49 protein-coding genes, 1 pseudogene and 2 other annotated features (2 of these 52 running past the window's edge) are annotated in these 57671 nt (G+C 45.1%); of the genes and pseudogenes, 35 read left to right on the top strand and 15 right to left on the bottom strand.

The annotated features are described in order from the left end of the window. The 5 genes from CVD19_RS06295 to CVD19_RS06270 form a co-directional block, all read left to right on the top strand. Positions 1-191: the end of an ammonia-forming cytochrome c nitrite reductase subunit c552 gene (locus CVD19_RS06295; protein ID WP_101581007.1), read on the top strand. The gene continues 1255 nt to the left of window position 1, outside the view; only the last 191 of its 1446 coding nucleotides appear in the window; its start codon lies off the left edge, out of view; the stop codon is at positions 189-191. A 283-nt stretch (positions 192-474) separates the two neighbouring features. Continuing rightward, positions 475-1662 (top strand): MDR family MFS transporter, encoded by a 1188-nt coding sequence (locus CVD19_RS06290; protein WP_101581006.1) that lies wholly within the window; start codon positions 475-477, stop codon positions 1660-1662. 140 nt (positions 1663-1802) lie between these two features. After that, positions 1803-2024 (top strand) — a binding site (T-box leader). A gap of 85 nt (positions 2025-2109) precedes the next feature. Next, a complete protein-coding gene (gene leuS, locus CVD19_RS06285) occupies positions 2110-4524 on the top strand; it encodes a leucine--tRNA ligase (RefSeq protein WP_101581005.1) in 2415 nt (804 codons plus the stop codon). A 382-nt stretch (positions 4525-4906) separates the two neighbouring features. Further along, positions 4907-5212 carry a rhodanese-like domain-containing protein gene (locus tag CVD19_RS06275; protein WP_101581003.1) on the top strand — a complete coding sequence of 102 codons (306 nt, stop codon included), beginning with the start codon at positions 4907-4909 and terminating at the stop codon, positions 5210-5212. Positions 5213-5294: 82 nt separating this feature from the next. Then, positions 5295-5477, top strand: coding sequence for a sporulation protein Cse60 (locus CVD19_RS06270; RefSeq protein WP_101581002.1), 183 nt, complete (start codon positions 5295-5297; stop codon positions 5475-5477). A gap of 19 nt (positions 5478-5496) precedes the next feature. Here CVD19_RS06270 and CVD19_RS06265 read toward each other — a convergent pair whose 3' ends face one another. Next, complete coding sequence (locus CVD19_RS06265) at positions 5497-6765, bottom strand: NAD(P)/FAD-dependent oxidoreductase (protein WP_101581001.1); 1269 nt, start codon at positions 6763-6765, stop codon at positions 5497-5499. Positions 6766-7147: 382 nt separating this feature from the next. On the opposite strand from CVD19_RS06265, the gene CVD19_RS06260 reads away from it, so the two are divergent. After that, the gene (locus CVD19_RS06260) at positions 7148-8767 is read left to right on the top strand and encodes a putative polysaccharide biosynthesis protein (protein ID WP_101581000.1); all 1620 of its coding nucleotides are present in this window, start codon (positions 7148-7150) and stop codon (positions 8765-8767) included. A 39-nt stretch (positions 8768-8806) separates the two neighbouring features. Here CVD19_RS06260 and CVD19_RS06255 read toward each other — a convergent pair whose 3' ends face one another. Further along, positions 8807-9046, bottom strand: coding sequence for a hypothetical protein (locus CVD19_RS06255; RefSeq protein WP_101580999.1), 240 nt, complete (start codon positions 9044-9046; stop codon positions 8807-8809). Positions 9047-9161: 115 nt separating this feature from the next. Here CVD19_RS06255 and CVD19_RS06250 point away from each other — a divergent pair, with 115 nt between their 5' ends. Further along, complete coding sequence (locus CVD19_RS06250; protein ID WP_101580998.1) at positions 9162-9878, top strand: pseudouridine synthase; 717 nt, start codon at positions 9162-9164, stop codon at positions 9876-9878. 48 nt (positions 9879-9926) lie between these two features. Here the strand turns inward: CVD19_RS06250 and CVD19_RS06245 are convergent, their stop codons facing one another. Next, a complete protein-coding gene (locus tag CVD19_RS06245; protein WP_101580997.1) occupies positions 9927-10148 on the bottom strand; it encodes a DeoR family transcriptional regulator in 222 nt (73 codons plus the stop codon). Positions 10149-10643: 495 nt separating this feature from the next. Between CVD19_RS06245 and pepV the strand changes: the two genes are divergently transcribed. The 7 genes from pepV to CVD19_RS06210 all read left to right on the top strand — a co-directional run bounded on the left by pepV (position 10644) and on the right by CVD19_RS06210 (position 18901). After that, positions 10644-12065, top strand: coding sequence for a dipeptidase PepV (pepV, locus tag CVD19_RS06240; RefSeq protein WP_101580996.1), 1422 nt, complete (start codon positions 10644-10646; stop codon positions 12063-12065). 24 nt (positions 12066-12089) lie between these two features. Next, on the top strand, positions 12090-12947 hold the full coding sequence (gene dat / locus CVD19_RS06235) for a D-amino-acid transaminase (protein ID WP_101580995.1): 858 nt from the start codon (positions 12090-12092) through the stop codon (positions 12945-12947). 202 nt (positions 12948-13149) lie between these two features. Beyond that, entirely contained in the window at positions 13150-13722 is a 573-nt protein-coding gene (thpR, locus tag CVD19_RS06230; RefSeq protein ID WP_101580994.1) for an RNA 2',3'-cyclic phosphodiesterase, read from the top strand. A gap of 43 nt (positions 13723-13765) precedes the next feature. Continuing rightward, positions 13766-14743, top strand: a complete 978-nt coding sequence (locus CVD19_RS06225; RefSeq protein WP_101580993.1) for a hypothetical protein — start codon at positions 13766-13768, stop codon at positions 14741-14743. Between the two features lie 17 nt (positions 14744-14760). Further along, positions 14761-15729, top strand: coding sequence for a diacylglycerol/lipid kinase family protein (locus CVD19_RS06220; protein ID WP_101580992.1), 969 nt, complete (start codon positions 14761-14763; stop codon positions 15727-15729). A gap of 1 nt (position 15730) precedes the next feature. Further along, a complete protein-coding gene (pulA, locus tag CVD19_RS06215; RefSeq protein WP_101580991.1) occupies positions 15731-17881 on the top strand; it encodes a type I pullulanase in 2151 nt (716 codons plus the stop codon). 243 nt (positions 17882-18124) lie between these two features. Then, positions 18125-18901, top strand: coding sequence for a phosphotransferase family protein (locus CVD19_RS06210; protein ID WP_101580990.1), 777 nt, complete (start codon positions 18125-18127; stop codon positions 18899-18901). A 217-nt stretch (positions 18902-19118) separates the two neighbouring features. On the opposite strand, the gene CVD19_RS06205 is transcribed toward CVD19_RS06210, so the two are convergent. After that, positions 19119-19394 (bottom strand): YtzH-like family protein, encoded by a 276-nt coding sequence (locus tag CVD19_RS06205; RefSeq protein WP_101580989.1) that lies wholly within the window; start codon positions 19392-19394, stop codon positions 19119-19121. Between the two features lie 148 nt (positions 19395-19542). Here CVD19_RS06205 and trmB point away from each other — a divergent pair, with 148 nt between their 5' ends. After that, positions 19543-20202 (top strand): tRNA (guanosine(46)-N7)-methyltransferase TrmB, encoded by a 660-nt coding sequence (gene trmB, locus CVD19_RS06200; RefSeq protein WP_101580988.1) that lies wholly within the window; start codon positions 19543-19545, stop codon positions 20200-20202. A gap of 50 nt (positions 20203-20252) precedes the next feature. Here trmB and CVD19_RS06195 read toward each other — a convergent pair whose 3' ends face one another. After that, the gene (locus CVD19_RS06195) at positions 20253-20567 is read right to left on the bottom strand and encodes a hypothetical protein (RefSeq protein WP_101580987.1); all 315 of its coding nucleotides are present in this window, start codon (positions 20565-20567) and stop codon (positions 20253-20255) included. A gap of 206 nt (positions 20568-20773) precedes the next feature. On the opposite strand from CVD19_RS06195, the gene CVD19_RS06190 reads away from it, so the two are divergent. Continuing rightward, positions 20774-21847 carry a M42 family metallopeptidase gene (locus tag CVD19_RS06190; protein ID WP_101580986.1) on the top strand — a complete coding sequence of 358 codons (1074 nt, stop codon included), beginning with the start codon at positions 20774-20776 and terminating at the stop codon, positions 21845-21847. Positions 21848-21938: 91 nt separating this feature from the next. Beyond that, positions 21939-22469, top strand: coding sequence for a DUF84 family protein (locus CVD19_RS06185; protein ID WP_101580985.1), 531 nt, complete (start codon positions 21939-21941; stop codon positions 22467-22469). A 652-nt stretch (positions 22470-23121) separates the two neighbouring features. Here CVD19_RS06185 and CVD19_RS06180 read toward each other — a convergent pair. Next, on the bottom strand, positions 23122-24027 hold the full coding sequence (locus tag CVD19_RS06180) for a nuclease-related domain-containing protein (RefSeq protein ID WP_101580984.1): 906 nt from the start codon (positions 24025-24027) through the stop codon (positions 23122-23124). Positions 24028-24449: 422 nt separating this feature from the next. Between CVD19_RS06180 and CVD19_RS06175 the strand changes: the two genes are divergently transcribed. The 6 genes from CVD19_RS06175 (at position 24450) to murC (ending at position 31915) form a co-directional block, all read left to right on the top strand. After that, positions 24450-24956, top strand: a complete 507-nt coding sequence (locus CVD19_RS06175) for a hypothetical protein (protein ID WP_101580983.1) — start codon at positions 24450-24452, stop codon at positions 24954-24956. Positions 24957-25049: 93 nt separating this feature from the next. Then, entirely contained in the window at positions 25050-25415 is a 366-nt protein-coding gene (locus tag CVD19_RS06170) for a thioredoxin family protein (RefSeq protein ID WP_101580982.1), read from the top strand. Positions 25416-25494: 79 nt separating this feature from the next. Then, entirely contained in the window at positions 25495-26286 is a 792-nt protein-coding gene (locus CVD19_RS06165) for a DUF1444 domain-containing protein (RefSeq protein WP_101580981.1), read from the top strand. 211 nt (positions 26287-26497) lie between these two features. Next, the gene (locus CVD19_RS06160; protein ID WP_257985047.1) at positions 26498-29095 is read left to right on the top strand and encodes a DNA translocase FtsK; all 2598 of its coding nucleotides are present in this window, start codon (positions 26498-26500) and stop codon (positions 29093-29095) included. Positions 29096-29311: 216 nt separating this feature from the next. Beyond that, a complete protein-coding gene (locus CVD19_RS06155; protein WP_101580980.1) occupies positions 29312-30409 on the top strand; it encodes a nicotinate phosphoribosyltransferase in 1098 nt (365 codons plus the stop codon). A 204-nt stretch (positions 30410-30613) separates the two neighbouring features. Then, the gene (murC, locus tag CVD19_RS06150) at positions 30614-31915 is read left to right on the top strand and encodes a UDP-N-acetylmuramate--L-alanine ligase (protein WP_101580979.1); all 1302 of its coding nucleotides are present in this window, start codon (positions 30614-30616) and stop codon (positions 31913-31915) included. A gap of 103 nt (positions 31916-32018) precedes the next feature. Here murC and CVD19_RS06145 read toward each other — a convergent pair whose 3' ends face one another. After that, positions 32019-33134: an aminopeptidase gene (locus tag CVD19_RS06145; RefSeq protein WP_101580978.1), complete on the bottom strand. Its 1116-nt coding sequence runs from the start codon at positions 33132-33134 to the stop codon at positions 32019-32021. A gap of 189 nt (positions 33135-33323) precedes the next feature. Here CVD19_RS06145 and CVD19_RS06140 point away from each other — a divergent pair, with 189 nt between their 5' ends. The 3 genes from CVD19_RS06140 to ytxJ all read left to right on the top strand — a co-directional run bounded on the left by CVD19_RS06140 (position 33324) and on the right by ytxJ (position 34814). Beyond that, positions 33324-33803 (top strand): DUF948 domain-containing protein, encoded by a 480-nt coding sequence (locus tag CVD19_RS06140; RefSeq protein ID WP_101580977.1) that lies wholly within the window; start codon positions 33324-33326, stop codon positions 33801-33803. Between the two features lie 20 nt (positions 33804-33823). After that, a complete protein-coding gene (locus CVD19_RS06135) occupies positions 33824-34342 on the top strand; it encodes a YtxH domain-containing protein (RefSeq protein ID WP_101580976.1) in 519 nt (172 codons plus the stop codon). Between the two features lie 145 nt (positions 34343-34487). Further along, positions 34488-34814, top strand: coding sequence for a bacillithiol system redox-active protein YtxJ (gene ytxJ, locus CVD19_RS06130; RefSeq protein WP_101580975.1), 327 nt, complete (start codon positions 34488-34490; stop codon positions 34812-34814). A gap of 108 nt (positions 34815-34922) precedes the next feature. Here ytxJ and CVD19_RS06125 read toward each other — a convergent pair whose 3' ends face one another. Beyond that, positions 34923-37100, bottom strand: a complete 2178-nt coding sequence (locus tag CVD19_RS06125; RefSeq protein WP_101580974.1) for a cell division protein FtsA — start codon at positions 37098-37100, stop codon at positions 34923-34925. A 289-nt stretch (positions 37101-37389) separates the two neighbouring features. Between CVD19_RS06125 and CVD19_RS06120 the strand changes: the two genes are divergently transcribed. The 4 genes from CVD19_RS06120 to CVD19_RS06105 all read left to right on the top strand — a co-directional run bounded on the left by CVD19_RS06120 (position 37390) and on the right by CVD19_RS06105 (position 42009). Further along, entirely contained in the window at positions 37390-38466 is a 1077-nt protein-coding gene (locus tag CVD19_RS06120; protein ID WP_101580973.1) for a bifunctional 3-deoxy-7-phosphoheptulonate synthase/chorismate mutase, read from the top strand. A 257-nt stretch (positions 38467-38723) separates the two neighbouring features. Continuing rightward, positions 38724-39725 carry a catabolite control protein A gene (ccpA, locus tag CVD19_RS06115; RefSeq protein ID WP_180953546.1) on the top strand — a complete coding sequence of 334 codons (1002 nt, stop codon included), beginning with the start codon at positions 38724-38726 and terminating at the stop codon, positions 39723-39725. 193 nt (positions 39726-39918) lie between these two features. Continuing rightward, a complete protein-coding gene (locus CVD19_RS06110) occupies positions 39919-40455 on the top strand; it encodes an NfeD family protein (RefSeq protein ID WP_101581079.1) in 537 nt (178 codons plus the stop codon). 12 nt (positions 40456-40467) lie between these two features. Then, on the top strand, positions 40468-42009 hold the full coding sequence (locus tag CVD19_RS06105; protein WP_101580971.1) for a flotillin family protein: 1542 nt from the start codon (positions 40468-40470) through the stop codon (positions 42007-42009). Between the two features lie 53 nt (positions 42010-42062). Here the strand turns inward: CVD19_RS06105 and CVD19_RS06100 are convergent, their stop codons facing one another. From CVD19_RS06100 to CVD19_RS06090, 3 genes are all read right to left on the bottom strand, one after another. Continuing rightward, positions 42063-43235: an acetoin utilization protein AcuC gene (locus tag CVD19_RS06100; RefSeq protein ID WP_101580970.1), complete on the bottom strand. Its 1173-nt coding sequence runs from the start codon at positions 43233-43235 to the stop codon at positions 42063-42065. Beyond that, positions 43232-43879: an acetoin utilization AcuB family protein gene (locus CVD19_RS06095; RefSeq protein ID WP_101580969.1), complete on the bottom strand. Its 648-nt coding sequence runs from the start codon at positions 43877-43879 to the stop codon at positions 43232-43234. The genes CVD19_RS06100 and CVD19_RS06095 overlap by 4 nt, the downstream gene beginning before the upstream one ends. A gap of 70 nt (positions 43880-43949) precedes the next feature. After that, on the bottom strand, positions 43950-44582 hold the full coding sequence (locus CVD19_RS06090) for an N-acetyltransferase (RefSeq protein ID WP_101580968.1): 633 nt from the start codon (positions 44580-44582) through the stop codon (positions 43950-43952). 200 nt (positions 44583-44782) lie between these two features. Here CVD19_RS06090 and acsA point away from each other — a divergent pair, with 200 nt between their 5' ends. After that, on the top strand, positions 44783-46501 hold the full coding sequence (gene acsA / locus CVD19_RS06085; protein WP_101580967.1) for an acetate--CoA ligase: 1719 nt from the start codon (positions 44783-44785) through the stop codon (positions 46499-46501). Between the two features lie 226 nt (positions 46502-46727). Here acsA and CVD19_RS06080 read toward each other — a convergent pair whose 3' ends face one another. Next, on the bottom strand, positions 46728-49577 hold the full coding sequence (locus tag CVD19_RS06080; RefSeq protein ID WP_257985046.1) for a transglycosylase domain-containing protein: 2850 nt from the start codon (positions 49575-49577) through the stop codon (positions 46728-46730). A 147-nt stretch (positions 49578-49724) separates the two neighbouring features. After that, positions 49725-49935: a binding site (T-box leader), on the top strand. Positions 49936-49980: 45 nt separating this feature from the next. On the opposite strand from CVD19_RS06080, the gene tyrS reads away from it, so the two are divergent. After that, the gene (tyrS, locus tag CVD19_RS06075; protein ID WP_101580966.1) at positions 49981-51240 is read left to right on the top strand and encodes a tyrosine--tRNA ligase; all 1260 of its coding nucleotides are present in this window, start codon (positions 49981-49983) and stop codon (positions 51238-51240) included. A gap of 366 nt (positions 51241-51606) precedes the next feature. Here tyrS and rpsD read toward each other — a convergent pair whose 3' ends face one another. Then, positions 51607-52209 (bottom strand): 30S ribosomal protein S4, encoded by a 603-nt coding sequence (gene rpsD, locus CVD19_RS06070; RefSeq protein WP_101580965.1) that lies wholly within the window; start codon positions 52207-52209, stop codon positions 51607-51609. 486 nt (positions 52210-52695) lie between these two features. Between rpsD and CVD19_RS06060 the strand changes: the two genes are divergently transcribed. Continuing rightward, complete coding sequence (locus tag CVD19_RS06060; RefSeq protein WP_257985045.1) at positions 52696-54600, top strand: sensor domain-containing diguanylate cyclase; 1905 nt, start codon at positions 52696-52698, stop codon at positions 54598-54600. Between the two features lie 64 nt (positions 54601-54664). Here CVD19_RS06060 and CVD19_RS24620 read toward each other — a convergent pair whose 3' ends face one another. After that, on the bottom strand, positions 54665-54820 hold the full coding sequence (locus tag CVD19_RS24620) for a hypothetical protein (protein ID WP_180953541.1): 156 nt from the start codon (positions 54818-54820) through the stop codon (positions 54665-54667). Between the two features lie 80 nt (positions 54821-54900). Here CVD19_RS24620 and tnpB point away from each other — a divergent pair. Further along, positions 54901-56072 (top strand): annotated as a pseudogene (gene tnpB / locus CVD19_RS06055) (IS200/IS605 family element RNA-guided endonuclease TnpB). A 187-nt stretch (positions 56073-56259) separates the two neighbouring features. Then, on the top strand, positions 56260-57438 hold the full coding sequence (gene megL / locus CVD19_RS06045; protein ID WP_101580962.1) for a methionine gamma-lyase: 1179 nt from the start codon (positions 56260-56262) through the stop codon (positions 57436-57438). 53 nt (positions 57439-57491) lie between these two features. Here the strand turns inward: megL and CVD19_RS06040 are convergent, their stop codons facing one another. After that, on the bottom strand, positions 57492-57671 hold the 3' end of the coding sequence (locus CVD19_RS06040; RefSeq protein WP_101580961.1) for a GAF domain-containing protein. The gene runs 300 nt beyond the window's last position; 180 of the gene's 480 nt are visible here — the last part of the coding sequence; its start codon lies off the right edge, out of view; its stop codon occupies positions 57492-57494.

Genomic DNA, 57671 nt, shown 5'->3' with positions numbered 1-57671 from the left:
ACAAAGCTATTAAAGTAGCGACAGAGGAATTAGTGAAGAAAGGCGTGAGCCTTGAGGAACTAAATTCAGAGATCGAAAAAACGAAAAAGGCTGTTTATGACGAGAAAGATAACTTCAAGAAGAAAGACCATGCAACTGGCAGCTACTTCCCGGCCCAACAGCCTCCGGCACCACCAGCGACTAACAAATAATAGAGATATGTTATCAAGTATAGAGAATAGTTAAATAGGAAAACACTGTGCAAATAGTAGCTTGTGCAGTGTTTTCTTTAGTTTGGCAAACTTTTAGACATGTGTCAATATCATAACATGGTTCAATAGTGAATTTTCTTTGAAAATCCTTTGAGCATCATAGATCCAATCCGGGTTTAAAACTCAGGTGTTAAGACGGAAATATTTTATATTGCAACACGGCATAAAAACCTCTAAAATTACTTTGGTGTTCGAAATAATTTGTTTTGAAGGAGCGTTTAATATGCCGCGAGCCCTGTGGCTTTTGATAATTGGAATGGCAGTTAATGTAACAGGATCTTCTTTCTTGTGGCCATTAAACGCCATATATATTCATGACCATCTTGGCAAATCTTTGTCCGTTGCAGGGATTGTTTTAATGCTGAATTCAGCTGCAAGTGTAATAGGGAACCTGTTCGGAGGGAATCTTTTTGATAAAATAGGCGGATATAAATCGATTCTCCTTGGAATCTTCATCACACTATTGAGCCTTGCTGGCATGACAATCTGGCATGGATGGCCCCAATACGTCGTCTTTTTAACCATTGCGGGATTTGGTTCCGGCATTGTTTTCCCGTCGATGTATGCAATGGCAGGTTCCGTCTGGAAGGAAGGAGGGCGTAAGGCGTTTAATGCGATTTACGTGGCGCAGAATTTAGGTGTCGCTTTAGGCGCAGCACTTGGCGGGCTGGTTGCCTCTTATTCATTTCAGCTCATCTTCCTGGCAAATGCATTGATGTATTTCATATTCATGTTGATAGCTGTTTTCGGTTACCGGGGAATTAATATCCATGCTGCTCAACATACGAGCATCCTTAAGGAAAACGGCCAGGTTAAAAGCCATGCAAAATTACAGGCTCTCCTCATATTATGTACAGGCTATTTGTTGTGCTGGGTGGGCTATGTCCAGTGGCAGTCGACAATCGCTGCCTATACCCAGGAGATTGGCATCACACTGAAAGAATACAGTATCCTGTGGACCATTAACGGAGCTTTGATTGTAATCGGCCAGCCAGTGTTGAACAGACTTGTCAAGCCGTTTGAAAAATCGATAAAAATTCAAATGGTGTTGGGCATGGCCATTTTCATTGTAGCGTTTGCAGTTGCAGCATCAGCCCATCAATTTTCAGGGTTCTTAACGGCGATGGGCATTTTGACAATCGGGGAGATGCTTATCTGGCCTGCAGTGCCAACGGTGGCCGACCAGCTGGCCCCTAAAGGGCGGGAAGGCTTTTACCAGGGTGTCGTCAACAGCACCGCAACAGGCGGGAGAATGATTGGCCCGCTCCTGGGAGGCATTCTAGTTGACCTGAATGGAATGTCCATGCTCTTCACAATGATGATATGCCTATTCATTGTTTCAATCGGGACAACGCTTGTTTATGACCGGAAACTGAAGGAACCAAAACATATAGCTACAAAAGCAAATTAGTAAAACTCCGTATCACATGTTTTTGGATTTTGAATATGATGACTAATACATTTCCCGCTTGGTTGTCCACTGCTTGCAAATGAGCGGGAAATTTATTACAATATGTCTATGATTTAATACAATATGTCTATAATTTATAATGAAAGACCGTGACAAGGAGTAGTAGTGGTGCTTTAGCCCGATGTTAGAGAGCTGGCGGATGGTGCAAGCCGGCCGGGACCACCGTGAACTCGCCTTTGAGTCGCAAGTGTGAACCTAAAGTAATGCTTGCCGTTTTCCGCGTTAAGGATTGAATGAAGCGAGTGAATTTTCACTAATGTGGGTGGTACCGCGGGAGATATACATATCCTCTCGTCCCTTTTGGGATGGGGGGTTTTTTATTTTTTTATGAAAAGCTTACTGTCGGAGCATACAACATCATCTATCGATAACAGGAGGTACAAAACGATGAGCTTTAGCCATCAGCAGATTGAAAAGAAATGGCAGAAATTTTGGGAAGAAAATAAAACATTTAAAACAACAGAAGATAAAGGGAAGCGAAAATTCTACGCACTTGATATGTTCCCGTACCCTTCTGGCGCCGGCCTTCACGTAGGGCATCCAGAAGGATACACAGCAACAGACATCCTTTCCCGGACAAAGAGGATGCAAGGATATAATGTGCTTCACCCAATGGGCTGGGATGCCTTTGGACTCCCTGCAGAGCAATACGCGCTGGATACCGGAAACGACCCGGCGGAATTCACAAAACTTAACGTTGACAACTTCCGCCGCCAAATTAAGTCGCTTGGATTTTCATATGACTGGGACAGGGAGATAAATACGACCGACCCAGGCTATTATAAATGGACCCAATGGATTTTCCTGAAGCTTTATGAAAAAGGACTTGCGTATATCGATGAGGTTGCAGTCAACTGGTGCCCGGCACTCGGAACGGTACTGGCAAACGAAGAGGTCATTGATGGCAAAAGTGAGCGCGGCGGCCACCCGGTGGAACGGCGCCCGATGAAGCAATGGATGCTAAGGATCACCGCTTATGCTGACAGGCTCCTTGATGATCTGGAAGAAGTCGATTGGCCTGAAAGCATTAAAGAAATGCAGCGTAACTGGATCGGCCGCTCCGAGGGTGCCGAAATCACATTTGAAATTGATGGCCATGACGCAAAATTCACCGTTTTTACAACCAGGCCAGATACTTTGTTCGGCGCGACTTATGCGGTTCTTGCTCCTGAACATCCGTTTGTAGATAAGATAACTGCCGATGGGCAACGTAAAGAAGTGGACAGATACCTTGACCAAATTAAGAGCAAAAGCGACCTGGAGCGGACCGACCTCGCAAAAGAGAAAACCGGTGTGTTTACAGGGGCGTACGCAGTTAATCCGGCAAACGGCGAAAAAATGCCGATCTGGATTGCGGACTACGTGCTGATGAGCTATGGGACTGGCGCAATCATGGCTGTTCCCGCACACGACGAACGCGATTATGAGTTCGCCCAGAAATTCGGACTTGAGATTAAAGAAGTGGTTGCCGGCGGAAATGTGGAAGAAGAAGCCTATACAGGCGATGGGAAACATGTAAATTCCGCTTTCCTTGACGGACTGAACAAAGAAGAAGCCATCAGCAGGATGATTTCGTGGCTCGAAGAGAAGAAAATCGGCACGAAAAAGGTGACCTACCGTTTGCGTGACTGGCTGTTCAGCCGCCAGCGCTACTGGGGTGAGCCGATCCCGATCATCCACTGGGAAGATGGCACCATGTCAACAGTTCCGGAAGAAGAACTGCCGCTTTTCCTTCCGAAAACAACGGAAATTAAACCGTCCGGAACGGGCGAGTCACCTCTGGCGAATATTTCTGATTGGGTAAATGTGACCGATCCTGAAACAGGCAAAAAAGGGCGCCGGGAAACGAACACGATGCCGCAATGGGCAGGCAGCTGCTGGTATTATCTTCGCTATATTGACCCTAAAAACGAAAACAGGCTTGCTGACCAGGAAAAGCTGAATGAATGGCTTCCGGTCGACATTTATATCGGTGGTGCCGAGCATGCAGTACTGCACTTGCTGTACGCGCGTTTCTGGCATAAATTCCTTTACGATATCGGGGTTGTTCCTACAAAGGAACCATTCCAGAAACTGTTTAACCAGGGGATGATCCTTGGTGAAAACAACGAAAAAATGAGTAAGTCAAAGGGGAATGTCGTCAATCCTGACCAAATCGTTGAAAGCCATGGTGCAGACACGCTCCGCCTCTACGAAATGTTCATGGGCCCGCTTGATGCATCCATTGCCTGGTCGACCAATGGCCTTGACGGGGCACGCCGCTTCCTTGACCGCATTTGGCGCCTCGTAGTTCAAGAAAATGGTTCTGTAAATCCGAAGATCCACGATGCCGACGGCCGTGAGCTTGAAAAGGCTTACCACCAGACTGTGAAGAAGGTGACCGAGGATTACGAAGGCCTTCGCTTTAATACAGCCATTTCCCAGCTGATGGTCTTTATCAATGAAGCTTACAAAGTATCCGGGATTCCTAAGGATTATATGGAAGGCTTTGTCAAAATGCTTTCTCCTGTGTGCCCTCATATCGCTGAAGAGTTATGGCAAAAGCTGGGCCACACTGACACAATTGCTTACGCCGCATGGCCTGCCTATGATGAAGCAAAGCTTGTCGATGATGAAGTGGAAATCGTTGTCCAGATCAACGGAAAGATCAAAGCGAAAATGATGGTCCCGGCTGACGCCAACAGGGAAACATTGGAGCAAATTGCGATGGATACTGACACGGTGAAAGAACAAATTGACGGGAAAACAGTGAGAAAAGTCATCGCTGTTCCAGGAAAGCTAGTTAATATCGTTGCAAACTAATGTAAAAAGGACTCGCCGGCGGGCGGGTCCTTTTATAAATGGTGTAAAGCATCACCTGTATTTCTAAATCCCGGGAATATCTCCGAAGTTACCGGGATTAAATTTATGGTTACCGGGATTAAATTTATAGTTACCGGGATTAAATTTATGGTTACCGGGATTAAATTTATAGTTACCGGGATTAAATTTATGGTTACCGGGATTAAATTTATAGTTACCGGGATTAAAACGGCAGCAACCAGTAAAAATGGCTTTTTGGAATACTGGCACATCACTATTTTATGGAATATCCCGTAAAATCGAGTTGTTCATTTTCGTTTTATTCCGATTTTGGTTATAATACATCAAATAAGAACAATGGTATAAGGGAAGGATGGATACGATGGACGATATTAAGACGATTACTACGCAACAACTGCAAAAAAGGCTGGAAGCCGGTGAAAAACTAGAGATTGTCGATGTCAGGGAAGACGAAGAAGTGGCGACTGGAATGGTTCCTGGGGCAAAGCATATTAGGATGGGCGACATCCCTGACAATCTGGAATATTTTGATAAAGACAAAGAATACATTCTCATTTGCCGTTCAAGCAGGCGCAGCGCCAATGTGTGCCATTATTTGCAGGACCAGGGCTATAAAGTCAGGAATATGGTTGGCGGCATGCTTGAATGGGAAGGGGAAGTAGAATAACCGCTTTTGCCGCCGTAAAGTCCATGCTTATAAAAAACTGAAAATTTGGCCAGAATGGTAAAAAAAGAGAGGGAGAAGAGTTTTGATTCAGGTCAAGGTGTTTGATCATGAGCATGAGAAGGATCTTGAAAAAGAAATGAACCGGTTTTTGGGACGGCTGGACGAGGATAAGCTGCTGGATATTAAATATAATGTTGCCGTAATGCAAGAAGAAGAGGATGATCAAATTTACTGTTTTTCTGCGATGGTAGTGTACAGAGCCTGAAAGTATCAGGCTCTGTTTTTCATGAATTGATAGCATTCAGTGCCGCATTTGTTCCGGCGAGCCTCCCTGTGACCAGGGCTGAAGTAATGTTGTAGCCGCCGGTATACCCATGTATGTCCAGGATTTCACCGCAAAAGAACAAGCCCTCCATTAATTTGGACCCCATTGTTTGTGGCTCGACTTCCTTTACCGATACTCCCCCACCGGTCACAAATGCTTTTTCAAGGGGCAAGGTTCCATTCACTTTAAATTCAAACTGCTTGCAGCTCTTGACAAAGGCACGGATTTTTTCATGTGGAAGCTGCCCTGCCTGTGTGGCCGGATCAATCCCGTTGTGTTCCAGCAAAAACAGCAGATACCTCTCGGGAATGAGCCCTTTTAACAAGTTTTTAACAGATTTTTTCGGCTCGGCCTTCACCGCACTGTTTATTTCCTCAAACAGCGGCTGTTCCTTTTTTTCAGGCAGTGCGTCGAGGCTCACTGTTACTTCTTTTAAGTTCCATTTTTGCATGGCTTTCACCACGAATTGGCTGCACCTCAGGACGGCCGGGCCGCTGATGCCAAAATGGGTGAAAATCATATCCATTTTGTGGGTCACAATCGGTTTGCCTTTAGGATTAAGGACGGAGAGCGCCCCATCTCTCAGTGACAGCCCCTGCAGGACCTTTTGCTTGATAAACGGCTCATTTGACGTGACAGGCACTTCAGTTGGAAACAGCTGTGTGATAGTATGCCCGGCTTTTTGGGCCCATGGGTATCCATCACCGGTGGAGCCTGTATGGGGAACCGATTTTCCGCCCACCGCGATCACAATGCTGCCTGCATGGATGGTTTCCCCGTTCTGCAATTTTACCGCATCTACTTTGCCTTCCTTATATATCACATCACTCACCGGGCTGTTTGTTTTAATTTCAACCCGAAGCTGTTTTATTTTGTTTATGAGTGCGTCAACTACCGATTGGGCTTTATTGTTAACGGGAAACATTCTTCCGTGGTCTTCTTCCTTCAGCTCAATTCCCAGCTTTTCAAAAAAATCAATTATGTCTTCATTGCTGAAAATAGACAGTGCGCTATAGAGGAAACGCCCATTGCCGGGAATATGTTTAATGATCTCTTCAATAGGGAGCCGGTTTGTGACATTGCAGCGCCCTCCGCCTGAAATGGCCAGCTTTCGGCCGAGCTTGTCACCTTTGTCAATAAGGAGCACCCTTGCCCCGTGTTCGCCTGCTGCACTGGCGGCCATTAAGCCTGAAGGCCCACCACCAATGACAATTACATCGAATTTCATATGTCCACCAACTTTTTCATTTCGTAAAAAGATTCGTTCTTCATTATAAAACATTTCCTGAAACTACGAAAATGAAACAGCGAGGATAACTGCAGCAGAAAGTGGCAGAGACGAAGAAAGAAAGGTAAACTTAAAATTGCGGAAATTGACAACTATTTAACATCATCGAGTAATTAAACTGTATCCCGCTCTTTAACGGGCAGTAAAACCCCGCCTCAAGGCTTTCAGAAATCGAAGCAGCAAAGGTGGGGGATAACTGACCGTAAAAACCCGATTGGTTCAACTAACAATCAGTGGGGTATGGAAGAAAACCCCCACTGATTGAAGTTTCACTTTATGTTAAAATACACTCTTAAGCGATTTTTTATTAGGAAGGGATTATATGTCATCAAAGCTGTTAAGAGGGACGTTCATTTTAACTCTGGGAACGATCATTTCCAAAGTTCTCGGATTGTTTTATGTAATCCCGTTTTACGCAATTGTGAAAGCAGAGGGGACTGCTCTTTATTCATATTCCTATATTCCATATACGATTTTTATCAGCATCGCCACAGCCGGGGTTCCGCTTGCGGTGTCAAAATTCATTGCAAAGTACAATGCGATGGAAGAATATGCGGTTGGCCGGAGGCTGTTTAAATCGGGCCTTGTTGTCATGCTGGCAAGCGGTACCCTTGGCTTTCTTGTGATGTACCTTGCCGCCCCGATACTGGCGGAGATGTCAATCAACAGCGACAAAAAGCTTGATGTGAACGTTGAAGATGTAACGACGGTTATCCGGGCAGTGAGTTTCGCGCTTATTGTGGTGCCATTCATGAGCCTGATCCGCGGTTTTTTCCAGGGCCACCAGTCGATGGGCCCTTCGGCCGTTTCCCAGGTCGTTGAACAGATTGTCCGGATTGCGTTCGTGCTCGGGGGCGCTTTTGTCGTGTACAAGGTAATGGACGGCAGCCTCGTCACCGCAGTAAGCATAGCCACTTTTGCCGCATTCATAGGGGCGCTTGGCAGCCTTGCGGTGTTGGGATGGTATTGGTATAAGAGAAAGCCGCACCTTGATGAATTGCTTGATAAAGATAAAGGCACTGTCCACATTTCCATCAGGGAAATGTATAAGGAAATATTGCTTTATGCCGCCCCATTCGTGTTTGTCGGCATTGCGAATCCACTGTACCAGTTCATCGACCAAATCACATTCAGCCGGGCAATGGCCTCGATCGGTCTTGCAGGGCAGGCAACGTCAGCCTTTTCGGTACTCAATTTTGAATCCCATAAACTCGTGATCATTCCGGTTTCTCTTGCGACCGCTTTTTCACTGACACTCGTACCAAGCATTACGAAAGCATTCGTTGAAAAGGACAAAAAGAGTCTGAACCGCCAGATGGACCAGACATTCCAGGTGCTGATGTATTTGACTGTTCCGGCAGTGGTGGGCATGACGATTCTCGCAGAGCCGTTGTTCACGGTGTTCTATGAACAAAAAGAGCTAGGGACCGAAGTTCTGATGGCCTATGCTCCTGTCGCAATATTATTTGCTGTGTTTTCTGTCACAGCTGCAATCCTTCAGGGAATCAACGAGCAGCGCTTTACGATATTGAGCCTGCTGACAGGCTTGCTTGTTAAACTAAGCCTTAATATACCACTCATCAAAATGCTGGAGACGAACGGGGCAGTCCTTGCGACCGCTCTCGGATACGCTGCCTCGGTAATGATTAACTTGTTTGTCATAAAGAAATTTACGAAGTACTCGTTTAGATTTACAGCAAGGCGCATTCTGCTGATCTGTATTTTCTCTGCCTTGATGGCCGCAGGCACACTGGCAGTCTATGCAGGTTCGGTACAATTCTTGTCCCCTGCAGCTAAATTGAGTTCACTGATTATCATAATCATTTGTGCTGTTATGGGAGCTTCCATTTATTTTTATCTCGGCTTCAGGTCGAAACTGGTGTACCGGCTGTTCGGGGAAAGGGCGGAACGGATCAAACAGAAACTGCGTCTGCCTATGTAATGAAAATGGCCTTCGCATGGGCGAAGACCGGTTCTTTTTTTAATATTCGTAATCGTCCGTCCGAATTCCGAGCCTGCGTTCAATCCGGTCAACACGGCGGTCCAGCCTTTCGACCTGGTTATTCAGCCGTGTGACTTCACGTTCAAGCCGATCGAGTCTCCGGTCTACATTGCCGCCTCCTGGAAATCCTCCCGGGAAGCCACCACCAGGGAATCCGCCGCCTCCTGGTAATCCTTGCGTCCGGAAATTCTGTCCCTGGCCTTGCGGGTGAAAGTACATGTGCTACAACTCCTTTTTTTTGGGGAAGGTATGATTTTAGTCTATGTGAGAAAGGTAAAAGTGAATGGGCGGATGCCCAGCGTGTAATTGCGTTTTTTTAAGAGGGGGAGTTTTTATGCGGATTGATAAAGTTCTGGCCAACCTTGGTTTTGGAAGCAGGAAAGAGGTAAAAAAGCTGCTAAAGGATGGCTGTGTTAAAGTAAATGATAGTCTCATCAAAGACCCGAAACAGCATATTGATCCGCAAACCGATTCCATATCAGTGAACGGCGAGGAAATTGAATATAAAGAATATATTTATTTGATGATGAACAAACCTGGTGGTGTCGTTTCTGCAACCGAAGATAACAGGGATGAAACTGTGATTGACCTGCTGGAAATGGAGGACCTGGTATTTGAACCTTTTCCTGTTGGCCGGCTTGACAAAGACACTGAGGGCCTTCTGTTGATCACTAATGACGGTCAGTTGGCACACAGGCTGCTGTCACCGAAAAAACATGTTCCGAAAACCTATTTCGCGGTAATTGACGGCGAGGTGACAGAGGCGGATGTGGAGGCATTTAATCAGGGCGTTACGCTTGATGACGAGTACCACACAAAACCAGGTGAGCTCAGGATATTAAAAGCCGGCTTACGGTCAGACGTTGAGCTGACAATCACCGAGGGCAAGTTTCATCAGGTTAAACGGATGTTTCAGGCGGTTGGAAAAAAGGTCGTGTATTTACAGCGGATTTCCATGGGACCGCTCAGGCTGGACGAATCCCTTGAGCTTGGAGAATATCGTGAGTTGACGGATGAAGAGATTGAATTGATAAAACAATATGAAGCATAACGGAAAGCCGCCTGTCAGACAGGCGGCTTCTTGTGTATTTCGTGGGTTCTATGAAGATATCTTTACTTTCTTTTGTGTTGTGGTCCATTTCCCGCGGCTTGGACTTTGTACTAAGTCGTTATAAGCCAGGACATTCAGATCTCTCTGGATGGTGCGAGGAGTGATGCCAAATTCCTCTACAAGGTCTTGAGTAGTAACAGTTCCTTTTTTACTGATAAACATGTAGACGGATTTGATTCGGTTTATCATCCGGTTAGTTGAAGGTTTCAAACAAACACTCCCTATCCTTTATTTAAACCCTTGTCATATTCCTGCAACCGACAATTCATTGAAGTTAACTTCAACTTATGTAGTTTTCTTCTTTCCAGACAACCCCTTTGCTATCCTTTTCGCAGTACTCTGAAGTCTTACCTTGTGGACTATTGTACCCCTAATTAAAACAAAATTCTAGTTAATTAACTAAATTTACAAATTATTTACGACTTTTTTCAGGTTGTAATCACTCCTTCCGGTATATGTATTACTCTACATTATGGAGTAGGACATGCAGAATATGAAAAAACGTGAGAAAATTTAAAAAATTTGATGTAAGGGTATATATTGCTAAAATTTATATGGAACACGAAAATAGATGTTTAAAAAATCGTCTGTGAATTGAGGCAGTGCAGAATATTTCTGGCGTTTTATCAGTTGGAAATGGAAAGTGAAGCAAATGTTGTATAATAAGCAAATAACGATTAGCAAACTATCTCATACGCAGGAGGAATGAATGTGGTGTCAATCAATTGGACGGAGGAAGTCAAAAAACGGAAAGATGATTTAATTAAAGATACACAGAAACTGCTGCATATAAAAAGCGTTCTTGATGAAGAGAACACGTCAGCAGATGCTCCGCTTGGCGCAGGAGTAAAGGAAGCGCTGAATTTCATGCTTAAACTGGGAGAAGAGGACGGATTTACTGCGAAAAACGTCGGGAACCTGGCAGGGCATCTGGAGTTTGGGCAAGGAGATGACATCGTTGGCATTCTTTGCCATGTGGATGTGGTGCCGGAAGGAGACGGATGGACAAGCGATCCATACGGTGCCGAGATCCGGGATGGGAAGATTTTTGCCAGGGGTGCAATTGATGATAAGGGTCCAACAATGGCTGCGTACTATGCCATGAAAATTGTAAAAGAGCTGGGACTGCCTTTAAATAAGCGTGTCCGCATGATCATCGGTACGGATGAGGAAAGCAATTGGCGCTGTGTAGAACACTACTTCAAGCATGAGGAAATGCCGGCAATGGGCTTCGCGCCGGATGCGGATTTTCCAATCATTTACGCAGAAAAGGGAATAGCAGACTTTGACCTTGTGCTAAAACCGGAAAAGAAAGAAGATAATGAAGCAGAAGTGCAAATCCTGGAATTCTCTTCAGGAAGACGGTATAACATGGTTCCTGATTTTGCAAGGGCGTGCTTAATTGTCCATGAGACCCAGACCGAAGTCCTGCAGCGTTTTGAAGACTATAAAAAACAGCATGGCGTTGCAGGTGGTTGCCACGTCGACAATGGCAAGCTTGTCCTTGAGCTTGAGGGCATTTCAGCCCACGGAATGGAGCCGGACAAAGGAAAAAACGCAGGGTTGCTTCTTTCCGGCTTTCTGGCGCAGCTACATATTGATAACAAAGCAAAAGGTTATTTCGATTTTGCCGCTAAATATTTTAACGGGGACTCGCGTGGAAGAGAGCTCGGAATCGCCTATTCCGATGAAATAACAGGGGATTTGACGGTCAATGTTGGAAAATTGTCCTATTCACAGGAAACTGGAGGACGCCTCGGCCTGAATATGCGCTACCCGGTAACGACGGACTTTGATAAGACGAAGTTGGTACTGGAACAGGCCGTCTTTAAACAGGGCTTTGCCATAGATAATTTTTCAAATTCCCGTCCGCATCATGTGGAGGAAAATGATTTTCTTATTCAAACGCTTAAGCGGGTTTATGGGGAACAAACAGGTGAATCAGCTAAGTTGCTGTCCATTGGTGGAGGGACATACGCCCGTTCTTTAAAATCGGGAGTGGCATTTGGCGCGCTTTTTCCGGGCCGTCCGGACATCGCACACCAGAAAGATGAATATATCATAATAGAAGACCTACTAAGGGCAGCGTCGATATACGCACAGGCCATCTATGAACTGGCACGCTAAGTATTCAGGGGAGTGAAAGCAGGAATGGAGTACGTCATTGTGAATGGCAATATAATGGAGCGGACAACAGCCAAGGTTGATATTGAAGACAGGGGCTACCAATTTGGTGATGGTGTCTATGAAGTGATCAGGGTTTATAACGGGAAGATGTTCACTGGCCGGGAACACTTAAACCGGCTTGCCGATAGTGCGGATAAAATCCGCATTAAAATTCCTTATACTGTCGGAGAACTGACCCGGCAGCTGGAAGAGCTTATCCAAAAGAATGATTTAGTGACCGGAACGGTATATATGCAATTTACGAGGGGGACCTCACCCCGGAACCATGTGTTTCCCGGGGCCAATGTAATTCCCACGTATGTTGCATACACACGGAAAGTTGGCAGGCCTGAGGAATTAATGAGAACAGGAATCCGGACTATACTTGATGAGGATATTCGCTGGCTCCGTTGTGACATCAAGAGCCTGAATCTGCTTGGCAATTTGCTTTCCAAGCAAAAAGCGGCTGATGCCGGCTGCTTTGAAGCGATACTTCACAGGGATGGTACGGTGACCGAAGGCAGCCATTCGAACATTTCAATCGTGCAAAATGGCAGGATTGTCACACATCCGGCTGACAATTTCATTTTAAACGGAATTTCGAGGCAGACCCTGCTTGATATTTGCCGATGCGAAAGCATACCATATGAAGAAAGGCCTTTTACTGTAGAAGAACTGATGGCCGCGGATGAGGTATTTTCAACCGGAACAACTGTAGAAGTCATGCCCATCATAGAAGTAGAAGGAGTACCTGTCGGGAACAATACGCCAGGCCCTTTGACAAGAAAGCTACAGGATTTCTTTTCTAAACGAATACTGGTTCAATGCGGTAACCTGCAGTAAAAATATTAATAGCGCATTCACGATGATTGGGAGCTGGTCTAAAATTAAAGGCCAGCTCCTATTGTATATCTTTATAGTCTTACGTCCATGATACAAAGGCAAGATAACTTTTTGCTTACGGCAAAGTATCAACTGCCCAAATATACATAGTTTTGATACAATTAAAAAAAGATGGCTGTAATGAAAGGGTGTCATTTTACGAATGCAGCAACACACTCATTTTTTTTATGCATTGGCCATTCCAGAGAACGAAAAAGCTGATTTAAATAAGAAATGCATTTCGCTTCAAAAAGAGTTCCCCTTTAAAAAATGGACACATCCAATGGATTTTCATATTACATTGGCGTTCCTTGGTGCCGCTCCTGAAGTAAAACTGAACATATCAAAGGATTTACTGCTACCCGGAATAAAAAAGTTCCACCCGTTTCCATTGGCGATCCAAAAGCTTGGGACATTCGGAAAAAATGATTCACCAAGGATTTTCTGGGCCGGAGTTCAAAACGAACCGAAATTGCACGAGATAAGGGATAATGTGTATTCAGCCTGTTTGAAAGCGGGTTTTCAACTTGAAACAAGGCCATTTAAACCACATATTACTTTGGCTAGAACGTGGGTGGCTGATTCTGCTTTCTCCTCTGCGGCACTTGATGAATCCAATCCCTTTGGGGAAGAGCCACTGACATTTATTGCTCACGAAGTAGTTTTGTACAAGACAAATATAGGGAAATCTCCAAAGTATGAAGCAATATCTACATTTACGCTTGCTGGTGATTAAGGTTTTCTAAAAGACCGGCATTCATTAAGGGAAAGGAAAACAGATGGGACAGTTAATTAAACTTCAGGATTATGTATCCCGCTATGAGCAGGATATTTACCATTATCCTTCAAGATTTGTACGGCTGAAGAAAAAACAATGGGAGGGACTCAAGGAAAATTGGGAGAAGGGCCCTTCCACGCCAGTACATGCCGAGGTTCCGGAAATGACTGGCGAAATAAAACAGACAGCATTTAAAAGATTTGGCAATCTTTTTGCCAGAAAACAGAATGATGTGGAAGAAATGGGGTTTGAGCCTGATTTTTCAGGGGAAGAAAAGGATGACTTCAATATCGGTGACAGCGTTGCTGTCCCTTACAGCATCCGGTCAACCGAGCTGTTAAAACAACATTTTCTCGATTCTATTTTGCCTTTTCAAATAAAATGGGCCAGCTCAACCCTGACAGAACAGTCTTATGTAGACCGGGCATTTTATCATGATGAACGATTGAAGTTTCTTCTGCAGCGTTTTCCGGACACGTTTCTCATATTATATAAGCCTATTTTTTTATTAAAAAAGGCGCCTGTGGAGGGAGAAACAATCGTTATGACTCCGACCGGGGCGTGGTGCATCCATTTTATCGACGCCAGGGAGAACGATGTGTTTGCAGCATCAAAGGGGCGCTTCTGGGAGAAGCGAAACCCTGGGGGCCAAAGTGTAAAAGTATTGAACCCGGTGCTTGGCCTAAACCGTACAGAGAAAATCATCAGCACACTGTTTAAGCTGCATGAGGTGGAACTTCCGATCAATAAAGCTGTTATTTGCAGGAATGGTTATGTGGACTTTCCATCACCACCTTACGACATCCAACTGATTGAAAAGCGCAATTATGAAGAGTGGTTCCAGTCAATGAGAGGGCTCAAGTCACCGCTAAAAGCTGCACAATTAAAGGGAGCGCAGGCACTGCTTGATTATTGCCAGACCACCCGCTTTAAACGGGTCGAGTGGAGCAATGCCGGCGAGAATGTTAACGAAGATTAATATATAAGGTTGGTCTTATGGAGAATATATATTTTATCGTAAACCCTAAAGCAAAAAACGGCCACTGCCTGAAACTGTGGAAAACTTTAGAGACAAAGCTGCAGCAGGAACAAGTTCCTTACCTCGCTTTTTTTTCGGAATATCCTGGCCACGCAAAGGAATTATCTGAATCACTGGCCAAAAAAGCGGGCGGGCAAAAAATCATCATTGCAGCTGTCGGCGGTGACGGGACGGCCCATGAAGTCGTGAATGGAGCAGCCAATTATCCCAAAGTCGACATCGCCTGCATACCGGGCGGTTCTGGAAATGATTTTTGCAGAGGTTTTTCGATTCCAAAACAGCCTCTCCTAGCTCTGTCTTTATTGCTGGAAGACAAAAAACGCCAGTCTTTGTCGATCGATCTCGGCGAAATTTCCGGTGGCGACAGCAAGGAAACCTATTTTGTCAACAATATGGGGGCCGGCTTTGATGCGGTTGTTTCAAAGAAAGCCAATGAATCAGTGATGAAACCGGTATTTAACCGGATTTCCCTTGGCAGGCTGGTATATGTCTACATTTTGATAAATAAGCTGTTAACATATAAATGCACGCCGATTGAAATATTGGTAGACGGCAAGAAACACCATTTCAATGATACATGGTTTGTGACGGTATCCAACCAGGTATACTATGGCGGTGGAATGAAAATCGCCCCGGATGCTTCGCCTGTCGATGGTTTGTTGAACGTAACCGTAGTCCACAATCTATCGAGATGGAAGCTGCTGATCGTCTTTATGAGTGTTTTCTGGGGTGGCCACACTCGTTTTAAGGAAGTCAAAAAATTTGCCGGCGAATCTGTTGCCATTTCCTCCAGCAGTCCGCTGTTGGTCCATGCTGATGGCGAGATCATAGGAAATACACCATTGAAAATCCGTGTTTGCAGACATGCTCTAAGTATTTTGGCGGGCCGGGAGTTCAAAGAAGAGCGGGCCGAGGAGATGAAGTGAAATGATTGCCATAGAGCGGCAATTTTACGCCTATCTTGATGAAATGCAAGTCATCACGATTTTGCTGCCATATAATTATCATCAAGGTTCTTCTTCGGTTTTTTTCCTGACTGGGGAAAATCTGAATGCTCCTGTAGCAATCAGGGAAAAGATAAATCTGCAAGATTCGGTGAAATATATTTGTGACATCGGGCTCAATCTGGAAATCGGGCGGCAGTACCATGTTTTTGATGAACATGGCGGGAAAACAGACCTGCAGATAGGTGCCGTGATCCGGACCCCTGAATTTGACCAATTTTTTTACTACGGCGGGAATGATCTCGGTGCAGCCTTTTCCCCTGAAAAAACGGTTTTTAAATTGTGGGCGCCGACAGCCACAAATGTAAAGATCAACTTGATTTCCCCTGATAGCGGGGAATCGGAGCATGTTCCAATGACAAGGCTTGAAAATGGTGTCTGGACAATTGAAGTGGAACGGAACCTTGAAATGTACCGCTATACGTATCTTGTCTGCATTAATTTGGAGTGGCGGGAAGCAGTGGATCCTTATGCCCGGGCCGTAACTGTTAATGGAAAATATGGGGCCATTATCGACCTGGAGCACACGAAAACGGAGAAGCCTGGACTCCCTCCGCTTGAACACCATGTTGACGCAGTCATATATGAAACACATATACGCGATTTCACGATTCATCCATGCAGCGGCGTGCAGCATAAAGGAACTTATTCAGGAGCGGCGGAACGGTGTACTGTCAGCAGGCATGGTGAACCCACATGCTTATCGTACGTAAAAAAACTTGGGATTACCCATATAGAATTTCTCCCGTTTAATGATTTTGAGGGTGTCGACGAACTGAACCGGTTACAAACATATAATTGGGGCTATAATCCAATCCATTTCAATGTGCCGGACGGCAGCTACAGCTCCGATCCCGAAAACCCATATACCCGGATCATTGAACTGAAGAAATTGATAGGTGCGGTTCATGAGGCGGGTATGAGAGTGATCATGGATGCGGTCTATAACCATGTCTATATCAGGGAAACCTCTGCATTTGAAAAACTCGTGCCAGGTTACTACTTCAGGCATGATTCACACGGGCTCCCCTCCAATGGCACAGGTGTTGGCAATGATTTTGCATCTGAAAGGCTAATGGCAAGGAAATTCATCATCGACTCTGTCATCTATTGGATGAAGGAATACCATGTTGATGGTTTCAGGTTTGACCTGATGGGGATCATCGACGTTATAACATTGCAGGAAATCAGGAAGGCAGTTGACCAAATTGATCCTGCCGCCCTTATTATCGGCGAGGGCTGGGATTTGAATACACCTATACCCGCCGGAATGAAAGCCAATATCGGGAATCAGGAAAAGCTTCCGCGGATCGGCCAATTTAACGATTGGTTTCGGGATACGATCAAAGGAAGCACATTCAACCTTTACGACAAGGGCTATATATTTGGTAATGAGCGCTTTGTCGATGCCGCAAAGCAAGTGCTGGCGGCGAGCATCGGCATCGGCGCAAGAAAGCGCGGCTTGTTCCTGGAACCTGGGCAGTCTGTCAATTATGTAGAGTCACATGATAATCATACCTTATGGGATAAAATTTCTGTTTGCGACCAGGAGGCCGGGGAGCAGCTTAATCAAAAACGCCATAGGCTGGCCACTTCATTGGTGCTGCTGGCCCAGGGCATCCCTTTTCTCCATAGCGGGCAGGAGTTCTTCAGGACCAAGAAAGGCATTGGGAACAGCTACCGGTCGCCTGATGAGATAAACTGGCTGGACTGGGATTTACGGGATCAGCATCTTGAAACAGTTGAATACATCAGGGGACTCATTTCCCTGCGCCAATCCCACCAGGCTTTCAGGCTTAGGGAAGCAGCCCAAATTAAGCAACATATGATATTTCTGGCTGCCCAGACGCCGGTGATTGGGTATTGCCTTTCCAATGTAAAAGAGTTCGGAAAATGGGACACGATAGCCGTCTTTTTTAACCCGACTTTATCTGTCCAGGAAATAGTACTCCCTGAAAATGGCATGTGGAATATTCTCGTGAACGACCGGCTGGCTTCAGCAACACCAATCGGGGAATTGCGTGGGGAAACGGCGATGATGGACCCATGCTCGGTTTTCGTGGGTGTAATATGACTTTGCGAGGGCGTCTGCACATTTCCTACAAGAAAACAGTGTTAATTGCTTGTCGAGGCTTGACGAAAAAAGCCTATTGGAGATAAAATTTATAAAGATGGCTATTGTGAGACAATCGAATCAATAGCCGTCTTTTTTATTACAGCACATTGCAAATGATATAGATATTTAGAGACTTAATAATAATTGAAGTCGCATCCTGCTCGGATGCGTGGATTGAAGGAAGAAATAAGGTGAACAACGATGGAACATTTATTTGGACGGGAGTGGGAGATTATTCCTGCCGGCGGTGCGACAGGGGCAGCCTTTTTTGCGCAGCATGAAGAACAGAGGTTGTTTTTAAAAAGGAATTCCTCCCCTTTTCTTGCTGTTCTGTCTGCAGAGGGAATAGTCCCCAAGCTTGTCTGGACAAAAAGGCTGGAAACCGGAGATGTCATCACAGCTCAGCAATGGTTAAACGGACGGGAACTGAAGCCAAGCGAGATGAATGATGACAGGGTAGCCAGGCTGTTGAAGAAAATCCATTATTCTAAGCCGCTGCTGGGAATGCTTAAAAGACTTGGCAAAAATCCGCTCCAACCTGAAACGCTCCTTGGCATGATGGACAGTGAACTTGATGAAGAGTTACTGGCTCTGCCTCAAGTAAAACAAGCAAAAGGCTTTTTATCTGCCGAGGTTGGCAATATCAACTGCAAAGATGAAGTGGTTTGCCACTGTGATGTCAACCATAACAACTGGCTGCTTTCCGAAGACAACCAGTTGTATTTGATTGACTGGGATGGCGCGATGATTGCCGATCCGGCGATTGATATCGGGCTTCTCTTATATTCGTACATCCCGGTGGACCAATGGGCAGAGTGGCTGGAAAGATATGGACTCAGCCTGACATATGATCTGAAGCTCCGGATGAAGTGGTATGTCGCCGCACAGGCGCTCGCCTCGATCCAATGGCATAAAAGTCAAAACCGACTTTCCGAGATGGAAAAATGGCTGCAATTCCTCGAGGCCATTGAATATTAAAAATTAGCTGGCAGATAGCCGGTGGTTTATCCGGCGAGATAACCTGTGGTTACGAATAATTAACTCTGTTTATCCAGCCAGCGGTTAGAATTGCTCGGTGTTACTGATACAGCCAGAGTAAACCGGTCGTTAGAATTGCTCGGTGCTGCATACAGCCAGAGTAAACCGGTGGTTAGAATTGCTCGGTGCTGCTGATACAGCCAGAGTAAACCGGTGATTAAAATTGGTCGATGCTGTTTACCCAGCCAGACAGCCGACCCTGATTTCTTTGGATATGCTGTTCCAGATCCGGGGACTGTGCCCCGTGCTGGCTGTAATCGTAAATCTCCATAAGGATCGTTTTGACGTTGTTGTCAATACTGGCATTCACCATTAATGACTTCACCAGCCTTTCCAGCTGTTCGCACTCAGCTACAGAGCCGCAGCAATCCGTTTGCTGGTTTTGCAATATATCTTTCAGTAAAGTAAACTGGTCATGTTGGCTAATAGGCATTTTCATCACCCTTTCATGAAAAAGGAATTCACATTAGGTTGTGGATTCCTTTTTTTGTTTATTCATCAGATAAGATATTTGGTCCCGCTTGAAAATAAATATTTTGCATGATATTGTTTGAACGACATGAAAATTTAGAGGTGGCAGCATGCGATTAAGAAATAAACCTTGGGCAAAGGAAAAATTACAGCAATACTCCCAATATGTCATCGCCGATCCAGAAAGATTCCGTGGACAATGGCATGCAGCATTTGAAAAAGGGAAGCCATTGCATATTGAAATTGGCACGGGCAAAGGCCGGTTCATTACAGAAATGGCAAAAGCAAATCCGGAAATCAATTACCTGGGGATTGAAATGCAGGAAAGTGTCATTGTGTCGGCATTGGACCGGCTGATTGAAGCAGAAATTCCAAACTGCAAGCTGTTAAATATAAACGGCGCCGAGTTACCGAAATATTTTGCAGACGGGGATGTAGACCGGATATATCTGAATTTCTCTGATCCATGGCCAAAAACCCGTCACGAAAAAAGGCGCCTGACATATAAAAGCTTTCTCGAATTGTACGAACAAATCCTCGTTGATAACGGGGAAATCCATTTTAAAACTGACAACCAGGATTTGTTCGAGTTTTCGCTGAAGAGCTTTTCAGAATATGGCCTATTGCTGAAGTTTGTCAGCCTGGACCTGCACAACAGCAATTTTGAAGGAAATATCATGACTGAATACGAAGAAAAGTTTTCCTCGAAAGGAAACCGGATCTACCGGTCTGAAGTGCAATTCCGTACCCCTAAAGAATCATCCTTTTAAAAAAAGACGTGCAACCGGGACTGGAGGGTTGCACGTCTTTTGTTTGCATACTATGTAAGGGGATATGTATCAAGTATGGTCCCGGTTTTCGCATCGGCGATAAATTCAAATTGCTCGTACACTCCGTCGATGTTCCGGGAGATTCCTCCCCTGTACACTTGATATTCAATAGGGTGTTTTATATGGGGCTCTATGTTCATGTTAATCCACGATCCGCTTATAGGCCCTTCCTTTTTAAAAACAGCTTTGACATGTTTAAGAACTTCTTCAGATGATACGGTTTCGCTGCGGGCAGATAACTCCTTAACCGCATAGGCACCGAGCAGTCCGGCACCAAAACCCAATAAAAATGTTTTCCAGTTCATCAAAAGAGCACCTCCTGGTACTTTGTCCCGGTTGAATTTTCTTCCATCATAGCAGATTTTTTGAGCATATTAAAGATATAGGCGCAGCCGGGTTTTTTAGGCTTTTATCCTTTTAAACAGTGGAAAGACAATTGAAAGTTCTGTAAAATACAGAATATACTTACATATGTTTTGTATCCCTAAATATTTTTTAAAGGAGTTTATTCATGAACAATGAGACGTTACAGCTATTTGAAACTTTAACAGAGCTGCCGGGTGCCCCAGGCAATGAGCATCAGGTCCGGCAGTTTATGCGCGAACAACTGGGCCGGTATTCGGATGAAGTGATCCAGGATAAGCTGGGCAGTATATTTGGAGTGAAAAAAGGCGATCCGAACGGGCCGACAATCATGGTAGCCGGCCACATGGACGAAGTCGGGTTTATGGTAACTTCCATCACTGAAAACGGGATGGTCCGGTTCCAGCCATTGGGCGGCTGGTGGAGCCAGGTGCTGCTAGCCCAGCGGGTACAGATCATTACCGACAATGGACCTGTGACAGGGGTAATTGGTTCAATTCCGCCCCATCTGCTGGATGAGGCAAAGCGGAAGAAGCCTATGGAAATTACAAATATGTTAATTGATATCGGCGCGGATGACAGGGCTGATGCGAAAAAGATTGGCATTAAACCGGGCCAGCAGATCGTGCCAATCTGCCCGTTCACCCCGATGGCTAACAGCAAAAAAATCCTTGCAAAGGCATGGGACAACCGCTATGGATGCGGGCTGGCGATTGAATTGCTGAAGGAAACAAAGGATCAAAAGCTTCCTAACACCCTCTATTCCGGGGCGACCGTACAGGAGGAGGTCGGATTGAGGGGAGCGCAAACAGCAGCAAATTTAATTAAACCGGATATTTTCTTTGCTCTTGATGCCAGTCCGGCGAATGATATGTCAGGCGACAAAAACGAGTTCGGCCAGGTCGGAGAAGGAGCGCTGTTAAGGATCCTTGACCGCTCAATGGTGACACACCGGGGCATGAGGGAATTCGTGCTCGACACTGCTGAAAAACATGGCATTCCTTATCAGTATTTCGTTTCACAGGGAGGGACAGATGCAGGCCGGGTCCATACTTCCAATGAAGGAGTGCCAAGTGCAGTCATTGGAATTTGTTCCCGTTATATCCATACGCATGCATCAATGATCCATGTAGATGATTATGCTGCAGCAAAAGAATTGCTGATTAAGCTCGTCACTTCATGCGACAAGTCTACTGTCGAGTCAATCCGCCAGAACAGTTGAAACATGTTCTGCCATAGCTTGTGGACTTTAGGGGGGCAGACGTCAACTGCCTCTTTTTTCTATTCGAATTTCAGGAAGCCAGGAGGAAAAAATGCTAATCGCCATTGGATCGAACAACCCTGCAAAAATTTTAGCAGCAGAATCAGCGTTTAAGACTTATCAATGTAAAGTAGTTCCCGTTGATGCACCATCCGGGGTCAGCGCACAGCCTTTTTCTGATGAAGAAACAATAAAAGGAGCCGTGAATCGTGCCTTTGGCGCTGCGGGCTTGCTGGACGCCCAAATTGGCATTGGGCTTGAAGGCGGTGTCCACCAAACAGAAAGCGGCCTGTTCCTGTGCAACTGGGGGGCGCTCGCCGCCCGAGGGATGGAGCCAATCATCGCAGGCGGCGCCAGGATTCTCCTTCCAAAAGAGGTATCTGACCGTCTCTTGAATGGGGAAGAGCTGGGCCCTGTGATGGATGACTATGCAAAAAAACAGAATGTCCGCAAAAACGAAGGGGCAGTCGGAATTTTCACAAACGGAGCCGTCAACAGGGCTGAAATGTTTACCCACGTAATGAAACTGCTTGTGGGACAATATGAATATCAGGTTAAACTGAAAAACGGGGCAGCCTTATAGGTTGCTGTCCCGTTTTCTTACTTTATAATTTGATTTTGTCCGTCTGATGGACAAAATCCGAAGGGGAGCGGCCAAAATTGTCCATCATGATGGTTATGATGGACAAAATCCTTGAAGGAAGACGCAGAACTGTCCATCATGATGGTTATGATGGACAAAATCCTTGAAGGAAGACGGAGAACTGTCCATCATGATGGTTATGATGGACAAAATCCTTGAAGGAGGACGCAGAACTGTCCATCATGATGGTTATGATGGACAAAATCCTTGAAGGAAGACGCAGAACTGTCCATCATGATGGTTATGATGGACAAAATCCTTGAAGGAAGACGGAAAACTGTCCATCATGATGTTTATGATGGACAAAATCCTTGAAGGAGGACGCAGAACTGTCCATCATGATGGACAAAATCCTTGAAGGAGGACGCAGAACTGTCCATCATGATGGACAAAATCCTTGAAGGAGGACGCAGAACTATCCATCATGATGGACAAAATCCTTGAAGGAGGACGCAGAACTATCCATCATGATGGTATGATGGACAAAATCCTTGAAGAAAGACGCAGAACTGTCCATCATATTGGTTCTTAAAGATTATTCCCCTCTGTCAGCAGAATTAATCCTATAAACAATAAGATGCAAATGTCTCATTCACTTGAAATAGGCCCATTGACGTACCCCTTCAATCTTAAGGTGTGAATGCAGGATTCGGTTTATTTTCTTTTTAGTTTCAATCACTTTACACCACTCGTGAATCAGGTTGGTTGTAATATTACTACCTGGAAAAAGAAGCTTACACTCCTCCACACTTCGCAATACTGCACAGTCCACTGCTTCTTCGTGCTCGCAAACATCACAAACGCATTTTTTGCTCCGTACAGAAACAAAAAATGAATGGCACACTTTACAAGTTATCCCTTTACGCAGTTGATTATATTCATAAGCTGGTAGCCGATTATATGGTGATTCTTCAATATGCAGCGAGGTTAGTTTTTCAGCTATTTTCCAATGTTGCCCATTTAGTTTTGACTGTGTCGTATTTACTTTTTTCATAAAGCGATTAAGCTGGCTCGGAAAAATAATTGGCTCGTTGAGGGGTGCTTGGTATAAGGTAAACTCTGGGTTGATAAAAACAACCCATGCCTCAATGGGGAAAGGAAATCCAAGTTTTTGGAGCAACTGGCGTAGAAGAGATTCGCTTCGTTTCAACTGTAGCAATGGATTCTTAATTTCGGATTGCGTTTTTGTGTATAGCCTATCTCGTTCATAATAAAAATCACCTTCATAATTTTTTATCTCGAACAAATATATAGTATTTTGGGAAACTATCAGAGAGTCGATTTGAAACATGGTGTTGTTCATTTCCAGAAGTAAATCGTTTATAATAAAACATTCACATTGAAGTTTCTCTGTCAATGAATCAAAGAGTACCTCACCCTCATAGCCTTTTTTAAGAAATAAATAGTTCTGTTTGTCATTTTCAGGTAATTCCATTCTTGTGTTTAAGTATGTAAGAATCTTAATTTCAGCAGGCTCAGATCGTGGTTTTTTAAGCATACGTCCATTCCTTTCTTATTTTTATTAAACTTCAAGTCCATTTTATAAAATAATTTCGCTGAAGTAATCGTAAAAGAGTGAAGTTTTTGTTAATGTTGGGGAATAAATTGCGGAGTATTCATAGAATCGACCGTGGATTGATAGAGGATTAATTTGCATATTCACTTTCAAAGAAAATCTTCAGAAACGGAAATAATAACCATCTCTAATACCCAAAACTTTTCATATATAATTATTAAAACAGGTGAAAGATTTTATCGATCTTTAACAAGATAAACAAGTAACTAGGGTAAGCAAGCTGGCACTGTGCAAAAAATATCCAAATTACGAGAAAAAAATACGGGCAAGTCTTGTCACCTATGAAACTTGCACGGTATGATATAAAAGTATGAAGTTGTTCCTTTCGAAAGGAGGAAAAAAGTATGATAAAACAGTTTCGGAAAAGCTTGCTGCTGATTATTGCAGTACTTGTGCTCGCAGCCTGCTCGGACTCGGGCGAAGAGAAACAGAAGTCAGCTTCAGATGCAGTACAAGCTGCGTTCAAGAGCAAACCAAAAGATGCTAATAATAGTTATAAAGATATAGATTACTATTTGCCGTTTGGTGTTGAAGTAGAAAAAGAATCCCCAAACAATATCATTTTAAAGAACGGTAAAAAAACATATATACTTTTTTACAATCAGCACGAGCAAAAGGACAGTGAGGTAGTGTACCAATCAACTGTGAAACAAAGGCCTGAATGGGATTTTGAAGATACCTATAAAAACGATGGCAAATTTGGCTACATGCTCATGAAAAAAGCTGATAATGACGCATATGAGCTTGTCGTTGGGATTGGCGGCGTAAAATTAACAACCGAAACAAAAAGCCTGCAGTCCGATGCCGCTGCCATGATGGAAATTGCCAAATCTGTGAAATTCAAAAAATGATCAAAGCATCTTTCCGGGATGCTTTTTTTTTGAGCATTTTTCAATTGGAAAAAAGGTACCCTGCTGTTTGCATATTATTGGACGTAACAAGATATGCTTGTTACTATCAACTCATGGGAATCACGAAGTGGAGGATATAGTCACATGAAAAATCTAGAAGCAATGAGCCAATTTGAAGATTTAAAAAATTCAGGGAAACACATCTTTTTGTTTTCGGCGGACTGGTGCCCTGATTGCAGGGTGATTGAACCTGTTTTGCCTGAAATAGAAAATAAGTTCAAGGAGTTTACGTTCGTGTACGTGGACCGTGATCAGTTTATCGATCTATGTGCCCAACTGGACGTATTTGGGATTCCGAGTTTTATTGCGTACGAAAACGGAAAGGAACTTGGCCGTTTCGTAAGTAAAGACCGTAAAACACAGGAAGAGATAGAAAACTTTATTACAGGGTTAAGCTAATTGCCTTCCCTCCATCTGCGTTGAGGTGGAGGGTATTTTATTATACACTATATAAAAACCTGATAATACGAGGGATCATATGGACAGCAACAAAATGAGAAGAGAACTTGAAAGGCGGTTAAAGGATCCAAGCCGCTCTATTACATTCGACCGTGAAAAAGACACGCTCCGGATTGAAAATACAAATAATGGACGTGGAATCACTATTTCATTGCCCGGAATCATTGCAAAATGGCAGGAGCAGAAAGACAAGGCGATTGATGAAGTCGTTTATTACGTCACCGAAGGCCTGCAGGCAATGGAAGGGCAAGTCCGGTTTTCGGGCCACGAGCGCAATATATATCCTGTCATACGGTCAACTTCCTTCCCGGACGAAGCTGAAGAAGGTGTGCCGTTCTTTTTTGATGACCATACGGCAGAAACCAGGATTTATTACGCTTTGGACATGGGCAAGACATACCGGCTTATCGACATGAATTTGCTGCAGAAGGAAGGCTGGACCGAAAGCCAGGTACGGGAAACGGCATTGTTTAATGTCCGATCATTGCAAACTTCATTAAAAGAAGACCATGTGGCCGGGAATGTATTTTACTTCATGAATTCCAATGATGGCTACGATGCCAGCAGGATTTTAAACGAAGCGTTTTTGAATGACGTGAAAAAAAGGATAGAAGGGACAATGGCACTTGCAGTACCACATCAGGATGTCCTGATCATAGCCGACATCAGGAACAACACCGGATATGACGTGCTTGCACAAATGGCAATGAGTTTCTTTGCCTCCGGCCGAGTGCCAATTACAGCATTATCGTTTTTATATGAGAAAGGTCAGCTTGAACCTATTTTTATCCTTGGTAAAAATCGCAGGTAAAAATTTTGAAACAAACACATCGACGGGGACTCGAATTTTTCGGGTCTTTTTTTAGGTTCTGGCTGGGGCATGTTTTCATGAATGGGGACTATGGTCCTGCGCCGGAATCACTTCTTTTCCCCATAATTCGACTCATTCTTTCAAATAATCTCGAAAAAAGCTGAATAACTGTTAAAATAGTAATGATAAGAAACAGAAAGAGTGATTTTAATTGAGTTGGTTTAAAAAACTTTTAGGGATATTTGAAAATGAAGATGATCAGAACATTGGTAATAAGGACATAAATAATTCCCATCCGCCCCGCAGAAAGCAGGCTGAGCCTAGAAAAGAGGTTGAAGCCAGGGTTTTATACCAATACCCAAAAGGGAATTTCCGTTTTCCGCTGATTCCCGATGAAGAGGCAATGCCATCCACGCTGGTTCCAAAAGGGAGAACACGGAAAGCCGAAGCTGCTGATAACACTGCAGAGAATACAGCAATCCAGATGCCTGCGAAACCAAAACAGGTTAAAGTACCGAAGAAAGAACAAAAATATCGGCAGCCTTTTCGGCCGACTGAAATTCCATCACCGGTTTTTGCTTTTAACAGGCCAAAAAATATTAATGAGATTGAATATGAATTAACGGGCTTTACATACGCAACCTCGATTTCCAGCCCGAAAAAACAGGAACAGATGCTGCAATCGGAAGCAGACCGAGAACAGGAACCGGAAGCGGTAGTAAATCCATTGTCGGAGACTATGCCAGGAGCAGGCCGCGAACAGGAAAGGGAAGTAGTGAATCAACTGTTGGAGACTGTGCCGGAAGAAGGCCGAGAACAGGAACCGGAAGCGGTGGTGAATCCACTGTTGGACACTGTGCCAGAAGCAGGCCGAGAACAGGAACCGGCCGAGGCACTGAATTCACCTTTCCAAGCTGAACCGGTGTTCGATCCGAAACGAGAACCTAAGCTGCAACCAGATCGGGAAAAGGAGCCTGAACATGAAGTGTCATTGCAACAAAATGTACCTTCAATACCAGACCTGGAACAGCAGCCGGAACCAGTTCAACAATCAGGACTGGAACAGCTGGCAGATCCAGGCCAACCAACGGAACCGGTGGAAAAATCAGAACCATTAACACCGGAACGGGAAAATACAAAAAGGCATGTTCCGTTCAATGTACTAATGCTTAAGCAAGACAAACGGAAGTGGGAAGAAAAACAGAGCTCCATTTCTCAATTGAGAAACCATGAAGCCAGAGAGACTGTACGGAACCGGCCAGGGATGGAGGGACCCGGTAAGCAGGAGAACCCTCCAAATAAGGCTGCAGATACCGCCAGGCAAGACAAACCCCAGTTAACTGGGCAGACTTCTGCCCAAGCCGGGAGCATGACAGTCACTGGAAACTATGGATTCCCTTCTCTTAACCTATTGAATCCACCCGTGTACAAGGAAGCGGATCCCCAGTGGCTGTTTCAGCAGGAACAGCTGCTAAACGAGACATTGAAGAATTTTAATGTAGGAGCGAGGGTTGTCAACGTAACCCAGGGACCGTCCGTCACCCGTTTTGAAGTGCAGCCGGAACCGGGTGTCAAGGTCAATAAAATAACTAACCTTTTAGATGACATAAAACTAAGCCTAGCCGCCCGTGATATCCGTATCGAAGCACCGATTCCCGGAAAGCATACAATCGGGATCGAGGTCCCAAACCAGTCGGGCAGGCCAGTATTGTTGAGTGAAATTCTACAGACAGGGAGTTTCCGGCACGATAAATCTCCGTTGTCAGTTGCCCTTGGCCTCGATATTTCAGGGACGCCGATCGTAACCGACCTGAAAAAGATGCCGCACGGCCTGATAGCTGGTGCGACAGGTTCGGGAAAAAGTGTCTGTATTAATACAATGCTGGTGAGTTTACTTTATAAAGCCAATCCTGATGATGTAAAACTGCTTCTGATTGATCCGAAAATGGTTGAACTCGCGCCATATAACCATATACCCCACCTGGTGAGCCCTGTCATTACCGATGTGAAAGCGGCGACGGCCTCCCTGAAATGGGCAGTAGAAGAAATGGAGCGGCGCTATGAACTATTTGCCCACACAGGGGTCAGGGATATCTCCAGGTTTAACGAACTGGCCATCCAGCATAAACGTTATGCGGATAAACTGCCTTACATTGTTATCGTGATTGATGAGCTTGCCGATTTAATGATGATGGCACCAGCCGATGTTGAGGAAGCAATCTGCCGGATCGCCCAGAAGGCAAGGGCGTGCGGCATCCATTTGCTGATTGCCACTCAGCGTCCGTCTGTCGATGTCATTACCGGACTGATCAAGGCTAATATTCCGACAAGGATTGCCTTTTCTGTGTCATCCCAGGTTGATTCAAGAACGATCATTGACATCAGTGGGGCTGAGAAACTGCTTGGCCGAGGGGACATGCTGTTCCTTGAAAATGGATCCTCCAAGGCGGTGCGCCTGCAGGGCACATTTGTGACAGACAGTGAAATTGATGATGTAGTTGCGTTTGTGCGAAAACAACGCAAGCCTGAATACTTATTTGAGCAGGATGAATTGCTGAAAAAGGCACAAGTAAATGAAGAAGAGGATGATCTCTTCTACGAGGCATGCGAATTTGTCATTGACCATGGGGCTGCTTCCACATCCAGCGTGCAGCGCCGGTTCAAGATTGGCTACAACCGGGCAGCGAGGCTAATCGACATGATGGAGCAGCATGGCTTCATTTCTGAAGGGCGCGGCAGCAAACCAAGGGATGTGTTGATTTCAGCGGCTGATCTTGAAAATATCCAGGAAACTAGTACATTGATATAATTAGTGGTATTCTTTATTTGCGTGTACCAATAATCGTGGTAACCATCGCCGTCGCTATGGCGGCTGAATGAATGCAAAATTATACATTAAAGTGCTGCCGGCTGGAAGGATATACAGCCAGCCTGGTCCGACATGAAGTCCTTGTAAGGCTGAGCCGAGTGCAGCGGACGCGTCTTCGTAAATTGGCGGCGCTTTTTCTTAAGAGGAGCTTTTGGAATGAAGGAAATTGAGTTGAAAATGCAGGGAAAGCTTAGCAGGCTGACCAACAATACTTTCAAATTTGACGAACGGGTCAGGGACGGCTGGTTCTCTGCAGTTTATTTTTTAAAAACGAAAGATATTGTGAAAAAGTATCGCGAGCACAATACAGTTACAATGCAATTTTTTCAAAAGGATGAAGCAGTCCTTTGCGGAACTGATGAGGTCATTGCCCTGATCAAGACATTTGCTGACAATCCTGATGAGCTTGAGATCCATTCCTTGAAGGATGGTGACAAAATCGATCCGTTTGAAACAGTCCTGACGATCACGGGCCCTTACCAGAACTTTGGATATCTGGAGGGTATCATTGATGGTATTCTGGCAAGAAGGACATCGGTGGCAACAAATGTTTATAATGTTGTCAAAGCAGCCAGTTATTCTGGAACCCAAAAGCCTGTAATTTTTATGGGGGACAGGGACGACCACTTTATCACCCAGGCTGGTGATGGATATGCCGCCTACATTGGCGGTGCCACCGCGCAGGCAACACACGCAATGAACGAATGGTGGGGCAAGCAGGGGATGGGCACGATGCCGCATGCGCTGATCCAGCTGTTTGACGGGGATATCGTGGCGGCCACAAAGGCGTATCATGACACATTCCCGGATGATGACCTGGTCGCTCTCGTGGACTACAATAATGATGCGATAACGGACTCCCTTAAAGTTGCCAGAGAATTTGGTGATTTGCTCAAGGGGGTACGCGTTGATACTTCCCGCACCCTGATTGACCAGTATTTCTTGAGAAATCAGCATTTGCTTGGTACATTTGATCCGCGGGGCGTCAATGCCGAGTTGATTTTTGCATTAAGAAACGCTCTTGATGCAGAGGGGTTCAGCCATGTGAAAATCGTAGTAAGCGGCGGCTTCAATGAAAACCGCATACTCGATTTTGAAAAGCACAATGTGCCGGTCGATATGTATGGAGTCGGGGGGAGCCTGCTGAAGATCAACATTGGTTTCACGGGTGACAATGTCCTTTTGGACGGAGAACACCAGGCTAAAGCCGGACGGAAATTTCGGCCGAATCCACGGCTGGAAAAAGTGGAGTGAACATTCAGTCCATGTGTTGTTCCCATGATCACGTGATTTAAAGCTGTAGTTTTTATACTTGAAAGTTGATATGTTATAATGTTTAAATATGAAAATGAAGCAATATTTTCAGACGTTGTTTAAAGCGGTAAAGTGATTGATTAGCAAAACAGCACATCTGTCATATACTGTGTTACATACAGACGTTGGTTGGAGGTTCTTTATATGACTATTTACCATTTTGTAGGTATAAAGGGGTCTGGTATGAGCGCACTCGCTCAAGTTCTCCACGACATGGATTTTCAGGTTCAAGGCTCCGATGTCGAGAAGCGGTTTTTTACGCAGCTGGCCCTTGAAAGCTCGGGGATAAAGATCCTTCCGTTTAATAAGGACAATATACAGCCGGGCATGTTCGTCATTGCCGGCAATGCTTATCCAGATACACATGAGGAAATTCAGGAGGCCATGAGGCTTGGCCTTCCAATTGTACGCTACCATCGCTTTTTAGGCGATTTCATGGAAAAATTCACGAGTGTTGCTGTCACTGGGGCTCACGGCAAAACTTCGACGACAGGCCTGCTTGCGCATGTCATGAAGGGCGCGAAGCCGACTTCGTTCCTGATTGGTGATGGGACGGGCCGGGGCGACAGGGAAGCGGAGTATTTCGTGTTTGAAGCATGCGAATACCGCAGACACTTTTTATCGTATTTTCCCGACTATGCGATCATGACCAATATCGACTTTGACCACCCTGACTATTTCGCGAATGTTGAGGATGTTTTCTCAGCGTTTCAGGAAATGTCCTGGCAGGTTAACAAAGGAATTTTTGCGTGCGGTGATGATGAGCAGCTGCAAAAAATCCAGGCGAAGGTTCCGGTGGTCTTTTATGGCTTTGGTGATGAAAATGACTTTCAGGCCCGGAACGTTATCAAGTCGACAAATGGGACGACCTTCGATGTTTTTGTAAGGAATACGTATTACGACACATTTTCAATTCCAACGTTCGGCAACCATAATGTGTTGAATTCACTCGCAGTCATTGCCCTGTGCCATTATGAAGGCATCGACTCGGATATCATTGCCGACCAGTTGAAGACCTTTGAGGGAGTAAAAAGAAGGTTTTCGGAAAAGCAGATCGGAGGGCAAATCATCATTGATGACTATGCCCACCACCCGACTGAAATCAGGGCGACAATTGAAGCGGCGAACCAAAAATATCCTGATCGGGAAATTGTTGCTGTGTTCCAGCCGCATACTTTTACAAGGACACAGACATTCCTTAATGAATTCGCAGACAGCCTGAACAACGCTGATAAAGTGTATTTATGCGAAATCTTTGGGTCAGCCCGTGAACATCAGGGAAAGCTCAGCATCAAGGACCTCCAGGAAAAAATAGACGGAGCGGCCATCATCAGTGAAGATGATACATCAGCTTTGAGAAAGCATGATAACGGAGTGATCATTTTCATGGGGGCCGGCGATATCCAGAAATTCCAGGATGCATACGAAAAGCAGCTACAGCTGTAAAGAAAGGACGCGAATTCGGTTCGCGTCCTTTTTAGCACTATAGGAACTCTGTCTTCGCCTTAAGGCTCGCCAATCGGTCAGTTTTCTTTAATGGGCCTGGCATTTATTTAAGGTTCTCCGGATTCAGGTCTTGCAGTTTGGGAATGACAAAACGGCCGTCTTTGCGGATCAGTACATCATCGAAATAGATTTCGCCTCCGCCGTAATCGGGGCGTTGGATGTTGACCATGTCCCAATGGATGTTGGAATGGTTGCCATTATATGCTTCGTCATAACACTGTCCCGGCGTGAAATGGAAGCTTCCGTCGATTTTTTCATCAAAGAGGATATCCTGCATCGGATGAAGGATATAAGGGTTGACACCGATCGCAAATTCACCGATATACCGTGCGCCTTCATCTGTATCAAATATCTTGTTGATGCGGTCGGTGTCGTTTGCTTCTGCTTCAACGATCTTCCCGTCCCTGAATGTCAGTTTCACATTTTCAAATGTAAACCCATGGTAAGGTGAAGGAGTGTTGAACGAAATAACCCCATTTACGGATTCCTTTACAGGTGCAGTATAAACTTCCCCGTCAGGAATATTCAATTGCCCTGAACATTTGATTGCCGGGATGTCCTTAATGGAGAAACTTAAGTCTGTCCCGGGTCCGGTCAATCTTACCTTGTCTGTTTTATTCATCAACTCAACCAGGCTCTCCATTGCTTTGTCCATTTTTCCATAATCCAGGTTGCACACATCAAAATAAAAATCCTCGAAAGCCTCTGTGCTCATTTTGGCAAGCTGTGCCATTGATGCATTCGGGTATCGAAGCACGACCCACCTTGTTTTCGGAATACGGATTTCACGGTGAACCTTCTTTCCGATCGTATTGCCCTGGATTTTCATTTTATCCTCCGGGACATCAGAATGCTCATTGATGTTATTGCCACTGCGCAAGCCTATGTATGCATCCATTTTGCTCATTACATTTGCTTCAAAATCAGCCATCATGTTGAACTGCTCTTCCTGGGCGCCCAATAACAGCGTACGGTCGACCTGGTTATCCTTTAACAGGACGAATGGATACCCACCCACTGCATACGCTTCTTTCACAAGAGCATTTACGAGCTCACGCTGCAGCCCGAAATTTTCAATCAATACCTTTTCCCCTTTTTGAAGCCCGATAGAATAGTTAATCAGGTTTTTTGCGAGTGTTTTGATACGTGGATCTTTCATAATGAGTCCCTCCAGTATAGATAATAAAAAACATATTAACATTGTAACGAATTTAATGGATTTTGTTTACTATTATTCGGTATCATCTAGAGGAGGGAATAACTCATCCATATATTGAAATACTTACTAGGAAGGTTTATGTCCTTATTGTCAGGGTAAAATTATGTTAAGTTCATGGAGGTGTAATCAATGGAAATTATCTTGTACTTAAGCGTTGCAGTCATCGCGGTCGCTTTTTTCATTCTTGTTATGTATCTGGCAAAAACACTGAAATCATTGCAGACTACACTTGACAGTGTCTCCCACACGCTGGCTGGGTTGGAACAGCAGTTGGACGGTGTCACCCGTGAGACAACCATGCTGCTACATAAAACCAATACATTGGCAGATGATATTCAGAAGAAGTCTGAAAGCCTGAATGGTGTGGTCAATGCGGTCAAGGATGTCGGTAATTCAGTCCATAGATTCAACCAGACAATCAACAATGTCCAGAACCTGGTTGACAGGCAGATTGACAAAAATAAGGACAAGATCACCCAGGTGGTACAATGGAGCAACGTCTTCCTGGAGCTTAAGGAAAAATGGAAGACAAAAAAAACAGCACAGATAAGCCCTGAGTTCGAAGGGGAACAGATTATCGCGAGACAAAGGGAAAGAGCTAAATATTAATTTGAAAAGGAGGCTAATCAATGGCTAACCGGGATCTTTATAACTTGAATGATGTCACCAAGGGAAATTCCAAATCAAATGATTTCGTGGCAGGAGCCATTATTGGCGGGATTGCAGGAGCCCTTGCTGCCCTTCTTCTGGCTCCAAAATCAGGAAAAGAGCTGCGCAGCAATTTAAACGAGCAAACTAACGCCCTGCTGTCAAAAACAGAAAAACTGCGTGACGCGGCAATGACAAGGGGGAATGACCTCGCCACTGCTGCGAAGGATAGGGCGAACACCATTACCAAGACGGTAACACAGCAATCTGCGGACCTCCTTAACAAGGTAAAAGGACCGCGGAGCCAGCAAGACCAGCAGAATGGCGCTGAGCAGGAGGCAAGTTCCGGCCCGGCAGGAAACCTGCAGGAGGTTCCTACTTCAATGGCGGAAACGAGCAGCATGGAACAAACACATACAGCTACTGGTGAAGAAATTCAGAGGAAGCTGGAAGAAACGCAAAAAGCATTTGATGAAACGGAAAGCAAGATCAATCAGTAAAATTGTTTTATGGACGGTGAAGTGGTAAGATAGCTTCACCGTTGTTTTATAAGTTCCCGCTCGATATCATTGGCAGAAATCTGGTAAATTGGTTTTGACGGGAGTCTGAAAATAGCAGGAAGAATTAAGTGCAAGAGGTGCAAATATGAAACAAATGAAGTCAGTTGAAGAATTCGACAATCAAATAGAAACCGCTGGAACGTTCTTTATTTTAAAACATAGCACAACCTGTCCGATCAGCCAGGCGGCCTATGATGAGTATGTGAAGTTTTCCAACGGCAGTGAACTGCCAACATTTTATTTAACAGTCCAGGAATCCCGCCGGCTGTCGAACCATATTGCGGAAAAATATGAAATCACGCATGAATCACCACAGGCTATCCTATTTAAGGATTCCAAGCCTGCCTGGCATGCATCCCATTGGAAAATTACCGGCAAGTCGCTGAAACAGGCTGCCGAGTCCGGCAACTAATTCTGTGTAATCGAACATTGTTCAAAAGACCCGTACCCACAATGAGTGGTACGGGTCTTTCCTGTATAGGTGGAATTTGCTCTATTTCGGCATGATTGCTGCCGTAACTTACCCCCTTTGAATTTCACCTGTTTGCTGTGGAAGCTTCCAGACAATCTTGAGGTGGTCGCCGGGGGACAGTTTGTCATAGAAAGTCGCGTTTTCATCATTTTTCAGAAGGAAGAATTGGCCTGCGGCGTCCTTGGGAATCTCAATTTTTACGTGGTTGAACAGGTCTTGGAAGATAAAAGGATCGACCGGTTTCTGTTTCACTGTAATTTCATCCCCATTGCTCAGCAGGTCACCATCTGATAATGGCTTTTCCCCACGGAATATTTGTGCAGCAGTCTTTTCAAGCATGATTTCTTTTCCGTTAAAAAATACTGGAATCTTGGTATGCATCGGAATGTTCAGTGATTCGGCCACTTTTTTAATGGTAGGCAAAGGCCGGTTTTCAACCCTGATGTCATCGAGGTGGTCAAAGGCGGCATTAAGCCTGGCCTCCAGTCCATTCCGGTATATTTTTCCGGAGAATTTTGGGATGACAGTTTCCCTGTCGTTCAATTTCAGCCGGAATGGCCTGAGTTCTTTCATGAATTCGAGGAAATCAAGCGACCTGATCAACTCTTCAATCGACCTAGGCACGGTGAACTCTATTTTGTCCCTGTCTTCAACCCATTTATCAGGAGATGCAGGGAGGCCGTTACATGTCAATTTGGCCGTGACCTCATAGGGCTTCCCATTAAAATGAACCAATTTTTTAGGGACCTCATCGATTAAGTCGGCTATCTTTAATTTGGCCCTCTTTCCGTCAACACCTTTTTCGACAACCAACTGGTCCTCATGTGAAATTTCATCATCAAATGAACACTGGCCGCCATTTCGTAATATTACGGGCGGTTCCCCGTGCTTGCCTGGAATGGTTATGTCCGTTCCATTGATAGATACAATCATCGCAAGTCCCGGCCTGCCGTACAGTTTGTTCATTTTTATGCCTGCCGCGAGCAAACAATCCCCCACACTAAGCTTTTTGACCTCAAAGAGCCTTACGGGCTGTCCATTTACATAAACGGTCCTATACTGGACAGGTGACTTTTTGGCGGCAATCGCGATTCCGATCGGGGTTACGAGCTCGGGCCCCTTTTGAATATGGTCGGCCATAGTAAGTGATGAGATGGCATCAATTCCCCGGATGGCCACCCGGTTTTCCGGCAGGTTAAGCTTCATGGCGATTCTTTTGGGAAGCTCGGGAGTCAGGCTTCCTCCGCCTACAAGCATGACTGCTTTAGGAGGCTTATTGTTATTAAGGCTCAAGATTTCGTCTGTTATCGATTCAGCAAGACGGTCAATCGATGGTGATATTTTTTTTATAACATGATCTTTGGACAGCTCAGTTTCAAAGCCAAGGATATCGGTAATCTTAATTGACTCGTTTGCATAGAGGTCCCGCTTTGCTTTTTCCGCGAGCGGGAAATCAAGCAGGAACTCATCGCTGATCGCTTCGGTGATTTCATCCCCGGCAACCGGGACCATCCCATAAGCCACCACTGTTCCCGTATCTGTGAGGGCAATATCCGATGTTCCCGCTCCTACATCGACAAGGGCGACGTTCAGCCTCCTCATTGAGGGAGGAATCAGGACATTGATGGCAGCGATTGGTTCGAGAGTCAATGCTTCCATTTCAAGGCCGGCCCGCCCAAGTGCAGCAATCAGGGATTCGACAACCACCTTCGGGAGAAACGTCGCAATAATTTCGACCGAAGCTTCTTTTCCCTGCTGGTCAATCAAACTTCCAATCTCGTCATTATCCAAGTGGTAATAAAGTACGGAATAGCCTACACAATAATAAAAATGGCTCTGTTCAATTTCATGCTTTTCGGCCACAGCCGCCTGGGCCTGCTGTACCGCACTAAGCTCCAGATGGAGGATATCTTGTTTTGTCAGCAGCGGTTTCCCGTCAATTTCCACAGCCGCTTTCGCCCGTTCAGTCTTTAATGCCCGTCCTGCAGCCGCAACACATACTTTTTTGAGCGGGCCGTGGACTATTTCAAGCTGCTCTTTTATTTCCAAAATGATTTTGGATACAGACAGGACATCATGGATTTGGCCATCCAGCATTGACCGTTCTTTATGCTCTGAAGAAAGGACATCAACGACATGATATTGTCCGTCTTTTTCTTCAAGAATGATCCCGACCACTGAACGGGTCCCTATATCAAGGGCAAATAGTTTTTTATTTACCTGCAAAGCGTGCACCTTCTTTTAAATAGCATCATAGAATGATAAATACATCATTGAAAAATGTTAAAATACTTTAATACTTAAAAGCGTTTAATTAATAAAGAAAATTCGTGACAGGCGATCATATTTCATATATAATAACCCTTATTATAAAAAATGTATCATAGAATGGCTGGCCTATAAAGAAGATTAGAAATGGGCAGAGGGAAAAAAGTATTCGTGATGTCAGCATCAACCTTTTGTTCATAAACAATTCTTTTTCGGGCCAATCAATTAAATGAAGGGACGGGGAAAAATGAGTAACAGAGAACTTGACCAGCTTCGTGATCGTGTTGATGAATTAAATCTTCAGCTGCTTTCGTTGATAAATGAAAGGGCATTGCTCGTCCAGGAAATCGGCAAAGCTAAAGAAACACAGGGGGTCTACCGGTATGATCCTGTGCGTGAACGCCATATGCTCGATTTAATTAAAGAACATAATAACGGGCCTTTCCAAAATTCCACGGTCGAACATATTTTTAAGGAAATATTTAAAGCCGGACTGGAGCTTCAGGAAGACGATCATCGCAAAGCCTTGCTCGTTTCAAGGAAAAAGAAGTCTGAAGATACCGTTGTTGACGTAAAGGGAGTAAAGGTCGGTGATGGCATACCTGACTTTGTTTTTGGCCCGTGTGCAGTTGAGTCCTATGAGCAGGTAGCTACTGTTGCTCAGGCTGTAAAGGCAAAAGGCTTTAATCTTCTTCGCGGCGGTGCCTATAAACCGCGTACATCTCCTTATGATTTCCAGGGGCTTGGGATTGAGGGCCTGAAAATCCTGAAAAGGGTCGCCGATGAATTCGATATGGCAGTCATCAGTGAAATCGTTAATCCTGCCGACATAGAGACAGCTGTAAATTACATCGATGTCATTCAAATTGGCGCCAGGAACATGCAAAACTTCGAATTATTAAAAGCTGCCGGTTCAGCGAACAAGCCGGTCCTGCTAAAAAGAGGTCTGGCGGCCACAATTGAAGAGTTCATCAATGCCGCTGAATATATCATGGCGCAAGGGAACGGCCAAATCATTCTTTGTGAAAGAGGAATCCGGACGTACGAACGGGCAACGCGGAATACTCTTGATATTTCAGCAGTGCCAATCCTGAAAAAGGAAACGCACCTTCCAGTCATGGTGGATGTCACCCACTCAACCGGAAGGCGGGATTTGCTTCTTCCGACTGCAAAAGCGGCATTGGCGATCGGGGCAGACGGGGTCATGGCAGAAGTGCATCCGGATCCTGCAGTCGCACTCTCTGACAACGCCCAGCAAATGGACCTGAAGCAATTTGATGAATTCATTAATGAATTAAAATCCTCATCATTTGTCAGGATTTAGTTTTTAGACGAATACACTGCCTTCCTGGGTTCCGGGAAGGCAGTTTTATTGTTGTATTAATATAATGCGTTTTTTTATGACAATTTTTATAATAATTCGGTGGCTTCAGATTGCGGTATTCAACATGTTATCGTATGATTAATTCATAATTGTACTTGTATATAAAATCACAAACTACAGAAAAATGATTATTCTGGCACATATTGCTATAAACTAATAGGAAAATTTAGATTGTGCCCGTCAATGAAGGAGTGTGCATAATGAACATAACAATATACGATGTTGCAAGAGAAGCAAATGTTTCGATGGCAACCGTTTCCCGCGTAGTGAACGGAAATCCCAATGTTAAACCGGCAACACGCAAAAAAGTAATGGAAGTCATTGACCGCCTTGGCTACCGTCCCAATGCAGTGGCGCGGGGACTTGCCAGCAAAAAAACAACAACAGTAGGTGTAATCATCCCTGACATTGCCAGCCCATTTTTTGCGGAATTGGCACGTGGGATTGAAGACATTGCGACGATGTATAAGTACAATATCATCCTGAGCAATTCCGACCAAAACGAAGAAAAAGAACTTCATCTGTTAAATACAATGTTAGGCAAGCAGGTGGATGGAATCGTATTCATGGGCGGAAACATTACTCCAAAGCTTGTGGAAGAATTTAAAAAATCACCTGTTCCCATTGTGCTGGCCGGGTCGGTTGAAGAATCAGAAACCATCTCATCTGTGCACATCGATTATGAGCAGGCAACGTTTGATGCGGTTCAGACATTTGTCGAGAAGGGCCATAAAAATATCGCTTTTGTCGTCGGGCCTTATCATGAACCTATCAATAGGGAAAAGAAGCTGTCAGGATACAAGAGGGCGCTTGAACAAGCCGGGTATGAGTATAATGAGGATCTTGTATTTGAAGGCGACTACACATACGATTCCGGTATAGAAGCGGTTGAAAAACTGCTCGAAAACGACCCTAAACCAACGGCCATCCTTGTCGGTTCCGATGAAATGGCTCTTGGTGTCGTCCATGGCGCCGAGGATCGCGGCTATAAAATCCCGGACGATTTTGAAGTGATCAGCTCGGACAATACGCGGCTTACCCTGATGGTCCGCCCGCAGCTGACGACCATAGTGCAGCCATTGTACGATATTGGCGCGGTTGCTATGCGCCTGTTGACCAAATATATGAACAAAGAAAAAGTGGACGAGCATATCGTTGTGCTTCCGCACAGGATCGAGCAGCGCCAGTCCACGAAATAATTTCTTTGTAAGCGGAAACCCGGCATTGATCATAATGCCGGGTTTTATTTGGCCGAAAGAAAGTTTTAAATAATTGGAAGTTTTGAAACTTTATTGAAATATATCCGTATAGACTGGTAATGGAATACATATTTGAAAGGGGATGGAACTTGTTGAGTCACCATCAACCAGTGCGATGAAGGGATAGATGGTTATGGAGGTATTCGGTGTCCCGATTGAAACGGTTTATCTTTATGGCTTGATCGGATCAGGTGCTTTTACGGTGCTATATTTGTTGTTTGGTGATTTGCTTGAAGGAGTATTTGAAAGCATCCAGTTTTTACACCCCACATTATTGTTTTCTTTTCTCACATTCTTTTCTGCCGGCGGCTTCCTGTTTGAGGTTTACAGTCCTGTACACGGGATTTTGGCCGGAGTGCTGTCCGCTTCATTGGCACTCATCCTCGTCACCCTGTTAAATGTTTTTGTATTAATCCCGCTAAGAAACACAGAAGAATCCCTTGTTTACCATGAAAGTGACCTTAAGGGCCGGATTGGGACTGTGATCACCCCAATCCCCGAGGATGGCTTTGGTGAAATTTTAATCGAAAGCATCAGCGGACGGATTGCCAGGACAGCGGCAAGCTTTGACCAGACGGAAATCGCTTATGGTGAAAAGGTGCTGGTCATAGATTCAGTCAAAGGTGTAGTGCAAGTGAAAAAATATAATGAGTTTCAAAAATACTTTTAGGGAGGAAATGTAATGGGACCAATGTCGATCGTCATCGGAATTGCTGTTTTTATTGTTCTCGCCCTTATTGCCGTGTTTATCACAAAATATAAAACAGCCGGCCCGGATGAGGCACTGATCGTGACGGGAAGTTTCCTAGGGAGCAAGAATGTCCATGTGGATGAATCCGGGAACAGAATTAAGATTATCCGGGGCGGTGGAACGTTCATTTTTCCTGTATTTCAGCAATCCCGTCCATTAAGTTTGCTATCCAGCAAGCTTGAAGTGACAACTCCGGAGGTTTATACCGAGCAAGGTGTGCCCGTGATGGCAGACGGAACGGCCATCATTAAAATAGGCAGTTCAATAGGTGAGATTGCCACCGCTGCAGAACAATTCCTCGGCAAGTCAAAGCAGGACCGGGAAAATGAAGCGAGGGAAGTGCTGGAAGGACATCTTCGTTCGATACTGGGATCCATGACGGTTGAGGAGATCTACAAAAACAGGGATAAATTTTCGCAGGAAGTACAGCGGGTAGCCTCTCAGGATCTCGCCAAAATGGGCCTGATCATTGTATCGTTCACAATCAAGGATGTCAGGGACAAGAATGGCTATCTCGATTCGCTCGGCAAGCCAAGGATTGCCCAGGTAAAACGTGATGCGGACATTGCTACGGCCGAGGCCGAGAAGGAAACGAGAATTAAGAAGGCTGAAGCAGCAAAGGATGCGAAAAAAGCAGAGCTTGAACGGGCTACAGAAATCGCTGAAGCCGAAAAAACAAATCTATTGAAAATAGCAGAATACCGCCGGGAACAGGACATTGCCAAAGCCCGGGCCGACCAGGCATACGACCTTGAGACGGCGCGCGCGCAGCAGGAGGTAACAGAGCAGGAAATGCAGGTGAAAATCATCGAGCGCCAAAAGCAAATTGAGCTCGAAGAAAAAGAAATCCTGCGCCGTGAGCGCCAGTATGATTCTGAAGTGAAGAAAAAAGCTGATGCAGACCGGTATGCGGTCGAACAGTCGGCAGCCGCTGAGAAAGCGAAGCAAATGGCAGATGCCGATGCCAATAAGTACAGGATTGAAGCTATGGCGCGCGCCGAGGCAGAAAGAGTCCGTATAGACGGAATAGCAAAGGCGGAGGCCGAGCGGGCGCAGGGGGAAACGGCAGCAGAAATCATCCGCTTAAAGGGGATTGCGGAAGCGGATGCAAAACAAAAGGTTGCCGAAGCGTTCGAGCAGTTTGGCCAGGCTGCGATCCTTGACATGATCCTGAAGATGCTGCCGGAATATGCAAAACAAGTGGCGAGTCCGCTTGGGAATATTGATAAAATAACCGTTGTCGATACAGGTGGCTCTGGCGGTGCCAATAAAGTTACAGGCTATGCAACGGATTTAATGGCGACCATTCAAGAATCGCTTAAAGCTTCGTCGGGAATTGACGTGAAGGAGCTGATAGAAAACTTTTCAGGGAAGCCGGCCGTCAGAAACAGAATCGATGGCCTGGCCTTTGAAATGAAAGACGCTGACATGGAGACTCTTTCAACAGATTCAGCTCTGGTAAAACAGGATTAAGTACAACATTAATCAAAAGAGGCTACCCGGATCATGGGTGAGCCTCTGCTTATTTATACCGTTTCTGATTTTTTATTGTTCCGGATTGGGAACAGGGCTTTTTCAAGCGTCTGGGCATTTTTTTCGGTGATTTCCGGTTTTCTTGGTATGGGTGGATATAGATCCTCAGGATCATCCCAGACGAGGGGAAGCTCGACAGGTGCTTTTGGCTGCCATTGGGCCACCCACTCAGAAGGCAAACTGCCGTAACAGTTTGAGTTTTCTGTCATCTCAAGCCATATCAGTGCCCATGCACGGGGAACCACTCTCCAAATATCATATCCGCCTCCGCCGACCGCAATCCATTTGCCATTGCAGTACTGGTGCGCAATCTTGTGGGCGAGCCTCGGGATTTCCCGGTAAATTCTCATGGTCGACGACAGATGGGTGAGCGGGTCGAGATAATGGGCATCAGCCCCGTTTTGCGTCAGGATCACATCCGGCTTAAAGAAGTCAGCAACTTCTATCAGGGCGGTGGTGTAGGCATCAAGCCACGATTCATCCTCTGTAAAGGCATCGACCGGGATATTGAAGGAATATCCATAGCCCTTTCCCTGCCCCCGCTCATTTACATTGCCTGTCCCCGGGAACAGATAGCGTCCAGTTTCATGGATTGATAGCGTACAGACAGAAGGGTCATCATAAAAGGACCATTGCACCCCATCGCCATGGTGGGCATCTGTGTCAACATAGAGCACTCTTGCATGAAATTTTTCCTGAATGTATTTAATCGCGACAGAGCTGTCATTATAAATGCAAAATCCTGACGCTTTTCCCCTGAAACCATGATGAAGCCCGCCTCCAAGGTGAAATGCATGATCCACTTTTCCTGTCATCACCTGGTCCACAGCCGTTAAAGTGCCGCCGACAAGCAGGGAGCTGGCTTCATGCATATTAGGGAAAATTGGTGTATCTTCAGTCCCAAGGCCGTACCCTTCTGCTGTTTCTTCCCGGAGCTTTCCCTGGCCGGCCATCTTGACAGCATTCACAAAATTCGGGTCATGTATTAAACACAGCTCCTCTTCGGTTGACATCCGTGGAGGAATTACCTGGTCATCCTGAACCGCATTCATTTTTCTTAACAGGTCCATTGTAAGCTTCAAACGATATTGGTTGAAAGGATGGTGGCTGCTGAATTTGTAGCTGAGCAAGTCTTCTGAATAGATAAGACTTGAGCGGCAGCTCATGAAGAAACCCCCGGAAGGTTTGGCCAGAGGACCTGATGTCCGGCTTTCTTTAATTCTTCTATGATTCCCGTCGGGTTCATTGTCTGGACCCTGACAACTATGATTTTAGCATTTTCATCCGTTTTATCCGGATAAACAAGAATGCTCAGGATATTCCCTTTCCTGCGGCTGATGACAGCAGTAATGTCAGTAAGAATGCCAGTTTTATGTGGGACCTTGACTTCAATTTGCGATCCCGGCTGATGGGCTCCTGTCAATTCGACCAGGGTATGGAGAAGATCTGTCTCTGTAACGATTCCGACTAATTTTTTTTCCTTTACAACCGGCAGGCAGCTTATATGGTGTTCATAAAAAACAGCAGCCACTTCCTCTACAAAATCTAGCGGGTGTCCGGTGAGAATATTTGTTTTCATAATCGTTTCCAAGGGCTTCAGCAGATCTTCTCTATGTTCATCTATCCGGAAAATTGATGGTGCCGCATCCTTGATGTCCCGGTCGGAAACCAGTCCAATCAGCTTCTGGTCCAAATCGACAATCGGTATATGGCGGATCTTTTTTTCAGCCATCAACCGAATAGCATCCGCAATGGAATCCTCCTTGAAAAGGACTGTTACTTCCGTCTTCATTATTTCTTCTATAATCATGCTCCTGCCCCCCTACAATGGCGGAAATTAAGATTAATAGATTATTTGCACCTGCAATACAAATCGCCAGTTAATACATGAAACGGTTCATGAACCTGAGCTGGTCAAATTTCTGTATGGATTCGGGGCCGATTCTTTTTCCAATCCTGGCCATCAAACAATTGGCTGGATGGGAACTGATTTCCGGATCATCAGTAGCATACCAGGTGAGCCCACCTGCGTTCATCATTTTTTCCATGACTTTGCGGTATTCCCATACGTTCAGGCCGGTGCCTTTCAGGTCCCAGTGCCAGTAATATTCTGTCGTGATAATGGTATAATCCTCCATGGCATCGTCCATCATGGAGACAACAAGAAGGTTTTTTCCGACAGAGCTACCCCTGAATTTGGGAATGACTTCAATGGCCCCGAGCTCTATCAAATCTTCCATATTACCTTCGGACCATCTTTCCAGCGGATCCGGGTAAAGATAGGTCACATACCCGACGATCATGTGCCGGTGCCTTGCAATGATGATCCTTCCCTCCGGCAACCCGGCAATTTCGACTAAAGCTTTATGCTGCTGTGCTGCGGGACGAAAAGCAACGAGATCCTCATGGAACTCGTATCCAGCCAGCTTTTCCGGAGTAATGGGCCCTTCAATAATCAAGCTGCCGTGAGGTGTTTTAAGCTCTTTTGCATTATAGGTTTTTCTATGTTCCATCTGGTCACCACCCGAACAATTGTCAATTCTATTATACATAAAATCTAACAGATAAAAGCGCTTTCACACAATTTTCAGTATTATTCCTAAAATATTGCCGCTCCTGTTTGTGAGCTTATGAACAGAATTTTTAAAATTGAGAAAAAATAGTATTTGTACTATAATGATGTCATTACATAGTATCAAGGGGGATTGGATAAATGAATGTGGAAGCGCTGCCAGTAATAAACGGGAATCATAATTTGAAAGATTATCGTGAAATGTACGATCAGTTTGACTGGAAAGAGGCCGAAAAACAATTTTCCTGGTATGAAACCGGCAGGGTCAATATGGCCTATGAAGCCATTGACAGGCACGCCGAAGGCTTCCGAAACAATAAAATTGCTTTATATTATCAAGACGGGATCCGGAAGGAAAAGTACACTTTTAAAGAAATGAAGGAGCTTTCCAACCAGGCAGGAAATGTGCTGAAGACATTCGGGGATGTGGAAAAGGGAGACCGCGTGTTTATTTTTATGCCCCGCTCCCCGGAACTGTACTTTGCATTGCTTGGTGCGCTAAAGCTTGGTGCAATCGTAGGCCCCCTCTTTGAGGCATTCATGGAAGGCGCAGTCCGGGACCGGCTTGAAGACAGTGGGGCAAAGGTGCTGGTTACGACGCCGGAATTGCTCAATCGGGTCCCAGTCGGGGATTTGCCCGAGTTAAAGCATATTTTCCTCGTTGGCGGTGATATCGAAGAAAACGGTCCGTATATCGATTTTAATAAGAGGATGGCGGAAGCTTCAAACAAACTGCAGATCGAATGGGTTGAGAGGACGGATGGACTGATTCTTCATTATACTTCGGGCTCAACAGGGAAACCCAAGGGTGTTCTCCATGTCCACAATGCGATGGTCCAGCACTACCAGACCGCCAAATGGGTCCTTGATTTAAAAGAAGAGGACGTTTATTGGTGTACCGCTGACCCTGGCTGGGTAACGGGCACATCTTATGGAATTTTCGGGCCATGGCTCACCGGTACTTCGAATGTTGTTATGGGGGGGCGGTTTAATCCCGAAACATGGTATAAAATGATTGAATTATATGGTGTCACTGTATGGTATAGTGCACCGACATCGTTCCGGATGTTAATGAGTGCAGGCGATGAAGTGGTGAAAAAATTTGATTTAAGCAGCCTCCGCCATATTTTAAGTGTAGGCGAACCCCTAAATCCTGAAGTAGTCAAATGGGGAATGAAAGTATTCCACCTTCGCATCCATGACACATGGTGGATGACAGAAACCGGAGCACAGCTTATTTGTAACTATCCTTGCATGGAAATCAAGCCCGGCTCAATGGGCAAACCCATTCCGGGAGTCAAAGCCGCAATTGTGGATGATCAGGGAAATGAGCTGCCACCGTACAGGATGGGCAACCTTGCGATAAAAAAGGGCTGGCCATCGATGATGCATACCATCTGGAATAACCAGCAAAAATATGAATCATATTTTATGCCGGGTAACTGGTATGTCTCAGGGGACTCCGCCTATATGGATGAAGAAGGCTATTTCTGGTTCCAAGGCAGAGTTGATGATGTGATCATGACTTCAGGGGAACGGGTCGGGCCTTTCGAAGTGGAAAGCAAGCTGCTGGAACATCCGGCTATCGCCGAAGCAGGGGTGATCGGAAAACCTGATCCTGTCCGTGGAGAGATTATTAAAGCGTTTGTAGCCCTTCGTGATGGCTACGATCAGTCTGATGAATTAAAAGAAGAAATCCGCCAATTTGTGAAAAAAGGTTTTGCGGCCCATGCTGCACCCCGTGAGATTGAATTCCGTGACAAGCTGCCTAAAACAAGGAGCGGTAAAATCATGCGCCGCGTCTTAAAAGCCTGGGAACTTGACCTTCCTACAGGCGATTTGTCCACGATGGAAGATTAAGAGGCCGGCTTTAAAATATGATGGCTGGCGGGAAGAGCCGGTCAGAAAGAAATTTAGCAAAAGTAGTCGGCAATCTCGCGAAAAAAATGATAATCTTGCGAAAACTGTGTACATTCTCGCGAAAAAACCTATAATTTCGCGTAAGCCACCAATAATTAAGCGAAACAGTTCAGCAACGAAAAAGGAACCGCATCGATTTATCACGATACGGTTCCTTTTTTACTTATTATTGCCCTGTTCCGCCAGTGTTATCTGGAGGCGGAGGTGCCACCGGTGGTACTCCCGGCGGCTGGCCTGCTTCAGCTGGAGGTGCAGCCGGATTTGGAGGCGACGCCTGGCCGACCTGGACAGTGTTGGATGGCGGCGATTCGTTTCCTGCGATATCGACTGCTTTTACATAAAATGATCCGCTTCCGGCATTGTATGATAAAGCTCCGCCAGCCTTTATGCTCGCGACTTTGTGGCCGCCATTGTACACCCTGTAACCGACGATGTCATTGTCAGGGTGTGCGCCCCATGTAATTGTGGTTCCCGACAAAGTGATTCCTAAAGCTGATGGCGCCCGTCCATTGTCATTCAGCTTATCATTTGCCACAACAATATTGGACCATGCTTCCCTTTTCGGTATCAGCTGGTACGGATTGCGGATTTTATGCCCGATGATGCTTTCCATATATGCCGGGTTCAAAATTACCCCAGTGTCAGCAAATTCTGCAGGAGTTGAATCAAGTGCCAGGTACCTCTTGTCTCCCACGTGAACAAATTTGCTTGCGACAAGACTGTCATCTACTTTTGTCGGCACAAATTTCGCGTTAAATAAATCCGATTTAACCAATCCTGCACTGGAACACGCTTGTGAAGGAAGCAATCCTGAAACAGTGCAATATGAACGGCTAACAATCCCGCCAGGCATGTTGAAGCGTTCCTCAGGGTCAACGAGCTGCGGTGCAACATCGTAGGCGGCATTCAAAAGGTCTGCCCAGAGATAAATATTTCGGACTGAATAATTTAATTTTTTGTAATCTTTTTCCAATCCTTTCGGAGTATCATAACCGATCCAGGTTCCAAACGACACATTAGGGTTGGTTGCGACAAACCATGCATCATAAAAGTTGTGTCCTGTCCCGGTTTTTCCGGCCCAATCTGAATTGAATTTGAGCCGCTTATTCATGCTGGTTGCAGTCCCGCTATTGATGACATCCCGCATCATGTCGAGTGTCAAATAAGCTGTTTGCGGGCTGAATACATCGACAGGAGTACTTTTATGCTGATAGACAATATTACCGTGTTTATCAACAATTTTGTCAATCATATAGGCGTCAATGAACTTCCCGTTGTTCGCGAAGGTTCCGAACGCATTGACGTTTTCTTCAACGGTTACGCCATTCTCTATCGACCCGATAGCAGCGGCCAGATTCTCAAAGTCCTTCTTGATTAAAGAGGTGAACCCCATTTTTTCAAGATATTGGGCTGGGCGCTGATTCAAGATGTTTTTATATGCCAAAACAGCAGGCACGTTATAGGATTTCGCCAGGGCATGACGGACTGAAGTTAAACCGCTGTATTTTCTATCATAGTTCAACGGCCATGGCACTCCAGGTTTTTGAGCGTTAAGGTAAACCGGCACGTCCGGCAAAACGGAACCAGGTGCCAATTTGCCCATCTCAATTGCCGGGGCATATACAAGGATCGGCTTCATTGTAGAACCGTTCGGTCGTTTTGCATCGGTCGCATGGTTCACTTGTTCCCGCTTGAAATCACGTCCGCCGACAAAGCTGATGATTTTGCCAGTTTTGTTCTCAATCAAAATTGCCCCGACCTCTACGGGCTCCATGACGGTTTTGATTTCTCCTGTTTCAGGATCTTTGATTTGCTGTGGTTTGGCGTTCCCATAGTACGGGTAGGAAGCGGCCACCTGCTGCATCCGGTTATAAATGTCTTTGTTGACCGTGGAATAAATCTTATATCCATTCTGGCGCAGGTTGCGGTCGGCAAGCGCAAGGTACTCTTCCCGCAATGCATCGTCATTTTCAAGGTCCTTTAATTCATATCCATCTTTTTCGGCAAGAATTTTCGAAAAAATATCCGTGGCCCGTTTTTCAATTTCAAAAGTCAAATATGGATATTCCTCAACGGAATTTTCATCTGAGTATGACGTGAAATCTTTCCTGATATCATAGGCGAGTGCCTCATTATACTCTTTTGCAGTGATAAATCCGCCTGTGTACATCCTGTTTAGCACTGTTTTCATTCTTTCAAGCCCAGGCTGCAGGAACTCTCCTTCCTTTTGGGTGCCGTCTTTAGTGAACGGGGTGTACCCAAATGGGCTCTGCGGCAGGCCGGCGATGAAGGCGGCCTGCGGGAGGTTGAGGTCCTTTGCCTCAACACCAAAGATTCCTTTGGCAGCTGCCTGTACCCCCGCAATATTGCTGCCGCCGGAATTTCGGCCGAAAGTGGCAACGTTCAAGTAGGCTTCAAGAATTTCTTTTTTATCAAAAAACTTCTCGAGGCGAAGCGCAAGCAGGATTTCTTTTGCTTTCCGCTCAAAAGAAATTTCATTGGTCAAGATCTGGTTTTTGATGAGCTGCTGCGTCAGTGTGCTGCCTCCAGACTGGTTCGCCGAGTTGGAAACTTCCTGGAACAAAGCACGAAAAATAGCCTTTGGAACGACTCCATCATGCTTGTAGAAATATTCATCCTCGGTAGCAACGACCGCGTTTACAAGGTATTGTGAGACGTCTTCGAGCTTGACCTCTTCACGGTAAAGATCGGTACGCAGTTTTCCCAGGAATACATCATTGGCGAAATATAATTCCGATGTTTCTTCAAAGTTATATATATCTTTCTGCATATTTTCATAGGACCTAATTGGTTCATCCTTTACCAGTGATGCAAAATAACCTGCTCCGGCACCCCCGGCAAATCCGGCGCCAAGCAGCACGATGACCATAAAGATAAGTACTAAATTCCAGACAACCTGATAGGTGATTCTGGCTCCCTTTACAGTACGTTTATTTGTAAATAGGTTTTGCAATGCCCTGAATCTTTCTTTCCAATTCTGTTTTTCTTTATTCATTCGCATCAGTCCCCCTAAAATCACATACATTATAGCATAAACATCCATGGCAAAAACGGAAGGCATTGACATTTTTCTGATTTTCGTGCGGTATTTGACAATTGCTCGATTTTTATGGTAAAAATGCATTATCTAATTTTATATTGATTGAAAGCTTTGACGGGAACCCAGTAGTGCTTCTATCCCTGTTCCAGAAAGCCGGCGGATGCTGTGAGCCGGTACAAATAGAAGGATGAATTACCTCCCTGAGCGCCGCTGCGAATCCCACGGATAGCAGTGGACGGTTGAACCGTTATTTTTTGAGTGGAAGACTGATTGTTTTCAAGCCGGGTGGTACCGCGCATACAGCGTCCCTGCAATTTTTGCAGGGGCGCTTTTTTATTTTAGAAGAGGAGGATGCTAAATGGATTTATTAAAGGATCTCAAATGGCGTGGGATTATTTACCAGCAGACAGATGAAGAAGGAATTAAAGATACGCTTTCGACGGAAAAAATTTCGCTTTACTGTGGAATGGATCCAACTGCTGACAGCATGCACATTGGCCACTTGCTGCCATATTTGACTCTGCGCCGTTTCCAGAACGCCGGGCACCGCCCGATTGTCCTGGTAGGCGGGGCAACCGGCCTGATCGGAGACCCAAGCGGCAAAAGTGAAGAACGGAAGCTCCAAACGATTGAGGACGTCCAGCGTAACGTTCAGGGGCTGCAAAAGCAGCTGCGCCAGATTTTTGAGTTTGAAGGTGAAAATGGAGCGCTCATGGTGAACAACTATGACTGGGCCGGTTCAATGGACATCGTTACCTTCCTCCGCGATTATGGGAAGCATGTCGGCATCAATTACATGTTGGCAAAGGACACAATCGCGTCACGGCTTGAGACTGGGATTTCATTTACCGAATTTACGTACACCATCCTTCAGGGTATGGATTTTGTGCATTTGTACGACAAGCACAATTGCAGGATGCAGATTGGCGGAAGTGACCAGTGGGGCAACATCACAACCGGCCTCGAACTGATCCGCAAAATGATGCCCGAAGGCCCGAAGGCATTTGGCGTCACGATTCCATTGGTGACAAAAGCGGATGGAACCAAATTTGGAAAGACGGAAAGCGGCGCTGTCTGGCTGGACCCTGAAAAGACATCTCCTTACGAGTTTTACCAATTCTGGATCAACACAGCTGATGCCGATGTGGTAAAATACCTGAAATTCTTCACTTTCCTATCACATGAAGAAATAGAGGAACTGGAAAGAGCCGTACAGGAAGAACCACATCTGCGCAAAGCGCAAAAAGCTCTCGCCGAGGAAATGACCCGTCTTATTCATGGCGAAGAGTCATTAGAGCAAGCAATAAAAATTTCTCAAGCTCTATTTAATGGAGATGTGAAGAATTTAACGGCTTCCGAAATCAAACAGGGCTTTAAAGATGTACCGTCGTTTGATGCTCCGGCTGACGAAGAGGCTGGCCTAATAGACCTGCTTGTAGCTGCAAAAATCTCGCCGTCAAAGCGCCAGGCCCGTGAAGATGTCGGCAATGGTGCAATCTCGGTTAACGGAGAGCGTGTAACTGACACCAACTATGCGCTGTCCGCTGCCGACCGCATCGAAGGGCAGTTCACGATCATCCGCCGCGGGAAAAAGAAATATTACCTGATTAAATACTGATGCTGAAAGCTTTTCTTTACTTGAGGATATTGTGTGAAGGACACAATGAGCGGAACAAAACGAAACCTTCATAAGGGCGATGAAAGACACAAACCCGTATGGGACAGGGAAAACTGTGCTTCATAACGGGTATGAAAGACAAGATCCCCCAGGGGAAGAGAAAAACTGTCCTGCAAAGAGTTTTTTACATTACAATCCATCCAGACATGCATAATGTCCGCTTCGACATCATGCTGACGGACACACAAGCTTCTCTGAAACGATGTCACTGTATTTACCTTAATGGCTCGCCGATCGGCGAGCTTTCTTATTTGTACAAAAAAATCCCTGCACCGAAATGGTACAGGGATTTTTTTCTGGTAAAGGTTAACGTGAGTAGAACTCAACGATAAGAGCTTCGTTAATTTCAGCCGGAAGTTCAGAACGCTCTGGCATGCGAGTGAATGTACCTTCCAATTTGTCTGCATCGAAAGTCAGGAAGTCAGGAACGAAGTTGTTCACTTCGATAGCTTCGTTTACGATGTCAAGGTTGCGGGACTTCTCGCGAAGGCTGATTGTCTGGCCTGGTGTTACGCGGTAAGATGGGATGTCTACGCGTGAACCGTCCACAAGGATGTGGCCGTGGTTTACAAGCTGACGGGCCTGACGGCGAGTGCGGGCCAAACCAAGACGGTAAACAACGTTGTCTAGACGTGATTCAAGAAGAACCATGAAGTTTTCACCGTGCTTACCAGCCAATTTGCCTGCTTTGTCAAACAGGTTGCGGAACTGGCGCTCGTTCACTCCGTACATGTGGCGAAGCTTTTGCTTCTCCTGTAATTGCATTCCGTATTCGGAAAGTTTTTTACGCTGGTTTGGACCATGTGGACCTGGAGCGTAAGGGCGTTTTTCTAATTCTTTACCTGTACCGCTAAGAGAAACTCCAAGGCGGCGGGATAATTTCCAGCTTGGGCCGGTATAACGAGCCATTTAAGACTCCTCCTTTGTTTTTATTTGGTAAAATAAAAACAGTTTGTGAATGCAGCGATTATGCGCATTTTGTTTTCATGTACCTTCGCCCTAGCAGCAGCGGGTTACAAGATACACCTTCAATGGGAAGCGGCTTGCGCGCCATGAGGAACAAAATGCAATTCATAAAGCCGCCCACATAGGCTGCGATATTTTACACAAAGACCATTATATAATTTTTATAGTACCTAAGTCAATACAAATTAAATATTATGCCTAATTGCTTTAATTCTATAAAAAGTAATTTGATACAGCATTACCGATGTTTACAGGTATAAATCTTTTTTAAACAAATAAACCAAAACGCGTTATTTCTTTTTTCCTGTGCTATAATAAAGGGAGTTATGTCTATTTTTGCAAAATTTACCTTGCATTAGGTCATTGCTTAGAGCAAAAGACTCAAAAAAGTGTTTAGGAATTTAAGTGGACTAAATGGGTGATAGAGGGATGGAAGAATTCGTTGAACAAAATTTAATTCTACAATTAAAGAGCCTTTTTTTAGATTTGCTTGGAACAAATAAAGAGACAGTGTCGTATGACTTACTGCTTGAAGGCATGCTCGATCAAGTGCATTCACTGACCAAGGCTGAACAAACCATTTTTTACCGCTATGAAGAATTGAAAAATGGGTTCCTGGCGGAAGCTGCCGTCAGGCGCAGCGGAGCTCCCGCGTTTAATCCTGAATTGCGGGCATTTAGTGCCGCCGGGTATTCTGAAGACAGACTCACTAATCGACGCCCTGCCCAGTTTCCCGGATTTGAGGAATATGATCTAGTACTGTTGCTCGCCCACAAGGAAGAAATACTCGGGATCATCGCTCTGTCGGAGGGCAGTGAGGGGGAATTTCACTCATTAACGGACAGGCTCCTGAAAGATATCGCTTATGAATGTTCAATGTTTTTGACTAAAATCAAGAACCTCACAAAAATCATTGCTGAAGAAAAACGGTACAAGCAGCTATACAGGGTAACTGAGAAGTTCCACTCTACCATGAATATGGACGATGTGCTCGGTGAAATTATTTCCAGTCTTCAGGAGGCCTATCCTGTCTTTACATACTATCTTATGCTTTCAAGGGACAATCACGGGCATGGGGATTTGCCGATAAAGGATTTGGAATATAACAGTAAAAATATTACTGCGATGCAAGCCTATGTCAGCGGACACATTCAATTTGAAGATTCACTTGCCGCAAAAAATTCTATATTGTACGCACCTTTAAAAGGAAAACAAGGGGTTTATGGAGTTCTGCAAGTAATTGCACCCGACGCTCTCGTTTTTCCAGCGAGTGAGGTCGAATTCATAAAACTGCTTGCTAACACGGCGGGCAGTGCACTCGAAAATGCCCAGCTGTACGAGCAATCGAGAAGGTTGATAGCAGACTTGCAGCTGATTAACCAAACCTCCCACCGGTTGAATTCCAATCTGCGGCTGACGGACACAGTGAACTTTATGTGTGGCCAAATCCTCGACTCATTCAATGCCCGTGAAGCCGGATTCATTATTTTGGATGCCGACCATGGAGAGTTTAAGGTTCTTAAAGGCAGTACAGGTTTTTTCTTTTCTGTCGGCGCAAGCCAATATATTGAGGAGATCGGTGCCAAAATCCAGACGGGGATGGAATCGCTTTTTATCGGGGATTTTGATATTCAAGCAAGGGGCAAATCCGGCCTGTACAGGTCGATCATGTGTGTGCCAATGATCCAGAGTGATAGTTTAAAAGGGTTCGCGCTCGTCCTTCACGAAGAACCATATTATTTTTCTTTTGAAAACTTCAAGCTGCTGCAATCATTGATCCATCATTCAACACTTGCTTTTGCGAATTCCATGCTGCGCGAGGAACTCGAAAAGCTGGTCGTGACAGATCATTTAACGCGGCTTTATTCCCGGAGCTATTTGGATGAAAAGATGCATCTATCCATGATGGAAGATGACCAGGGGACTTTTATCCTGATTGATATAGACAATTTCAAGGCTGTGAATGATACATATGGCCACCAGGTAGGAGATGAAGTCCTGGTACAGCTTGCGAGGATGATCATCAGAAGCATTCGGGGCAGTGATATTGGCACAAGATGGGGCGGTGAGGAACTTGCCATCTATCTGCCAGGGGCACCGCTTGAGACTGGGGTGTTAATCGCGAGCCGGCTTGTGAGGAACGTGGAAAAATATACAAAACCAAGTGTCACCATTTCCTGCGGAGTTTCCACATGGATAAAAGGCCAGGATGACAGCTCGAAAAATTTGTTCAAAAGAGCTGACCAGGCTTTATATACCGCCAAGGGCTCAGGCAAGAACAAAGTCGTTGTCCAACGGGAGGACCAGCATCAGTTTTTGAGCACTCATGATTGAATGAGTGCTTTTTTTAATGAACCAGAGTCCCTTTAGATGTTTATCGCCTTCGGACAAGGGATGGCTACTTTCCATCTCGATTGTGCGACTGTTCGAGAGCAACTTGCAATAAATGAAAAATAGTTTGAGTACGAGTACCAAAACCATTCTTCTCTTTATAAGTATCTACTCTTTCCAATAATACCTTTGGGAATCGTAAAACAACTGTTTGTTTTTCCATGTTTTCACCTCGAAATGACATACAAATTATATCTAAAATGATAGACTATATGTATCATAACAAATAAGGAGGTGAAAGTCATGTTAGTCAATAAAGCCTATAAGTTCCGTATCTATCCAAACAAAAAACAGATTGAACTTATCAACAGGACAATAGGTTGTTCAAGATTCGCATTTAACTTCTTTTTAGGTGAGCAGAAGGATAAAGACGCTTACTGGCATATCGTTGAAGAAATGGTGCAAAACGGTCAGCTTCAATCGAACAACTGGAAGGGCAAGTGCCTCAATAAATACGAAACGGTTAAGTCTGTTAAAGAATTAAAAAAGCAGTATTCTTTTTTGAAAGAAGTCGATAGTATTGCTTTGCAGAAATCAGTGGAAAATTTAGCTGATTCTTTCGATAGGTACTATAGAAAGCAAAATAAATATCCACGCTTCAAGTCTAAAAAGAATCCTGTTCAATCTTATACAACGAAACATTCGAACGGCAACATAGCTGTTATAGACAACTATATGAAACTTCCTAAACTTGGATTTGTTCGTTTTGCGAAAAGTCGTGAAGTAGAAGGACGCATTCTACATGCAACGATTAGACGAAGTCCTTCGGGCAAATACTTTGTTTCTATAGGAACAGAAGTTACAGAACTGCCGAAAACCAATTCAGCATTCGGGATTGATGTCAAGCTTAAAGATTTTGCGGTTCTTTCTGATGGAACAACTTACTCTAATCCAAAATTCTTCCGTACATTAGAAGAAAAATTAGCGAAAGCACAACGAATCATGAACAGACGGACGGTTGGCGGTGCGAACTGGTATAAAGCCAAAATTAAAGTGGCTGGTCTCCATGAAAAAATCACAAACGCAAGAAATGATTACTTAGACAAAATTTCCTCTGAGATTGTCAAAAACCACGACATTATCGGGATGAAGGATTTGTCAGTATCTAATATGCTTAAAAATCATCATCTTGCCAAAGCCATCAGTGAAGTGTCATGGCCACAGTTTAAAACCATGATTGAGTACAAAGCAAAATGGTATGGAAAACAAGTGGCTGCAGTGGCGAAAAACTTTCCACCAGTCAGCTTTGTTCCTGCTGTGGCTATCAAAACAAAGACGTTAAAAATCTTGGGTTGCGTGAGTGGGACTGTCCAGTATGCCATACTCAACATGACCGAGATATTAGCGCAGGACAAAATCTTAAAAATGAAGCTATAAGACTTCGAACCGTCGGTGCGACGGGGTCAGCCTACTAAATAACTGAAGGATACTTCGGTGTTCGTAGGAATCTCCCCCTTCAAACAGACCGTAAGGTCGTTGAGGGGTGAGTAGTTCAAAAAATGAGTAATATGCTGCTGGTGGATATTGCTTCCATAATGGTCAGAAATATCATATCCTAAATCAGAAGTGTTGTAAGCGTTTGCAAATCGAAAGGGGATTAACATGGGCAAAAAACGATTTGAAACGGAAGTCATCCATTCAGGATATGATCCTGAACAATTCATCGGCAGTCTGGCGCCTCCGCTGTTTCAAACCTCGACTTTCACATTTAGCAATGCCGAACAGGGAGAAATGAGATTTGCCGGTGAGGAAAAAGGCTTTATTTATTCACGGTTAGGCAATCCAACTGTTCAAATATTGCAGGACCGGATTGCAGCTCTTGAAAAAGGGGACAAAGCACTTGCATTTGGTTCAGGTATGGCAGCAGTGTCGGCCATTTTGTTATCTTTAGCAAAAACAGGTGACCACATTCTGTGCTCCCAGGGAGTTTACGGGTGTACATTCGGGCTTTTGCAGCTTATGAAAGAAAAGTTCCATATTGACCACGATTTTTCTTTAATGGACAGCAGGGAGGAATTACAAAGTTCACTTCGGCCTGAAACCAGCTGCATTTACGTTGAAACGCCGATCAACCCGACGATGAGGCTTGTAAATTTGCAAATGATAGCGGAAGTAGCAAAACAAAATGGAATCCCGGTGGTGGTCGATAATACATTTTGTTCACCATATTTACAGACACCTCTTGATTTTGGCTGCGATGTTGTCGTCCATAGTGCAACCAAATATATATGCGGGCATGGGGATGTCGTAGCAGGGCTGGCTGTCGGCAGCAAAGAATTGATGCACCGGGTGGCAAAGACGACCCAAAAGGATATCGGCGGGATTATTTCCCCATTTGACGCCTGGCTGCTTCTAAGGGGGCTGAAGACACTCCCGGTACGGATGGACCGCCATTGCGAAAACGCAGAAAAAGTGGCCGCATTCCTTCATGGGCACCCCGCAGTAGATCGGGTCTTTTATCCGGGGGATAAACAAAGTCCTGATTACGAGGTTGCCCGGAAACAGATGCGGAGGCCGGGCGGGCTAATTTCATTTACGGTTAAAGGGTCAAAAGAAATTGCGCAGCTTTTCATGAACAGGCTGAACCTGATAAAAATCGCAGTAAGCCTTGGGGATGCGGAGACTCTGATTCAACACCCGGCCACAATGACGCATGCGGTCGTTCCCTCGGAAACAAGGATGAAAATGGGAATCCCGGATAATCTGCTCCGGCTGTCGGTCGGGCTTGAAGCGTGGGAGGATATAAAGGAGGATTTGGGGGACGCCCTCGATTCGCTCTAAAAAAGGAGCAGCCGGCCGGGACTAATGTCCGTATGCCGGCTGAATTATTTAAGTTACAGGACCTCCACAAGCGCTGCGGCAAATTCCTCGAGCTTCCTTTGGTCAAGCTCGTCAAAACGGTTTTTTTCCGGGGAATCAATGTCAAGAACTCCAATTACGTTGCCGTCCTTGATCAGTGGTATAACAATTTCTGATTGAGAGGCAGCGTCACACGCGATATGGCCGGGAAACTG

The organism is Bacillus sp. T33-2 (genome assembly GCF_002860205.1).
In the GTDB taxonomy this organism is placed as follows: Bacteria; Bacillota; Bacilli; order Bacillales; family Cytobacillaceae; genus T33-2.
Note: the sequence above shows the minus strand (reverse complement) of the source record. Positions and strands in the feature narration are given on the sequence as shown.

What these genes read in the sequence shown, in the direction of transcription:
- CVD19_RS06290 (WP_101581006.1), top strand. Translation starts at nt 475, where the DNA reads ATGCCGCGAGCCCTGTGGCTTTTGATAATTGGAATGGCAGTTAATGTA.
- leuS (WP_101581005.1), top strand. Translation starts at nt 2,110, where the DNA reads ATGAGCTTTAGCCATCAGCAGATTGAAAAGAAATGGCAGAAATTTTGG.
- CVD19_RS06275 (WP_101581003.1), top strand. Translation starts at nt 4,907, where the DNA reads ATGGACGATATTAAGACGATTACTACGCAACAACTGCAAAAAAGGCTG.
- CVD19_RS06265 (WP_101581001.1), bottom strand. Translation starts at nt 6,765, where the DNA reads ATGAAATTCGATGTAATTGTCATTGGTGGTGGGCCTTCAGGCTTAATG.
- CVD19_RS06260 (WP_101581000.1), top strand. Translation starts at nt 7,148, where the DNA reads ATGTCATCAAAGCTGTTAAGAGGGACGTTCATTTTAACTCTGGGAACG.
- CVD19_RS06255 (WP_101580999.1), bottom strand. Translation starts at nt 9,046, where the DNA reads ATGTACTTTCACCCGCAAGGCCAGGGACAGAATTTCCGGACGCAAGGA.
- CVD19_RS06250 (WP_101580998.1), top strand. Translation starts at nt 9,162, where the DNA reads ATGCGGATTGATAAAGTTCTGGCCAACCTTGGTTTTGGAAGCAGGAAA.
- pepV (WP_101580996.1), top strand. Translation starts at nt 10,644, where the DNA reads ATGAATGTGGTGTCAATCAATTGGACGGAGGAAGTCAAAAAACGGAAA.
- dat (WP_101580995.1), top strand. Translation starts at nt 12,090, where the DNA reads ATGGAGTACGTCATTGTGAATGGCAATATAATGGAGCGGACAACAGCC.
- thpR (WP_101580994.1), top strand. Translation starts at nt 13,150, where the DNA reads ATGCAGCAACACACTCATTTTTTTTATGCATTGGCCATTCCAGAGAAC.
- CVD19_RS06225 (WP_101580993.1), top strand. Translation starts at nt 13,766, where the DNA reads ATGGGACAGTTAATTAAACTTCAGGATTATGTATCCCGCTATGAGCAG.
- CVD19_RS06220 (WP_101580992.1), top strand. Translation starts at nt 14,761, where the DNA reads ATGGAGAATATATATTTTATCGTAAACCCTAAAGCAAAAAACGGCCAC.
- pulA (WP_101580991.1), top strand. Translation starts at nt 15,731, where the DNA reads ATGATTGCCATAGAGCGGCAATTTTACGCCTATCTTGATGAAATGCAA.
- CVD19_RS06210 (WP_101580990.1), top strand. Translation starts at nt 18,125, where the DNA reads ATGGAACATTTATTTGGACGGGAGTGGGAGATTATTCCTGCCGGCGGT.
- CVD19_RS06205 (WP_101580989.1), bottom strand. Translation starts at nt 19,394, where the DNA reads ATGCCTATTAGCCAACATGACCAGTTTACTTTACTGAAAGATATATTG.
- trmB (WP_101580988.1), top strand. Translation starts at nt 19,543, where the DNA reads ATGCGATTAAGAAATAAACCTTGGGCAAAGGAAAAATTACAGCAATAC.
- CVD19_RS06195 (WP_101580987.1), bottom strand. Translation starts at nt 20,567, where the DNA reads ATGAACTGGAAAACATTTTTATTGGGTTTTGGTGCCGGACTGCTCGGT.
- CVD19_RS06190 (WP_101580986.1), top strand. Translation starts at nt 20,774, where the DNA reads ATGAACAATGAGACGTTACAGCTATTTGAAACTTTAACAGAGCTGCCG.
- CVD19_RS06185 (WP_101580985.1), top strand. Translation starts at nt 21,939, where the DNA reads ATGCTAATCGCCATTGGATCGAACAACCCTGCAAAAATTTTAGCAGCA.
- CVD19_RS06180 (WP_101580984.1), bottom strand. Translation starts at nt 24,027, where the DNA reads ATGCTTAAAAAACCACGATCTGAGCCTGCTGAAATTAAGATTCTTACA.
- CVD19_RS06175 (WP_101580983.1), top strand. Translation starts at nt 24,450, where the DNA reads ATGATAAAACAGTTTCGGAAAAGCTTGCTGCTGATTATTGCAGTACTT.
- CVD19_RS06170 (WP_101580982.1), top strand. Translation starts at nt 25,050, where the DNA reads ATGCTTGTTACTATCAACTCATGGGAATCACGAAGTGGAGGATATAGT.
- CVD19_RS06165 (WP_101580981.1), top strand. Translation starts at nt 25,495, where the DNA reads ATGGACAGCAACAAAATGAGAAGAGAACTTGAAAGGCGGTTAAAGGAT.
- CVD19_RS06155 (WP_101580980.1), top strand. Translation starts at nt 29,312, where the DNA reads ATGAAGGAAATTGAGTTGAAAATGCAGGGAAAGCTTAGCAGGCTGACC.
- murC (WP_101580979.1), top strand. Translation starts at nt 30,614, where the DNA reads ATGACTATTTACCATTTTGTAGGTATAAAGGGGTCTGGTATGAGCGCA.
- CVD19_RS06145 (WP_101580978.1), bottom strand. Translation starts at nt 33,134, where the DNA reads ATGAAAGATCCACGTATCAAAACACTCGCAAAAAACCTGATTAACTAT.
- CVD19_RS06140 (WP_101580977.1), top strand. Translation starts at nt 33,324, where the DNA reads ATGGAAATTATCTTGTACTTAAGCGTTGCAGTCATCGCGGTCGCTTTT.
- CVD19_RS06135 (WP_101580976.1), top strand. Translation starts at nt 33,824, where the DNA reads ATGGCTAACCGGGATCTTTATAACTTGAATGATGTCACCAAGGGAAAT.
- ytxJ (WP_101580975.1), top strand. Translation starts at nt 34,488, where the DNA reads ATGAAACAAATGAAGTCAGTTGAAGAATTCGACAATCAAATAGAAACC.
- CVD19_RS06120 (WP_101580973.1), top strand. Translation starts at nt 37,390, where the DNA reads ATGAGTAACAGAGAACTTGACCAGCTTCGTGATCGTGTTGATGAATTA.
- CVD19_RS06110 (WP_101581079.1), top strand. Translation starts at nt 39,919, where the DNA reads ATGGAGGTATTCGGTGTCCCGATTGAAACGGTTTATCTTTATGGCTTG.
- CVD19_RS06105 (WP_101580971.1), top strand. Translation starts at nt 40,468, where the DNA reads ATGGGACCAATGTCGATCGTCATCGGAATTGCTGTTTTTATTGTTCTC.
- CVD19_RS06100 (WP_101580970.1), bottom strand. Translation starts at nt 43,235, where the DNA reads ATGAGCTGCCGCTCAAGTCTTATCTATTCAGAAGACTTGCTCAGCTAC.
- CVD19_RS06095 (WP_101580969.1), bottom strand. Translation starts at nt 43,879, where the DNA reads ATGATTATAGAAGAAATAATGAAGACGGAAGTAACAGTCCTTTTCAAG.
- CVD19_RS06090 (WP_101580968.1), bottom strand. Translation starts at nt 44,582, where the DNA reads ATGGAACATAGAAAAACCTATAATGCAAAAGAGCTTAAAACACCTCAC.
- acsA (WP_101580967.1), top strand. Translation starts at nt 44,783, where the DNA reads ATGAATGTGGAAGCGCTGCCAGTAATAAACGGGAATCATAATTTGAAA.
- CVD19_RS06080 (WP_257985046.1), bottom strand. Translation starts at nt 49,577, where the DNA reads ATGAATAAAGAAAAACAGAATTGGAAAGAAAGATTCAGGGCATTGCAA.
- tyrS (WP_101580966.1), top strand. Translation starts at nt 49,981, where the DNA reads ATGGATTTATTAAAGGATCTCAAATGGCGTGGGATTATTTACCAGCAG.
- rpsD (WP_101580965.1), bottom strand. Translation starts at nt 52,209, where the DNA reads ATGGCTCGTTATACCGGCCCAAGCTGGAAATTATCCCGCCGCCTTGGA.
- CVD19_RS06060 (WP_257985045.1), top strand. Translation starts at nt 52,696, where the DNA reads ATGGAAGAATTCGTTGAACAAAATTTAATTCTACAATTAAAGAGCCTT.
- CVD19_RS24620 (WP_180953541.1), bottom strand. Translation starts at nt 54,820, where the DNA reads ATGGAAAAACAAACAGTTGTTTTACGATTCCCAAAGGTATTATTGGAA.
- megL (WP_101580962.1), top strand. Translation starts at nt 56,260, where the DNA reads ATGGGCAAAAAACGATTTGAAACGGAAGTCATCCATTCAGGATATGAT.